General features: G+C 61.2%; 57 protein-coding genes and 2 tRNA genes (1 of these 59 cut by a window edge). 33 read left to right on the top strand and 26 right to left on the bottom strand.

From position 1 onward, the window contains the following. On the bottom strand, window positions 1-164 hold the 5' portion of the coding sequence (locus tag ACP7AL_RS21490; RefSeq protein ID WP_425994123.1) for a hypothetical protein. 25 nt of this gene lie to the left of the window's left edge; only the first 164 of its 189 coding nucleotides appear in the window; its start codon is at window positions 162-164; its stop codon lies off the left edge, out of view. A gap of 42 nt (window positions 165-206) precedes the next feature. Beyond that, window positions 207-2,258 (bottom strand): DNA topoisomerase IV subunit B, encoded by a 2,052-nt coding sequence (parE, locus tag ACP7AL_RS21485; protein WP_425994121.1) that lies wholly within the window; start codon window positions 2,256-2,258, stop codon window positions 207-209. A 170-nt stretch (window positions 2,259-2,428) separates the two neighbouring features. Between parE and ACP7AL_RS21480 the strand changes: the two genes are divergently transcribed. The 4 genes from ACP7AL_RS21480 to argC all read left to right on the top strand — a co-directional run bounded on the left by ACP7AL_RS21480 (window position 2,429) and on the right by argC (window position 6,075). After that, window positions 2,429-2,947 (top strand): DedA family protein, encoded by a 519-nt coding sequence (locus ACP7AL_RS21480; RefSeq protein ID WP_425994119.1) that lies wholly within the window; start codon window positions 2,429-2,431, stop codon window positions 2,945-2,947. Window positions 2,948-3,117: 170 nt separating this feature from the next. After that, on the top strand, window positions 3,118-4,107 hold the full coding sequence (locus tag ACP7AL_RS21475; protein ID WP_425994116.1) for an MBL fold metallo-hydrolase: 990 nt from the start codon (window positions 3,118-3,120) through the stop codon (window positions 4,105-4,107). A gap of 226 nt (window positions 4,108-4,333) precedes the next feature. Beyond that, window positions 4,334-5,020, top strand: coding sequence for an FMN-binding negative transcriptional regulator (locus tag ACP7AL_RS21470; protein ID WP_425994114.1), 687 nt, complete (start codon window positions 4,334-4,336; stop codon window positions 5,018-5,020). Beyond that, on the top strand, window positions 5,017-6,075 hold the full coding sequence (argC, locus tag ACP7AL_RS21465; RefSeq protein ID WP_425994112.1) for an N-acetyl-gamma-glutamyl-phosphate reductase: 1,059 nt from the start codon (window positions 5,017-5,019) through the stop codon (window positions 6,073-6,075). The genes ACP7AL_RS21470 and argC overlap by 4 nt, the downstream gene beginning before the upstream one ends. A gap of 72 nt (window positions 6,076-6,147) precedes the next feature. On the opposite strand, the gene ACP7AL_RS21460 is transcribed toward argC, so the two are convergent. Next, the gene (locus ACP7AL_RS21460) at window positions 6,148-6,546 is read right to left on the bottom strand and encodes an MAPEG family protein (RefSeq protein ID WP_425994110.1); all 399 of its coding nucleotides are present in this window, start codon (window positions 6,544-6,546) and stop codon (window positions 6,148-6,150) included. A 156-nt stretch (window positions 6,547-6,702) separates the two neighbouring features. Beyond that, entirely contained in the window at window positions 6,703-8,520 is a 1,818-nt protein-coding gene (locus tag ACP7AL_RS21455; RefSeq protein ID WP_006020425.1) for a PHA/PHB synthase family protein, read from the bottom strand. 309 nt (window positions 8,521-8,829) lie between these two features. On the opposite strand from ACP7AL_RS21455, the gene ACP7AL_RS21450 reads away from it, so the two are divergent. The 7 genes from ACP7AL_RS21450 (at window position 8,830) to recJ (ending at window position 16,237) form a co-directional block, all read left to right on the top strand. Beyond that, window positions 8,830-9,090, top strand: a complete 261-nt coding sequence (locus tag ACP7AL_RS21450; RefSeq protein ID WP_425994107.1) for a hypothetical protein — start codon at window positions 8,830-8,832, stop codon at window positions 9,088-9,090. A gap of 248 nt (window positions 9,091-9,338) precedes the next feature. Continuing rightward, window positions 9,339-10,556 carry an LL-diaminopimelate aminotransferase gene (locus ACP7AL_RS21445; protein ID WP_425994105.1) on the top strand — a complete coding sequence of 406 codons (1,218 nt, stop codon included), beginning with the start codon at window positions 9,339-9,341 and terminating at the stop codon, window positions 10,554-10,556. A gap of 83 nt (window positions 10,557-10,639) precedes the next feature. Further along, window positions 10,640-11,962 (top strand): homoserine dehydrogenase, encoded by a 1,323-nt coding sequence (locus tag ACP7AL_RS21440; protein ID WP_006020428.1) that lies wholly within the window; start codon window positions 10,640-10,642, stop codon window positions 11,960-11,962. Window positions 11,963-12,016: 54 nt separating this feature from the next. Next, window positions 12,017-13,015, top strand: coding sequence for a class II fructose-bisphosphatase (gene glpX / locus ACP7AL_RS21435; protein ID WP_425994102.1), 999 nt, complete (start codon window positions 12,017-12,019; stop codon window positions 13,013-13,015). 13 nt (window positions 13,016-13,028) lie between these two features. After that, on the top strand, window positions 13,029-13,478 hold the full coding sequence (locus ACP7AL_RS21430) for a GNAT family N-acetyltransferase (RefSeq protein WP_425994100.1): 450 nt from the start codon (window positions 13,029-13,031) through the stop codon (window positions 13,476-13,478). Between the two features lie 8 nt (window positions 13,479-13,486). Beyond that, on the top strand, window positions 13,487-14,197 hold the full coding sequence (locus ACP7AL_RS21425) for a haloacid dehalogenase type II (RefSeq protein WP_425994098.1): 711 nt from the start codon (window positions 13,487-13,489) through the stop codon (window positions 14,195-14,197). 198 nt (window positions 14,198-14,395) lie between these two features. Further along, entirely contained in the window at window positions 14,396-16,237 is a 1,842-nt protein-coding gene (gene recJ / locus ACP7AL_RS21420) for a single-stranded-DNA-specific exonuclease RecJ (protein WP_425994096.1), read from the top strand. Window positions 16,238-16,240: 3 nt separating this feature from the next. Here recJ and ACP7AL_RS21415 read toward each other — a convergent pair whose 3' ends face one another. From ACP7AL_RS21415 to efp, 3 genes are all read right to left on the bottom strand, one after another. Further along, window positions 16,241-17,479, bottom strand: coding sequence for a lytic murein transglycosylase (locus ACP7AL_RS21415; protein ID WP_425994094.1), 1,239 nt, complete (start codon window positions 17,477-17,479; stop codon window positions 16,241-16,243). A 117-nt stretch (window positions 17,480-17,596) separates the two neighbouring features. After that, window positions 17,597-19,309, bottom strand: a complete 1,713-nt coding sequence (locus tag ACP7AL_RS21410; protein ID WP_425994092.1) for a M23 family peptidase — start codon at window positions 19,307-19,309, stop codon at window positions 17,597-17,599. A gap of 22 nt (window positions 19,310-19,331) precedes the next feature. Further along, window positions 19,332-19,898: an elongation factor P gene (gene efp, locus ACP7AL_RS21405; protein WP_006020435.1), complete on the bottom strand. Its 567-nt coding sequence runs from the start codon at window positions 19,896-19,898 to the stop codon at window positions 19,332-19,334. A 138-nt stretch (window positions 19,899-20,036) separates the two neighbouring features. Between efp and epmA the strand changes: the two genes are divergently transcribed. Genes epmA through ACP7AL_RS21385 form a run of 4 tightly spaced genes read left to right on the top strand, consistent with a single transcriptional unit; the run spans window position 20,037 to window position 22,645 of the window. Then, the gene (gene epmA / locus ACP7AL_RS21400; RefSeq protein WP_425994089.1) at window positions 20,037-21,089 is read left to right on the top strand and encodes an EF-P lysine aminoacylase EpmA; all 1,053 of its coding nucleotides are present in this window, start codon (window positions 20,037-20,039) and stop codon (window positions 21,087-21,089) included. Then, complete coding sequence (locus ACP7AL_RS21395) at window positions 21,086-22,153, top strand: lysine-2,3-aminomutase-like protein (protein WP_425994087.1); 1,068 nt, start codon at window positions 21,086-21,088, stop codon at window positions 22,151-22,153. The genes epmA and ACP7AL_RS21395 overlap by 4 nt, the downstream gene beginning before the upstream one ends. After that, window positions 22,154-22,351 (top strand): hypothetical protein, encoded by a 198-nt coding sequence (locus tag ACP7AL_RS21390; protein ID WP_006020438.1) that lies wholly within the window; start codon window positions 22,154-22,156, stop codon window positions 22,349-22,351. Window positions 22,352-22,393: 42 nt separating this feature from the next. Then, window positions 22,394-22,645 (top strand): hypothetical protein, encoded by a 252-nt coding sequence (locus tag ACP7AL_RS21385; protein WP_425994084.1) that lies wholly within the window; start codon window positions 22,394-22,396, stop codon window positions 22,643-22,645. A 17-nt stretch (window positions 22,646-22,662) separates the two neighbouring features. Here ACP7AL_RS21385 and ACP7AL_RS21380 read toward each other — a convergent pair whose 3' ends face one another. Further along, complete coding sequence (locus tag ACP7AL_RS21380; protein WP_425994081.1) at window positions 22,663-23,235, bottom strand: HdeD family acid-resistance protein; 573 nt, start codon at window positions 23,233-23,235, stop codon at window positions 22,663-22,665. Between the two features lie 88 nt (window positions 23,236-23,323). Continuing rightward, window positions 23,324-24,097, bottom strand: coding sequence for a cyclase family protein (locus tag ACP7AL_RS21375; protein WP_024577836.1), 774 nt, complete (start codon window positions 24,095-24,097; stop codon window positions 23,324-23,326). A gap of 211 nt (window positions 24,098-24,308) precedes the next feature. Here ACP7AL_RS21375 and ACP7AL_RS21370 point away from each other — a divergent pair. The 7 genes from ACP7AL_RS21370 to paaE all read left to right on the top strand — a co-directional run bounded on the left by ACP7AL_RS21370 (window position 24,309) and on the right by paaE (window position 29,609). Then, window positions 24,309-24,383: transfer RNA gene (locus ACP7AL_RS21370), tRNA-Glu, on the top strand. Between the two features lie 486 nt (window positions 24,384-24,869). Beyond that, the gene (paaX, locus tag ACP7AL_RS21365) at window positions 24,870-25,763 is read left to right on the top strand and encodes a phenylacetic acid degradation operon negative regulatory protein PaaX (RefSeq protein ID WP_425994079.1); all 894 of its coding nucleotides are present in this window, start codon (window positions 24,870-24,872) and stop codon (window positions 25,761-25,763) included. A gap of 56 nt (window positions 25,764-25,819) precedes the next feature. Next, complete coding sequence (paaA, locus tag ACP7AL_RS21360) at window positions 25,820-26,812, top strand: 1,2-phenylacetyl-CoA epoxidase subunit PaaA (protein WP_425994077.1); 993 nt, start codon at window positions 25,820-25,822, stop codon at window positions 26,810-26,812. A gap of 16 nt (window positions 26,813-26,828) precedes the next feature. Next, the gene (gene paaB / locus ACP7AL_RS21355; RefSeq protein WP_006020444.1) at window positions 26,829-27,116 is read left to right on the top strand and encodes a 1,2-phenylacetyl-CoA epoxidase subunit PaaB; all 288 of its coding nucleotides are present in this window, start codon (window positions 26,829-26,831) and stop codon (window positions 27,114-27,116) included. Between the two features lie 128 nt (window positions 27,117-27,244). Next, window positions 27,245-28,021, top strand: coding sequence for a 1,2-phenylacetyl-CoA epoxidase subunit PaaC (gene paaC, locus ACP7AL_RS21350; protein WP_425994074.1), 777 nt, complete (start codon window positions 27,245-27,247; stop codon window positions 28,019-28,021). Further along, window positions 28,015-28,518, top strand: coding sequence for a 1,2-phenylacetyl-CoA epoxidase subunit PaaD (paaD, locus tag ACP7AL_RS21345; RefSeq protein WP_425994072.1), 504 nt, complete (start codon window positions 28,015-28,017; stop codon window positions 28,516-28,518). Before paaC ends, paaD begins: the two co-directional genes overlap by 7 nt. 11 nt (window positions 28,519-28,529) lie before the next feature. Next, window positions 28,530-29,609, top strand: coding sequence for a 1,2-phenylacetyl-CoA epoxidase subunit PaaE (gene paaE / locus ACP7AL_RS21340; protein ID WP_425994070.1), 1,080 nt, complete (start codon window positions 28,530-28,532; stop codon window positions 29,607-29,609). Between the two features lie 13 nt (window positions 29,610-29,622). On the opposite strand, the gene ACP7AL_RS21335 is transcribed toward paaE, so the two are convergent. From ACP7AL_RS21335 to paaG, 8 genes are read right to left on the bottom strand one after another with little or no spacing between them, the layout of a single operon-like run. Beyond that, entirely contained in the window at window positions 29,623-30,048 is a 426-nt protein-coding gene (locus ACP7AL_RS21335) for a PaaI family thioesterase (protein WP_425994068.1), read from the bottom strand. A 21-nt stretch (window positions 30,049-30,069) separates the two neighbouring features. Continuing rightward, entirely contained in the window at window positions 30,070-31,344 is a 1,275-nt protein-coding gene (locus ACP7AL_RS21330; protein WP_425994066.1) for a cytochrome P450, read from the bottom strand. Window positions 31,345-31,360: 16 nt separating this feature from the next. Beyond that, window positions 31,361-31,666 carry an EthD family reductase gene (locus ACP7AL_RS21325; protein ID WP_425994064.1) on the bottom strand — a complete coding sequence of 102 codons (306 nt, stop codon included), beginning with the start codon at window positions 31,664-31,666 and terminating at the stop codon, window positions 31,361-31,363. A 25-nt stretch (window positions 31,667-31,691) separates the two neighbouring features. Continuing rightward, window positions 31,692-33,725 carry a phenylacetic acid degradation bifunctional protein PaaZ gene (gene paaZ, locus ACP7AL_RS21320; RefSeq protein WP_425994062.1) on the bottom strand — a complete coding sequence of 678 codons (2,034 nt, stop codon included), beginning with the start codon at window positions 33,723-33,725 and terminating at the stop codon, window positions 31,692-31,694. Window positions 33,726-33,768: 43 nt separating this feature from the next. Further along, a complete protein-coding gene (locus tag ACP7AL_RS21315; protein WP_425994060.1) occupies window positions 33,769-34,404 on the bottom strand; it encodes a TetR/AcrR family transcriptional regulator in 636 nt (211 codons plus the stop codon). Window positions 34,405-34,412: 8 nt separating this feature from the next. After that, on the bottom strand, window positions 34,413-35,744 hold the full coding sequence (paaK, locus tag ACP7AL_RS21310; RefSeq protein ID WP_425994465.1) for a phenylacetate--CoA ligase PaaK: 1,332 nt from the start codon (window positions 35,742-35,744) through the stop codon (window positions 34,413-34,415). Between the two features lie 14 nt (window positions 35,745-35,758). Beyond that, window positions 35,759-36,232: a hydroxyphenylacetyl-CoA thioesterase PaaI gene (gene paaI / locus ACP7AL_RS21305; protein WP_006020454.1), complete on the bottom strand. Its 474-nt coding sequence runs from the start codon at window positions 36,230-36,232 to the stop codon at window positions 35,759-35,761. Next, window positions 36,232-37,023 (bottom strand): 2-(1,2-epoxy-1,2-dihydrophenyl)acetyl-CoA isomerase PaaG, encoded by a 792-nt coding sequence (paaG, locus tag ACP7AL_RS21300; RefSeq protein WP_425994058.1) that lies wholly within the window; start codon window positions 37,021-37,023, stop codon window positions 36,232-36,234. Before paaG ends, paaI begins: the two co-directional genes overlap by 1 nt. A 186-nt stretch (window positions 37,024-37,209) precedes the next feature. On the opposite strand from paaG, the gene ACP7AL_RS21295 reads away from it, so the two are divergent. From ACP7AL_RS21295 to ACP7AL_RS21275, 5 genes are all read left to right on the top strand, one after another. Next, on the top strand, window positions 37,210-38,376 hold the full coding sequence (locus tag ACP7AL_RS21295) for an ABC transporter substrate-binding protein (protein WP_425994056.1): 1,167 nt from the start codon (window positions 37,210-37,212) through the stop codon (window positions 38,374-38,376). Window positions 38,377-38,503: 127 nt separating this feature from the next. Then, complete coding sequence (locus tag ACP7AL_RS21290; protein ID WP_006020457.1) at window positions 38,504-39,376, top strand: branched-chain amino acid ABC transporter permease; 873 nt, start codon at window positions 38,504-38,506, stop codon at window positions 39,374-39,376. Between the two features lie 3 nt (window positions 39,377-39,379). Beyond that, the gene (locus tag ACP7AL_RS21285; RefSeq protein WP_425994053.1) at window positions 39,380-40,327 is read left to right on the top strand and encodes a branched-chain amino acid ABC transporter permease; all 948 of its coding nucleotides are present in this window, start codon (window positions 39,380-39,382) and stop codon (window positions 40,325-40,327) included. Then, window positions 40,324-41,106 carry an ABC transporter ATP-binding protein gene (locus ACP7AL_RS21280; RefSeq protein WP_006020459.1) on the top strand — a complete coding sequence of 261 codons (783 nt, stop codon included), beginning with the start codon at window positions 40,324-40,326 and terminating at the stop codon, window positions 41,104-41,106. The genes ACP7AL_RS21285 and ACP7AL_RS21280 overlap by 4 nt, the downstream gene beginning before the upstream one ends. Beyond that, complete coding sequence (locus tag ACP7AL_RS21275; RefSeq protein WP_024919194.1) at window positions 41,099-41,803, top strand: ABC transporter ATP-binding protein; 705 nt, start codon at window positions 41,099-41,101, stop codon at window positions 41,801-41,803. Before ACP7AL_RS21280 ends, ACP7AL_RS21275 begins: the two co-directional genes overlap by 8 nt. Window positions 41,804-41,808: 5 nt before the next feature. Here ACP7AL_RS21275 and ACP7AL_RS21270 read toward each other — a convergent pair whose 3' ends face one another. The 6 genes from ACP7AL_RS21270 to ACP7AL_RS21245 form a co-directional block, all read right to left on the bottom strand. Then, window positions 41,809-45,045 carry an efflux RND transporter permease subunit gene (locus ACP7AL_RS21270; protein ID WP_425994050.1) on the bottom strand — a complete coding sequence of 1,079 codons (3,237 nt, stop codon included), beginning with the start codon at window positions 45,043-45,045 and terminating at the stop codon, window positions 41,809-41,811. 10 nt (window positions 45,046-45,055) lie between these two features. Then, window positions 45,056-46,240: an efflux RND transporter periplasmic adaptor subunit gene (locus ACP7AL_RS21265; RefSeq protein WP_425994048.1), complete on the bottom strand. Its 1,185-nt coding sequence runs from the start codon at window positions 46,238-46,240 to the stop codon at window positions 45,056-45,058. 124 nt (window positions 46,241-46,364) lie between these two features. After that, a complete protein-coding gene (locus ACP7AL_RS21260) occupies window positions 46,365-46,736 on the bottom strand; it encodes a ferrichrome ABC transporter substrate-binding protein (RefSeq protein ID WP_425994046.1) in 372 nt (123 codons plus the stop codon). Between the two features lie 41 nt (window positions 46,737-46,777). Next, window positions 46,778-47,749, bottom strand: a complete 972-nt coding sequence (locus ACP7AL_RS21255; RefSeq protein WP_425994044.1) for a cation diffusion facilitator family transporter — start codon at window positions 47,747-47,749, stop codon at window positions 46,778-46,780. 109 nt (window positions 47,750-47,858) lie between these two features. Continuing rightward, window positions 47,859-48,728, bottom strand: coding sequence for an SGNH/GDSL hydrolase family protein (locus ACP7AL_RS21250; protein ID WP_425994042.1), 870 nt, complete (start codon window positions 48,726-48,728; stop codon window positions 47,859-47,861). 212 nt (window positions 48,729-48,940) lie between these two features. Then, the gene (locus ACP7AL_RS21245) at window positions 48,941-49,582 is read right to left on the bottom strand and encodes a MarC family protein (protein WP_425994463.1); all 642 of its coding nucleotides are present in this window, start codon (window positions 49,580-49,582) and stop codon (window positions 48,941-48,943) included. Between the two features lie 119 nt (window positions 49,583-49,701). On the opposite strand from ACP7AL_RS21245, the gene ACP7AL_RS21240 reads away from it, so the two are divergent. After that, a complete protein-coding gene (locus ACP7AL_RS21240; protein ID WP_425994040.1) occupies window positions 49,702-50,085 on the top strand; it encodes a hypothetical protein in 384 nt (127 codons plus the stop codon). A 219-nt stretch (window positions 50,086-50,304) separates the two neighbouring features. On the opposite strand, the gene ACP7AL_RS21235 is transcribed toward ACP7AL_RS21240, so the two are convergent. Then, the gene (locus ACP7AL_RS21235; protein WP_006020468.1) at window positions 50,305-50,754 is read right to left on the bottom strand and encodes a VOC family protein; all 450 of its coding nucleotides are present in this window, start codon (window positions 50,752-50,754) and stop codon (window positions 50,305-50,307) included. Between the two features lie 153 nt (window positions 50,755-50,907). Here ACP7AL_RS21235 and ACP7AL_RS21230 point away from each other — a divergent pair, with 153 nt between their 5' ends. The 5 genes from ACP7AL_RS21230 (at window position 50,908) to ACP7AL_RS21210 (ending at window position 53,827) form a co-directional block, all read left to right on the top strand. Continuing rightward, window positions 50,908-51,120 carry a hypothetical protein gene (locus ACP7AL_RS21230; RefSeq protein WP_006020469.1) on the top strand — a complete coding sequence of 71 codons (213 nt, stop codon included), beginning with the start codon at window positions 50,908-50,910 and terminating at the stop codon, window positions 51,118-51,120. 114 nt (window positions 51,121-51,234) lie between these two features. Then, a complete protein-coding gene (locus ACP7AL_RS21225; RefSeq protein ID WP_024919203.1) occupies window positions 51,235-51,504 on the top strand; it encodes a hypothetical protein in 270 nt (89 codons plus the stop codon). Between the two features lie 67 nt (window positions 51,505-51,571). Beyond that, window positions 51,572-52,333, top strand: coding sequence for an SIR2 family NAD-dependent protein deacylase (locus ACP7AL_RS21220; protein WP_425994037.1), 762 nt, complete (start codon window positions 51,572-51,574; stop codon window positions 52,331-52,333). Window positions 52,334-52,544: 211 nt separating this feature from the next. Continuing rightward, window positions 52,545-53,204, top strand: coding sequence for a cold-shock protein (locus tag ACP7AL_RS21215; RefSeq protein ID WP_425994035.1), 660 nt, complete (start codon window positions 52,545-52,547; stop codon window positions 53,202-53,204). Window positions 53,205-53,413: 209 nt separating this feature from the next. Continuing rightward, on the top strand, window positions 53,414-53,827 hold the full coding sequence (locus ACP7AL_RS21210; protein ID WP_425994461.1) for a DUF192 domain-containing protein: 414 nt from the start codon (window positions 53,414-53,416) through the stop codon (window positions 53,825-53,827). 72 nt (window positions 53,828-53,899) lie between these two features. Here ACP7AL_RS21210 and ACP7AL_RS21205 read toward each other — a convergent pair. Beyond that, window positions 53,900-53,976, bottom strand: a tRNA-Pro gene (locus ACP7AL_RS21205). Between the two features lie 102 nt (window positions 53,977-54,078). After that, window positions 54,079-55,257 (bottom strand): OpgC domain-containing protein, encoded by a 1,179-nt coding sequence (locus ACP7AL_RS21200; RefSeq protein ID WP_425994033.1) that lies wholly within the window; start codon window positions 55,255-55,257, stop codon window positions 54,079-54,081. Window positions 55,258-55,392: the final 135 nt, after the last annotated feature.

The raw sequence follows: 55,392 nt of genomic DNA, 5'->3' as shown, positions 1-55,392 counted from the left end.
ATCAGCAATCCAGCGATGCCCAGTGCGGCGCCGTAGTAGGCCCATTGCATCTGGCTGATCATGAAGCTGGACTGCGGCCAGTTCACATAACCGGTGCCCTGACCGATCCAGAGCAGTCCGACCAAAAGCGCGAGTGTGCCAACAGTGAGGAGAAGTGTTTTCATATAGACACTACGCCTCCTGCCGGGATTGGTTTCACGAGCGGGCTATACGTCCAGCATGTCCTCGCTAGCGAACTCGGCCTTGTCGGAAATGAAGGCGAAGCGGGCTTCGGCCTTGGTGCCCATCAGGCGTTCGACGGAATCGGCTGTGCCTTCGCGATCGTCCGGCAGCAGCACGACACGCAACATGGTACGCTTGGTTGGGTCCATCGTGGTTTCCTTCAACTGCGCCGGCATCATTTCGCCGAGGCCTTTGAAGCGTCCGATGTCGACCTTGGCGTTGGCGTGGAATTCCTTCTTCAGGAGTTCATCGCGATGCGCTTCGTCGCGTGCGTACACCGTCTTGGATCCGTGGGTGAGGCGATAGAGCGGCGGCACGGCGAGATAGAGATGACCTTCGTCGATCAGGCGCGGCATCTGCCGGTAGAAGAAAGTGATGAGCAGCGAGGCGATGTGCGCGCCGTCCACGTCCGCGTCGGTCATGATGATGATGCGTGAGTAACGCAAATCCTCCTCGCGATACTGCGCGCCGATCCCGGCTCCGATCGCCTGGATGAGGTCCGCAAGCTGCGCGTTCGAGGTCAGCTTGTCCTTGGTCGCGGATGCGACGTTGAGGATCTTGCCGCGGAGCGGCAGGATCGCCTGTGTTTTGCGATCGCGCGCCTGCTTGGCGCTGCCGCCTGCGGAGTCGCCTTCCACGATGAAGAGTTCGGAGCCCTCAGTGGCGCTGTTGGTGCAATCCGCCAGCTTGCCGGGCAGCCGCAGCTTCTTCACCGCGGTCTTGCGCGAGGTTTCCTTCTCGGCGCGTCGGCGCAGCCGCTCGTCGGCACGCTCCACCACAAATTCCAGCAGCTTGTTGGCCTGCAACGGATTGCCCGTCAGCCAGTGATCGAACGGGTCCTTGATGGCCTGTTCGACGATCTTCTGGGCCTCGGCGGTCGCCAGCCGGTCCTTGGTCTGGCCCTGAAATTCGGGCTCGCGGACAAACACCGACAGCATCGCGGCGGCACCGACCATCACGTCTTCGGATGTGATGGATGAGGACTTCTTCCCCTGACCGATACGTTCGCCATAGTCCTTGAGGCCGCGCAGCAGCGCGCTGCGAAAACCCGCTTCATGCGTGCCGCCGTCGGGCGTCGGAACCGTGTTGGTGTAGGACGACAGAAATCCGTCAGCATCGGCAGTCCAGGCGACGGCCCATTCGCAGGCGCCATGAGCGCCGTTGCGGCCGGACTTGCCGGAGAAAATATCAGGGTGCACCAGCGTGTCCGCGTGGATCGCTGCCGCGAGATAGTCCTTCAGGCCGCCAGGGAAATGGAAGGTGTCTTCCTCAGGAACATCATCGACGCCCTTGAGCAATTCCTTGTCACAGCGCCAGCGAATTTCGACGCCGCCGAACAGATACGCCTTCGAGCGCGCCATCTTGAACAGGCGCTGAGGCTTGAAGACTGCCTTGGTGCCAAAGATATCGGTATCTGGCTTGAAGCGGATGGTCGTGCCGCGACGGTTGTTGATCTTGCCCAGTTCTTCGAGCTTGCCCTTCGGCTTTCCGCGCTCGAACGTCATCCTGTAGAGCTTCTGGTTGCGCGCGACCTCGACCACGAGTTGCGAGGAGAGGGCGTTCACCACCGACACGCCGACGCCGTGCAGGCCGCCAGACGTCTCATAGACCTTGGAGTCGAACTTGCCGCCGGCGTGCAGCGTGCACATGATGATTTCGAGAGCGGACTTCTTCGGAAATTTCGGGTGCGGATCAACCGGAATGCCGCGTCCGTTATCGACGACCGTGAGATAGCCGTCGGCGCCGAGATGTACCTCGATGAAAGTTGCGTGACCGGCGAGTGCTTCGTCCATCGAGTTGTCGATGACTTCCGCGAACAGGTGATGCAGCGCCTTCTCGTCGGTACCGCCGATGTACATGCCGGGACGGCGGCGAACAGGCTCCAGGCCTTCCAGCACCTCAATGTCGCGCGCGGTATATCCGGCCTCTGCACCTGACGGCTTGGCCGCAGCCTTCGCAGGTGCGCCCGGCTTCCTGCCTGAAGCCGCAAACAGGTCAGAGTCAGTTTTTTCTTTTTTATTCAGTGATTTAGCCATGCTTCTTAAATCTTGATATATCGTGATCGGGGGGCGAATCGCTGGCTGTTACTATGCCATGGTTACGGCGGCAAATGTGACGCAGGCGGTTCCCAAACATGGCGGCTGCTGGCCGTGGTATTCCGGATCAGGGGAACCGGCAGATTCGATAAGCCGGATTGGGACATTGCATGACGTTTGAGGAAATGACCCGCGGACTCGCGGAATTTGTCCGCGATCATCAGATGTGGGCGATGCCCGTTGTTTTCGGGCTCGCCTTTGCGGAGTCGCTGGCCTTTCTCTCGCTCATCATTCCGGCGTGGGGCGCACTGGTTTCCATCGGTGCGCTGATCGGTGTCAGCGGAATCAATTTCTGGCCGATCTGGATAGCAGGCGGACTGGGCGCAGCATGCGGCGACTGGTTATCCTACTGGATCGGAGTCAGATTCCACGATCGCATCGCCCACATGTGGCCAATGTCCAGCTTCCCCGACATGTTGCCGCGCGCCGAACGCTTCATGAAGAAGTGGGGGGTGCTCGGTATTTTCATCGGCCGCTTTTCGGGACCGTTGCGCGCAACCGTTCCACTGGTCGCAGGCGTCGTCGAAATGGAATACTGGCATTTCCAGTTCGCGAATTTTACCTCGGCGTTCGTGTGGTCCGGCCTTCTGATGGCGCCCGGCATCATGGGCGTCAAAATGCTCATGTGACGGCGCGCGCTCAAACTATTTTGTGATCGGGAATAGCTGTCGCGAAGTGGTGTTAAATTGACACGCCGGTTGTCGTGCGTGGACAAGCTGCGAATGAGTTGCAACAGGGCAGCATGCGAACGACCGCGAAGAACCGCGGCATTGAATTTCACAAACCGGGAGAAAACACGATGGATTTGACACGACGTCATGCACTGGCTGGCGCTGCCGCTCTCACCGCTGCTCCGCTGTTGCCGGTTCTTCCCGCGAAAGCCGCGGCACCCGCTGCGGGCAAGCAAAACGCCGGCTTCTATCGCTACAAGGTTGGCGACGCGGAAGTGACCGTCGTCTCCGACGGGTCCACCACATTTCCGCTTGCTGACAATTTTGTGACGAATGCGAAGAAAGAGGAAGTGAATGCCTCGCTCGAAAAAGCATTTCGGCCGCGCGACTCAGTCACGATCTATTTCGGGCCGCTCGTGATCAACACCGGCGGCAAACTGATCGTCATCGATACAGGCAACGGCCCCGGCGCATTCGCAAGCAGCAAGGGCACCATGGGACAGTTCGCCAGCAATCTTGCCGCCGCGGGGATCGATTCCAAGGCAGTCGATATGGTGGTAATTTCGCATTTCCATGGCGACCACGTGAACGGATTGCTCACCGCCGACGGTCAGCCGGCGTTTGCGAATGCCGAGGTGCTCGTGCCATCCGTCGAATGGAAATACTGGATGGACGATGGGGAGATGAGCCGCGCGCCGGCAGGCCGCATGGAAGGTCTGTTCAAGAACAACCGCCGCGTTTTCGAGGCTGGTTTGAAGAAGAAGGTCACGCCCTACGAGTGGGGCAAGGATGTCGCGCCCGGCCTGCTCGCAGTCGAGACCATCGGCCACACGCCCGGTCACACGTCGTACGTACTGTCTTCCGGCGCGGACAAGGTGTTCATCCAGTCGGACGTCACCAACAATCCGGACCTGTTCGCTCGCAATCCCGGCTGGCAGGCGTTCTTCGATCAGGATGGTCCGCAGGCCGAAGTCACCCGGCGCAAGGTCTATGACATGCTCGCGGCGGACAGGATGCGCGTACAGGGCTTCCATTACCCATTCCCGGGTCTTGCCAACATCGAGAAGGACGGCACCGGCTATCGCTGGGTGCCAGCTCCCTGGAATCCGACTATCTGATCCGCGGATGATCGCTTGACGGAAAATGGGCGCGGACTTATATCCGCGCCCATGATTTTGAACGCTACCATGATCGCTGCCCGCCGCCGCCGCATTCTCGCGGTATGGGCGGTTGATTGCGTTTAAGATCACCCCTCGTGCCGCCGGAGATGACCCGCGGCACACCTTGCTTCTCAAAACACGCGGTTTGATCTCAAGCGGCTCCTCGCAGAAGCAGGAGTTTGCAATGTACGTTCCGCCCGCCTTCCGAGTTGACCGCGCCACTTGCCTCGCGTTCGCTGCCGCGCGCGGATTCGGGCTGGCCTGCGCCCATGACGGGGAAAAACCCATCGCGTCGCCGGTGCCGTTCCACATTGAGTATGGAAGCGACGGCACGCCGCAGCTTTGTTTTCATCTTGCGCGCCATAATCCGCTGATCGGCCGCGCCGATGGCGTAACCCCATGGCTGTTCGCCGTAAGCGATGCGGATACCTATGTATCGCCCGATTGGTACGTCTCCCCCGACCAGGTGCCGACGTGGCTCTATCGGTCGGTTCACATGACAGGCGCGGTCCGGATCATGACAGGGCAACAACTGCCGGATCACCTGAATCAGGCCAGCGCCCGGTTCGAAAGCGATCTTGCGCCGAAAAAGCCCTGGACGGTGGACAAGATGTCGTCCGGCCGGCTTGAAGCGATGATGAAGGCCATCGTGGGGCTGGTCATGACCGTTGAGGGTGTCGAGGGCAGCTTCAAGCTGAACCAGCATAAATCGGATGCGGACCATGTTGCGGTCACCCGCGCTTTGGCCTTACAGACATCCGCGGGCGCGGGCATCCTGTCGGCTGCGATGCACGCCATGCGCCCGCAGGCCTTTGCCGCCGTTGAAGACAATGAAATGTTGAGCACTGCGCACGAAGGGATCGCGCCATGAGCACGAAGAAGAAAATCGGCATCCTTGGCGCCTCCGGCTACACCGGGGCCGAACTTGTCCGGCTGCTGCTGCGCCATCCCCGCGTGGAGATTGCCGTGCTGACGGCTGACCGGCGCGCCGGGCAGATGATGGGCGACGTGTTCCCGCAGTTCGCGCCATATGATCTGCCGCGGCTGGTGACAATCGATGAGGTCGATTGGGCCAACGCCGGGCTCGATCTGGTGTTCTGCGCGTTGCCGCACGCCACCACGCAGAAGGTACTGAAGGACGTCTTCGCAAAGGCGCCGGACATCAAGATCGTCGATCTGTCGGCGGACTTTCGGCTGGAAGATCCGGCGGCCTATGCCAAGTGGTATGGGCACGACCATCATGCGCTCGAACTTCAAAAAGAAGCCGTCTACGGACTGGTGGAAATCTATCGGCGGGACATCAAGAAGGCGCGGCTGGTCGCCAATCCCGGTTGTTACACGACCTGCGCGCAGTTGCCGCTGATCCCGCTGCTGAAAGCCAAGGCGATCGAACCGGACGAAATCGTCATCGATGCGAAATCCGGAATGACCGGTGCGGGGCGTTCGGCGAAGGAAGAGATGCTGTTCTCGGAGGTCTCCGAAGGCTTCAACGCCTACGGCGTCGGCCAGCATCGGCACATGGCTGAACTCGACCAGGAGTTTTCAAAGGCCGCCGGCAAGGAGGTCGTCGTATCGTTCACGCCGCATCTCCTTCCGATGAACCGGGGAATCTTCTCGACCATCTACGTGCGGGGCCGGCGGGGCAAGATCGCGCAGGATCTTCACGAGATTCTGGTGAGCCAGTTCGAGAAGGAGCCGTTCGTTCACGTCCTGCCGTTCGGCAAGACCCCGCATTCGCGACATGTGCGCGGCTCGAACATGACGTTCATTGGCGTGGCCGCGGATCGCATCGCGGGACGGGCGATCATTGTCTCGACCCTCGACAATCTCACCAAGGGTGCGTCGGGGCAGGCCGTGCAGAACATGAATCTGGTGCTCGGCCTTCCTGAGACGATGGGTATCGATCAGCCACCGATGTTCCCGTAACCGCGGCGCAGCAGGTAATAAAAAAGGGACGGCGATGAGCCGTCCCTTTTGTTTGTCTCGTCGGATTTCCGATCAGAGGATCTTGAAGATTGCAAGCGCCAGCATGGCCTGGGCTGCAAAGCCGATCAGGAATGTCAGCGTGCGCAGAACAGGCACGCCGAGCGTATAAACGATGAGATGGGCGACGCGCGACCAGAAGTAGACGGCGCACGCAAGCACGGTCCATTTGCTCGAATAATCGATGGCATTGAGGATCAGGACCAGCGGAGCGAACACCACGAGGTTCTCGACGGCATTGTCGTGTGCAAAGAGCAGACGGTTCGCCCATTCGGCGAGCGGCTTGTCGTTGCGCGACGGATTGGCCATTGCGCCGCCAAGGCCGCGCACCTGGCAGCGGTTGAGAACGTAGGGCACCCAGAGCAGGCCGGTGAAAATAACGGTCAGCGTCAGCCAGAACAGTTCACGTGTCATCGACGTTTGTCCTTCCAATCTTGCAAGGCCTGCCCGGAGGCGGGTGGAAATGCCTTCGCCGTCCCGCCATGGTGCGGGGCGAGTCGACGAAGCAAATAACGTGTGAAGTCATAGACGATTGGCGATGCAAGGCCAACGTCGCGGCAGGCGTTATGCTCAGGCGCGGACCCGGACATAGCTTCCCGGAGCGTCTTCAATGGCTTCCAGAGGTCCGCTGCCGGGAATGCGGGCGGGCACCTGCTCGGCATCGATCGTTTCGAGCCACGAGCGCCAGTCCGGCCACCACGATCCCTTGTGCTCCTGTGCATCCTTGAGCCAGTCGGCGAGGGTGATATCGCCAATGCGGTCATTGGTCCAGTACTGGTACTTGCCCAGTTCCGGCGGGTTGACCACGCCCGCGATATGACCGGAGCCGGCCAGCACGTATTTGACCGGGCCGCCGAAGAACTGTGAACCGTAGAGCACGGATTCGGCCGGTGCGATGTGATCCTCTTTGGTGGCGAGATTGTAGACCGGCACCTTCACCTTGGAGAGATCGAGCTGCGTATTGTCGATGGTCATGGAGCCGGTGGACAGGCGGTTCTCCAGATAGCAGTTGCGAAGATAGAAGGAGTGGTTCGCCGCCGGCATGCGGGTGGCATCCGAATTCCAGTGCAGCAGGTCGAACGCCGCAGGCTCCTTGCCCTTAAGATAATTGCTGACCACGTACGACCAGATCAAATCGTTCGAACGAAGCATGTTGAAGGCCATCGCCATTTTGCTGCCTTCGAGTACCCCAGCCCTGTTCATGTCGCGTTCGAGACTTGAAATCTGGCTCTCGTCGACGAACACCAGCAGATCGCCAGCATGGGTGAAATCGACCTGCGCGGCGAGGAAGGTCGCCGAGGTGACGCGCACCTGACGCTTTTCCGCAAGCCACGCCAGTGTCGTCGCGAGCAGCGTGCCGCCGACGCAATAGCCCATGGTGTGGACACGCATTTCGCCGGTGGCCTTCTCGATGACGTCCATCGCCGTCAGCGGGCCTTCGCGCATGTAGTCCTCGAAGGTCTTGCCGCCAAGCTTCTTGTCGGGGTTGACCCATGAGATCAGGAATACGGTGACGCCCTGATTGACGCACCACTGGACGAACGACTTCTGCGGGTTGAGATCGAGAATATAAAACTTGTTGATCCACGGCGGCACGATGAGCAGTGGCGTGCGGAGAACGGTTTCGGTCGTCGGCGTGTACTGAATGAGCTGCATCACCTCATTCTGATAGATCACCTTGCCGGGCGTTAGCGCGAGGTCCTTGCCGATCTCCAGATTGGCCGCCGACTGGCGGATTTTGAGCGTTCCGTTTCCGGCTTCGATATCCTCCGCAAGCATCGTCATGCCGCGAACGAGATTGTCCGCGTTGCTCGCAAGTGTCTGGCGCAATACTTCCGGATTGGTCAGCACGAAGTTCGATGGTGAAATTGCGTTCGTGACCTGCTGGACGTAGAACTCGGCTTTCTTGCGGGTATGCGGATCCAGACCATCGGCGTTCTTGACCAGATCGTTGGCGCACTGCGTGGTCAGCAAATAGGCCTGCATCACGAAATCGAAAAACTGGTTCGATTTCCACTCGGGGTCCTGGAAGCGCTTGTCACGCGGCGAGGGATCGGCAGCGCGTGTCGTCGTCTCGCCTGAGAGGCGGCGTGCGGCGCTGGTCAACAGATCCAGGTAAGCCTTGCCCAGCTTCGCCTGAACGCTGGCAGCGCGGTCCTTGTCGGAGAGCCAGTACTCCGCCACGGACGTGAACGTCTTCACCAGCTCATTCAGCTCGCCGGGCGGACGATCCTTGGCTTCCCCGTTTTCGCGAGGCTTCAGATAAGCGGAGAGGGCGCGGCCGCTTGATTCAAGAGCACGCGCAAGATTTGCGGAGAAGGCTTCCGGATCGAAGCTTTTCGCGGCGCCGGAGTCTCCAGACTTGGTGCTTAGCAGAGTGTCACTCATCGCTTGCTTCTAAACTCTTGTTTCAAACCGCGAACGCTGTGAGTTCGCACCATCATCATGGCATAGTTCGGATGCGCCCGCTGATTTGCATGTGCTGCGCTGCGACATGATTAATACTTCGGTCATATTAGGGCCTCATGAACGCGATCTGCTTCGCTGCGGCTGTTGGTCGGGAGTTAACGCTTTCCGCCGATGTTGAGTTCAGATCGCCTGCGCATTTTGCAGAGCAGGAATCGTGCCGCTTTAAATCAAGGGGACGTGACAATTTCTGTGGGACGCCACACGCATCCGGTTCGGCGGTGGCCGGCTTTGCCCGGTCTGCTGTTGCTCGGCATTGTGCTGGGCGGTTGTGCGTCCACGATCGCCGACGCGCCTCTGGTGGGATTACCGGCCAACACACCGGCACGGCCTGCGACCCCGGCTGAGTACCTGCCCGTGCATGATGTTCCAGCGCCCCGGCAAGAGACGGTGCTGGATCAGGCCCAGCAGGACAAACTGGAGAAGGATTTGCTCGCGGCCCGCGACAGGCAGGCGGCCGGCGCCAAGGCTGCTCAGCGCCGCAGCAACTAGGGTCCTAAATCCGAGGTTAGCGTCTAGGAATTGCGCCTCGCCGCAACTGCCGGTTGGTGCTAAAAAGACCACGATTCAATCGCAAAAATGCAAATTCTGGTGCGGGTCACCCCGCATTGCGTTCGAATCCGCGTAATATGCTGAAATTCCGTGTCTTCTAACCGCCGTGCCGAATTCCACTTCGGTACAAAACACGTTACTAATCTCGTCGTTATTCGCCGGTGTTACCGGCTCCCGGAGCCCGACCCATGGAAGAGTTTTACCGTATCCGCCGTCTGCCGCCTTACGTATTCGAGCAAGTCAACCGGGCCAAGGCGGCCGCGCGGAACGCCGGGGCCGATATCATCGACCTTGGCATGGGAAATCCGGACCTCCCGACCCCTCCGCATGTGATCGAAAAGCTCAAGGAAACCCTTGGCAAGCCGCGGACCGACCGCTATTCGGCGTCGAAGGGCATCACGGGCCTGCGCCGCGCGCAGGCTGCCTATTACGAGCGCCGTTTCGGCGTGAAACTTAATCCGGAAACCCAGGTCGTTGCGACGCTCGGTTCCAAGGAAGGCTTCGCCAACGTCGCGCAGGCGATCACGTCACCCGGTGACGTGGTGCTGGTGCCGAACCCGAGTTATCCGATCCATGCTTTCGGCTTCCTGATGGCGGGCGGTGTGGTTCGCTCCGTTCCCGCCGAACCGACCCCGGAACTGTTCAGCGCACTCGAGAAGGCGATCGTTCACTCGATCCCCAAGCCGATCGCGATGATCGCGTGTTATCCGTCGAACCCGACGGCGTACGTCGCATCGCTTGATTTCTACAAGGACCTCGTCGCGTTCGCGAAGAAGCACGAGATCTTCATTCTGTCCGATCTGGCCTATGCGGAACTGTATTTCGAAGGCGTGCCGCCGCCATCCGTTTTGCAGGTGCCGGGCGCGATCGATGTCACCGTCGAATTCACCTCGATGTCGAAGACGTTCTCGATGGCCGGCTGGCGTATGGGTTTTGCCGTCGGCAATGAGCGGATCATCGCAGCGTTGACGCGCGTGAAATCGTATCTCGACTACGGTGCGTTCACACCGGTCCAGGTCGCTGCAACCGCAGCGCTGAACGGTCCGCAGGATTGCATCAAGGAAATGCGCGACACCTACCGCAAGCGCCGCGACGTGCTGGTGGAAACCTTCGGCCGTGCGGGCTGGGATATTCCGCCGCCGGCGGCGTCGATGTTCGCCTGGGCGCCGTTACCGGAGAAATTCCGGGAGGTCGGCAGCATGCAGTTCGCTACGCTGATGGTGGAAAAATCCGGCGTCGTCGTATCGCCGGGCGTTGCCTTCGGCGAGCACGGCGAGGGCTATGTCCGCATCGCGATGGTGGAAAACGAGCAGCGTATTCGCCAGGCAGCCCGCAATATCCGGCGCTTCCTTGAAACTGGCGTTGAATCGTTGCACAACGTGGTTCCGCTCGCCAATCGGCGGTAGGCACGATCCCGAAAAGTGGCCCCCGGTTTTCGGACCAGATCATGCCTAGTTAACTCAAGTTTTTCCGGCAGGTTTTCAGCAAGATGGTCGCACCCCTCAAGGTGGGTATTGCGGGCCTCGGCACCGTGGGTGCCGAGGTAGTCCGCCTGATCGAAAGTCAGGGCAGGGCCTTGTCGGCGCGGTGTGGCCGTGGCGTCCGGGTTGTCGCGGTATCCGCTCGTTCTAAGGCCAAGAAGCGCGGTGTCGATCTGCGCGGGATCGAGTGGGCCAAGAACCCGCTGGCGCTGGCCAATGATCCGAAGATCGACTGCTTCGTCGAACTGATGGGGGGCTCCGGCGAGCCGGCTCTCTCCGCGATCGAAGCCGCACTGCGGAACGGAAAATCCGTCGTCACGGCGAACAAGGCGCTAATCGCCAGGCATGGCTCGCGCCTGGCTGCGCTGGCCGAAAAACACGGCGGCGCGTTGAACTATGAAGCCGCAGTCGGGGCGGCAATCCCCGTCATCAAGACGCTGCGCGAAGGCCTTGCCGGGACTGGCATCAATCGCGTCTATGGCATTCTCAACGGCACCTGCAATTACATCCTGACGCGGATGGAACGCGAGGGACTGTCGTTCGCGGAGTGCCTCAAGGATGCGCAGCGGCTCGGATATGCCGAAGCCAATCCGTCGTTCGACGTCGATGGACATGATACCGCACAGAAGCTTGCCATTCTCGCCAGCCTCGCATTCGGCACCAAGGTCAATCAGAGCGCGGTTTACGTTGAAGGCATTTCATCCATTGCGCCGGAAGATCTGCGCGCGGCTGAAGAACTCGGATACCGGGTAAAATTGCTCGGAGTTGCGGTGCGCACCGAATCCGGCATTGAGCAGCGCGTGCATCCCACGATGGTGCCGAAGTCGTCGTCGATTGCGCAGGTCATGGACGTCACGAATGCTGTGACCATCGACGGCGAGGGCATTCCGCCGATCACGCTGGTGGGGCCGGGCGCCGGTGGCGCTGCGACTGCATCTGCCGTGCTGGCCGATATTGCGGACGTAGCGCGCGGCATTCGCGCGGCACCTTTCGGACGGCCCATCGAAAAGCTGAAAACGACGACCAAGGCGCCGATGAAGCGTCACGAGGGCGGCTATTACATTCGCCTGATGGCGCGCGATCTCGCCGGAACCGCCGCGACCATCGCGACACGCCTTGCCGAGCAGAAAATTTCCATTGAATCGATCGTGCAGCGTCATCCAGACGGCGCAGTCGAGCCGGTAAATACGCGCGGCAAACCATCGCCGGTGCCGGTCATTCTCATCACTTACGCAACCACCGAGGATGCAGTGCGCCAGGCGTTGCATGCCGTCCAGCAAGATCGGGTGATAACCGGCCGTCCGCAGGTCATCCGCATCGAAAAGAACTGATAGGGTCCGGTCCGCCGGGTCCATCGCCACGTCTGTTGTCTTGGGAGTTAGCCTATGTCCGTTACGATTTCCGTTCCGCCGCAGCTTCTGCTGGAACGCATTCTCACACTCGAAATCGTGCGCGTGACTGAGCGTGCCGCGGTGTCTGCTGCTCGTCTCCGGGGCCACGGCAACGAAAAGGCCGCCGACCAGGCTGCGGTGGACGCGATGCGCCGCGAGCTCAACAAGATTCCAATCCAGGGTACTGTCGTTATCGGCGAAGGCGAGCGTGACGAAGCCCCGATGCTGTTCATCGGCGAGAAGGTCGGCTCCGATGCAGGTCCCGAAGTCGATATCGCGGTCGATCCGCTCGAAGGCACCACGCTGTGTGCCAAGAACATGCCGGGCTCCATTGCGACCATGGCGATGGCAGAAGGCGGCACGCTGCTGAACGCACCGGACGTCTACATGCAGAAAATCGCGGTTGGTCCGGGCTATCCGAAACATGTCGTCGATCTCGACGCGCCGCCGGCCGAAAACATCCGCCGTCTTGCCCGCGCCAAGGATGTGCATCCATCGGCGATCACCGCGCTGGTGCTGGATCGTCCGCGTCACGCCGACATCATCAATGCGATCCGCTCGACCGGCGCTGCGGTCCGCCTGATCACCGACGGGGACGTCGCCGGCGTGATCCACACCGCCGATCCGGAGAACACCGGCGTCGATATCTACATGGGCACCGGTGGCGCGCCGGAAGGCGTGCTGGCTGCTGCGGCGCTCCGCTGCATCGGCGGCCAGATGCAGTGCCGTCTCATTCTCGACACCGACGAGAAACGCGAACGCGCGATGAAGATGGGCATCAAGGACCTCAACATGGTCTATGGCATCGAAGACATGGCGCGCGGCGACTGCCTGTTCGCGGCAACCGGCGTCACAGATGGTTCGCTGCTCTCAGGCGTCAAGTTCCGCAAGAACGTGATCGAGACCGAAACCGTCGTGATGCGCTCGGTGACCGGCACGGTTCGCATCATCAAGGGCGAGCATCGCCAGTTCGAGAAATTCCACCTCGACTAAGCAGGGAAATCCCATGACCGAGCGCGTTGTCATCCGGCCGCTTCGCGTGGATGAGCGCGAGGCGTGGGAGCCGTTGTGGGACGGCTATCTCAAGTTCTACAAGGCCTCTGTTCCGGCCGAGACAACGGCTGTGACATGGCAGAGGTTTCACGATGACGCAGAGCCGATGTATGTGCTCGGCGCGTTTGTCGATGGCAAGCTGACCGGCATTGTCCATTTCCTTTACCATCGCTCATGCTGGACGGTCGGCAACTACTGCTATCTCCAGGACCTGTTCGTGAACGAGGGCGCGCGTGGCCACGGCGTGGGCCGCAAGCTGATTGAGGCCGTCTACGAGAAGGCCAAAGCCGCAGGCGCGAGCAGGGTGCACTGGCTGACCCAGTTCGAGAATGCGCGCGCACAAATCCTCTACGATGAAGTCGCCGACCGGTCGGGCTTCATGCAATACCGCAGGATTTTCTGAGAGGTCCGATGTCCGAGATCAAGGCGCTGCTGTTCGATGTCTTTGGCACCGTGGTCGACTGGCGGACCAGTCTGATCGATAATTTCACCGCATGGGGCCAAGCGAAGGGTCTCAAGGGCGACTGGACTGCGCTGGTCGACGGCTGGCGCGCCGCGTACATGCCGTCGATGGACGAGGTCCGCAAGCATCCCGAGCGCGGCTTCGTGATCCTCGATGACCTGCAGCGGCAGTCGATCGAGCCGCTGGCGGCGAAGCTCGGCATCACAGGACTGACGTCAGCCGACTTCGACTACCTCACACGCGGCTGGCACAGCCTCAATCCATGGCCGGACAGCGTCGGCGGCCTGACGCGGCTGAAGAGGAAATTCATCATAAGTCCGTTGTCCAACGGCAATGTCGCGCTGCTGACCAACATGGCGAAGCACGCAGGCCTGCCGTGGGATCTGGTGCTGAGCGCCGAGGTGTTCGGCCACTACAAGCCCGACCGCGAAGCCTATCTGGGCGCGGCGAAGATTCTTGGCCTGACGCCAGGTGAGGTGATGCTCGTGGCCGCGCATAATAACGATCTCGAGGCAGCGCAGTCATTCGGCCTGAAGACCGCATTCGTTCCGCGCGTGACGGAGTACGGTCCGCACCAGAACCGCGATTTCAAGGCCGAGGGCAACTGGGATTACGTGGTCAAGGACTTCAACGATCTGGCGGACAAGCTCGGCTGCTAGAAAATGCGTCGCCCTTCGAGGCCCATAGCTGTTCGAAGAACGGCGTTCTTTCGAACGCCTATTGCTTTGCTACGGCTCCTCAGGGTGATGGAAACAACATGAGACGTTATCTTGAGGGGCGAGCACTTGCGAGCCTCGAAGGATGACAGCGACGAATCATTGAACGCTGACGCTTCGTGCTTACCTGCGGAAAGCATCATGACGCTCCCTGCATCCGCATTGCCAGTTGAGACGATCCCCGCCTTCCTCGGCGTGAACCAGTCTGCGACCGGCCGCGTGTGGCGCGACCGGCTCGATCCGCGCGGGGCGGCAAGGGCGCTCGCCATTGCGCAGCGCTATCAGGTGCCTGAAATGCTGGCGCGGATCATCGCGGGCCGCGGCATCGACATCGACGCCGTCGAGGACTTTCTCGATCCGACCATCCGCAAGCTGCTGCCCGATCCCTTGACTGTGACGGAGATGGAAGCTGCGGCCAAGCGCATTGCCGACGCTGCGGCGCGCGGCGAGAAGGTCGCGATCTTCGGCGACTACGACGTGGACGGCGCGACCTCCGCTGCGCTGCTGACCTGGCATCTGCGCCATTGCGGGCTCGATCCGCTGATCCACATTCCCGATCGCATCTTCGAGGGCTATGGCCCCAATGTCGAAGCCGTGCGCGGCCTCGCCAACAGGGGCGCGACACTGCTGGTTACGGTCGATTGCGGCACCACCAGCATCGAACCGCTGGCGGAAGCCAAGCGGCTCGGCATGGATGTGGTGGTGATCGACCATCACCAGTGCGGTGACGAGCTTCCCGTCGTCGATGCATTGGTCAATCCGAACCGCCCGGACGACCTGTCAGGCCTCGGACATCTCGCCGCCGTCGGTCTCGTGTTCGTCACACTGGTTGCGGTGAACCGTGAATTGCGCGCCCGCAATTTCTGGAGCGACGTTCGGCCCGAACCAAATCTGCTTGACGCGCTTCATCATGTGGCGCTCGGAACCGTTGCCGATGTGGCAGCACTAACCGGCCTCAACCGCGCCTTCGTAGCCAAGGGGCTGATCGCCCTGCGCCGCCGGGATCATGTCGGGCACACCGCGCTGATGGATGTGGCGCGGCTGAGCGGCCCACCGGAGGCGTGGCACCTCGGTTTCATGCTCGGACCGCGCATCAATGCTGGCGGCCGCATCGGGCAGGCGGACCTCGGCGTGAGGCTGCTTCTGGAAGGCGATATCTCGGAAGCCGCGCGGATTGCCGCCGAACTGGATCGCCTCAACACCGAACGCCGTGTCATCGAGCAGATGGCCGAGGCGCAGGCCGAAGCCGAGGCGCTTGCGTCGCTTGGTCGGGACGACAAAGGTTCGGTGATCGTAACTGCGTCCGAGGGCTGGCATCCGGGCGTTGTCGGTCTTGTGGCGTCGCGACTGAAAGAGAAGTTTTCACGTCCCGCATTCGCCATCGCGCTGGAGCCGGGCGGGATCGGCACCGGATCGGGCCGCTCGATTCCGGGCGTCGATCTCGGCAAGGTGGTGCGCGAAGCGGTGCACGAGGGAATTCTTCTGAAAGGCGGCGGTCACGCCATGGCGGCGGGCGTGACGCTGAAGAAAGAGCGGCTTGCGGAATTCCGCGCCTTCGTGGAATCCAAGCTTGCGGCGACGGTCGCAGACGCACGGCATGCCAACGAGTTGTTCATCGATGGTGCGGTCAGTGCGCGGGCTGTGACAACGGACTTTGTTGCGACCATGAATCGTGCCGGTCCTTTCGGCGCAGGCAATCCGGAGCCGCTGATCGCATTGCCGTCACATCAACTGGTTTTCGCAGATGAGGTGGGGCAGTCGCATCTGCGCCTGCGTTTCAAGTCGGGCGATGGTGCGTTCGTCAACGGGATTGCGTTTCGCTCCATCGGCCAGAAGCTCGGCAATGCGCTGATCGAAAATCGCGGTCAGATGCTGCATGTGGCGGGATCGCTCACCGTCGACCGCTGGCAGGGCTCCGAGCGCGTGCAGATGCGTGTGACGGATGTGGCCGTGCCTGATCCGGGGCCTGCGGTGATCCGGTAGGACTCACGATCCCTGCCGCAGCCGTGCCAACACCTTCAATCCGGCATAGCCGTCCGCAGGCAGCAGTCCCACCTTGGTCTGGAAATCCTTCACCGCCTTCATGGTGTCGTTGCCGACGCGGCCATCGGTGCCGCCGGTATCGAAGCCTGCGTTGGTGAGACGTGTCTGCACTTCCTGCACCTCGGCGAGTGTCAGCGCGCGCTCCGATCCGGGGAAGGGCTGGATGAACGGTCCCGCCCCGAGAATGCGGTCGCCGAGATGCACGATGGCGAGCGCGTAGTTCATCGACGGATTGTAGCTCTTCACCGCATAGAAGTTCGGGCCCAGCAGGAAAGCCGGACCGCCTTGCACCGGCATCCACAATTGCGCGGAATCATTGGGACGCGGGAACGGCTGGCCGTCGGCGCGGGTCACGCCAGCCGCCGCCCATTGCGCGTAACTCTTGTTGCCGCTGCCGCCGGTCCCGCCTTTGACCTCATAGCCCCAGTGCTCACCGCGACGATACTTGCCGCGGTTGACGAGATAGCGCGCACTGGAGCCGAGCGCATCGTCCGGCTTGCCGAACGGTGAAACGCGGCCGTCGCCGTCATAGTCGAAGCCGACATTGAGCCAGACTTCCGGCATCCACTGGGTATGACCCATTGCGCCGGCCCATGAGCCGCGCATTTCCTCCGGCGTACTCCAGTGCTTGTCGACGATACGCAGCGCGTTGATGAGCTCGGTTTCCCAATAGGCCTTGCGACGAGGCTCGTTCCACGCCAACGCGGCGAGCGAAGGAAACACCGGCCGCATATGGTTCTGCTGCACCAGCGGATCGCCGTACGCCGTCTCGACGCCCCACAGCGCCAGCAGCGTGCCACGTTCGACGCCAAAGTCCTTTTCGATCCGGGCAAACAGCGCGCTGTTTTTCTGAAGCGCGACCTTTCCCGCCCACAGACGCCAGTCCGAAACACGGCGGTTGATGTATTGCCAGAGCTGTTCGTTGAACTCCGGCTGCTTGCGCATCTTTTCGAACACGCTCATGTCCGGCTCGATCCGGGCGAGACAGCGGATATACGTGCCCTCGGAAATGCCGCGTGCCAGCGCGCGGGCGCGGAATCCTTCGCGCCATTGATCGAACCCGGGGGGCGTAGCGGCCAGTGCGCGAAGCGGACTGGCCATTAGTGCGCCGACGCCCAGCGCGGAGCCGATCAGGGTTCGTCGTGTGAGGACGGGCGTGTTCCGAGAATCTTTTTGCGTCATGCAGCCAGTCTAGCGCGGCTTTGGTAGCTGGGCCAAAGGCCATTGTGCCGCGGATTCTGTCTGGGCATGATCTTGTCCGAAAACCGGTTCCCACTTTTCGGGACCATGCCTTCGTACCTAACGGCTTTCGCCTTCCTTGATGACGTGTGCGGGGAGATCCGCAGGCGGCAGGGCGTGTGCCATCGCAGGCGCTTCTGGTGGCGGCTGGATGTATTCGCGGCCACGGCCGCCGATCAGGCGCTCATAGGAGGAAATCAGCGTGACGTAGGGATTGACCCAAAGCCAGCCATCGCGCGTGAACACCTGGATGTCGAAATGCAGATGGTTTGTCGTTCCGCCGGGGCGATCCTGGTAGTTCGAGACCACGCCGATCTTTTCGCCTTCGGTGACGCGCCGTCCGTGAAGGACGCCATCGGCATCGAGGCGGGCCGGGTTCATGTGCATGTAACGAAAACGGATATGTTCATTGCGCGAGTTCACCAGCAGGAACGCAGCCTGCTGCCTGGGCGACCTCATCAACACACCGTCGCGAACTGCGACTGTCGCGAACAGGTCGGGGATGCAGCGATCTGCGCCATCGTTGCGCAGGTGGCAGGACGACGGGCGGATGTCCTGTCCCTGGTGACCCATTCCGTTGGCGCACTGTCCCACTTCGAAATCGCGCGTCTCGCAAAAGTTGTCCTGCCAGGGATAGCTGTAATTTTCCTTGGCGGATTCATCGAACACCAGCGGCTTGTCATTGCGCTTGCAGCGGTACTGGTCGCCCTTGGTCGGCGCGAATGAGACCCGCCCTGTGAGGTTGCAGTCTCCCCAGTTCATGAACGACTGGGAGTTGGCGAATGCCGGGGCCTTCTCGATTGGAAAGCGGATCTGAGAATAAACAGTAAGGTCCTCGTGCCCGCCTTGCCCGCGATAGCCGCTGTTGGCGATGATCTCGCCCGGCGGCCGATATGTGAAATCCGCCGAGTATTCGATTGGACGCTCCGACGCATATGAGGCGATATTCGAGCGCGGATCGCGAGGCGTCCCGCCCGCCACCCGCAAGGCCTTCAGGAATCGTTCGGCGACCGGCGAGGCTTCGCGGCAGGAGAGGCGTCTGCCGCGTGCAACGCCGTCGTGACACTGGATCGAAACCACATAGGGGACGCCGAAGCGCGTGAACGCATACCGCACATAGCCTTCGCGGATCATGCGGCGGAGGTTCGGATATTGCGTGGCCAGCGCCTTGACCGGCTCGCCCTTCCCAGCGAGCGGATCCTTGATGTCGTAGATCAGCAGCGATCCCGTGATCTGAACCTCGACGGGCTCCAGATACGTCCGTGACGGCATATTGTCGCCCGCGCCGCGGTCCAGCAAAAAGACAGCGTCGTAGCCGGCCGATCCGGCCTCGAACATGCTCGCCGCTCTGAACCCGGCTTGATACCGCGGGATAAGGAGGTTGATGGCGCCGCTCTGGCGATCAGCAAGATAAAGCGCGCTATCGAACGGCAACAGCACCGGGACGGGGCTGAGTTCAATCCCGGAGAAAATCGGCGACGTCACCGCATTGATCTGCGAGATCGCCGTGATGCGCTGCGCGTTGAATTGGGATGGCTGATTTCGGGACGGGAAGTTGAAATTGTCGATAGCCAAAGGCTGTGAATCGATCTCGGCCCTGAGCTGACTGACGGTCGCGGGCCAGTCCGGGGTGACGACCGAAATCGCCGGTGTTTTGAATTCGGCCGCGTGCGCAGGCTGAACGAGGAGGAGCAGCGAGGCAACGAACAGAGAAAAGCACCAGAGCTTCGCCGATGCGTTTCGTCTGCCTGTTACTGCCTCCGCTCCCCTCAATACATCCTCGCGAGATCTGCCTTTAGTCCTTGGCGCGCTCGACGTAAGAACCGTCTTCCGTCAGGACGACGATGCGCGTTCCCGTGCCGATGTGCGGAGGAACGCCCGTGCGGACGCCATTGGAAAGGATCGCGGGTTTGTAAGACGAGGAGGCGGTCTGCCCCTTGGTCACCGGCTCGGTCTCGACGACCTCAAGGGTGACGCGCTGCGGCAGCACGATCGCGACAGCGTTGCCCTCGAATATCGAAAGCTTCACAGTCATGTTTTCCTGCAGATACGGCGCCTGCGTGCCAACGACGTCCTTCGAAACCAGGAGCTGATCGTAGTTTTCGTTGTTCATGAAATGGAAGCCGTCGCCGTCCTCGTAGAGATAATTGAAGTCGCGGTCTTCGACGAACGCGCGCTCGACCTGATCGGTGGTCTTGTAGCGCTCGGAGACCTTGGTGCCGTCGCTGATTCGGCGCATTTCGATCTGGCTGACCGGGGTTCCCTTGCCGGGATGGATGTTCTCCGCGCTCAGAACGACATATAGCTTGCCGTCCTGCTCAATGATGTTGCCCTTGCGGATCGAACTGGCGATGACTTTCACAGATAGGTTTCCTAATGTTCAGGGCCGGTGGCGGCGCCGATACGGCGCTTCGGGGTCCGGCAAGGCAGTTTCGGGCTGCAACATACTCATCTGGACCGGTAAAGCCAGCATTTTGCTGCTGAATCGGGCTTTTCGCCCATGAGTATAGACCAGGAAACCTCGCCCTGGTGGACACCTAGCCGCCATATCGACCGTAAGCCGTTTTTGCAGGCGCGGACCGCGATTTCCCGTGCCTTGCGGGACTGGTTCGAGGACGAGGGATTCGTCGAGGTCGAAACCGGAATCCTCCAGAAATCGCCCGGGAACGAGACCCATCTCCATGCCCCGGCAGCCGATCTGACCTCGGCATCCGGCGAGAAGTCGACGTACTTCCTGAGGACATCACCTGAATTCGCCTGCAAGAAACTGCTGGCGGCGGGCGAGAAACAGATCGTGGAATTCGCCCGGGTGTTCCGGGATCGCGAGCGCGGGCCGCTGCATCTGACGGAATTCACGATGCTGGAATGGTACCGCGCCAATGAAGGCTATGAAGCGGTGATGGCCGATACGGTGGTCGCCATAGCGCATGCCGCTCAGACAACCGGGATCGGGACGTTCTCCTTCAGGGGAAAGGTCGCCGATCCGTTTGCCGAACCTGATCTGCTCACCGTCGCCGATGCGTTTACCCGTTTTGCGTCGATCGATCTGCTTGCAACGATTCCGGATGGACGAGCCGATCGTGAGGCGCTGGCGGCAGCGGCCGCGAGCCGTGTCCGCGTTACCGATGACGACACCTGGTCGGACATCTTCAGCAAGATCCTGGTCGAGCATGTCGAACCACATCTGGGGCAGGGCCGTTTGACAATTCTCTACGAGTATCCTGCACCGGAGTCCGCGCTGGCGCGCGCCAAGCCGTCCGATCCGCGCGTTGCCGAACGTTTCGAAGTTTATGCCTGCGGTGTTGAGCTTGCGAACGGCTTCGGCGAACTGATCGATGCGCAGGAGCAGCGCGAGCGCTTCATCGCGTCGATGGACGAGAAGGAGCGCCGCTACGGCGAACGCTATCCGCTCGACGAGGAGTTTCTCGCCGCGATGGCGCAGATGCCGGAGGCCTGCGGCGTGGCGCTGGGCTTCGATCGCCTGGTGATGTTGGCGAGCGGGGCGACCCGGATCGATCAGGTGGTGTGGACGCCGATGGGAGGCGAGGCATGACCGGTCGTGCCGCAACACTTCGGACGCCGGCTGAGCTGATCGCGCGGGGGCTTGCTTCGCAAGATAGTCTGCCTGACCTTGAACAAGTCGCCGCGCGTTACGCCGTGGCGGTCACGCCGGATGTCGCGGCGCTGATTGATGCGTCGGACCCGAACGATCCTATCGCGCGCCAATACGTTCCATCCGCCGATGAACTGGTCACACATCCGATCGAGAACGCCGATCCGATTGGGGACCATGCGCATTCGCCGGTCAGCGGCATCGTGCATCGCTATCCCGATCGCGTGCTGTTCAAGCTGGTGCATGTCTGCGCGGTGTACTGCCGGTTCTGCTTCCGCCGCGAAATGGTGGGACCGGGGAAGGAGACTGTTCTTTCCGACGATGTTTATTCGAACGCGCTGGATTATATCCGCACCCATCCCGAAATATGGGAAGTGATACTGACCGGCGGCGACCCGCTGATGCTGTCGGCGCGGCGGCTCAAGGAAATCATGACCGATCTCGCCGCGATCGATCACGTCAGGATCATCCGCATTCATACCCGTGTGCCGGTCGCCGATCCGGCAAGGGTGACCGATGAGACGGTTGCTGCGCTGAAAGTGAGGGGCGCGACGACATGGGTGGCGCTCCATGTCAATCATCCGCGTGAACTGACGGCAGACGCGCGCATTGCCTGTGCGCGAATGATCGACGCCGGCATCCCGATGGTTAGCCAGTCCGTGTTGCTGCGCGGTGTGAACGACAATGCAGCAACGCTGGAGGCGCTGATGCGCAGCTTCGTCGAATGCCGCATCAAACCGTATTACCTTCATCACGGCGATCTTGCGCCAGGTACGGCTCACCTTCGCACCACGCTTGAGGAAGGGCAAAAGCTGATGCTGTCGCTGCGGGGGCGTGTATCAGGCCTGTGCCAGCCCGATTATGTGCTCGATATTCCCGGCGGTCATGGCAAGGCGCCGATAGGACCACAATATCTGTCACAGACGGGTGAAGACGGACACGACCGGCGGTATCGCGTCGTGGATTACTGCGGCGACGTGCACCTTTATCCGCCAGCGGAATAGATGACTGAGCCCGAACCTCCTGAAAATGATGGCCATCGCGGCGTTGAAAACGCTGTGATGCTCGGCTTTTTCGTCGTGCTGGTCACCGCAGGTATCTGGCTGCTCGGATCGATGGCGGATATCCGCAAGACACAGGATTGTGCGGCGCAGGGCAGACGTAACTGCGCAACGATAGAAAATCCCTCTCATTCCCGGTAGACTACACCCATCCTGAGGAATCGTTACTGGTGGAGGTGTGATATGAGGAAATCCATCCCGATCGCCGTGATGGCGTTGCTGTTGACGGCGTCAGGCGCAATGGCTCAGAGCAAAAGCGGGACGACGACTGGTCCCTCCGCGACAACGAGCTCGGGCAGCATTCCCCCGGCACCCGTCGGACATCGTCAGCCACGGGCGGGCGATGTGCCGTCCAATCAGGAAAAGAACTACACCGAGTCCGCTGAGGACAAGGCGCTCGATCGGAAGATCAAGAGCATTTGCCGCGGCTGCTAATCGGCAGCCTCTGGGCATCACGTATTTTTCGCCGCGAGCGCCATCCCGATCAGGGATGTGCCGCCGAAGACGAGATTGATGCCGACCAGCAATCCGATCGCCCATGCGGCTGAACCGGGAAGCCCGGCAATGATGAGCGCGGCGACCACCAGATCGACGATACCCGACATCAGCAGCCATCCCCAGCGCCCGGACAATTCCTTCCGGTGGGCGAGGGCGTACATGATGGTGGTGATGCCTTCGGCAATGAAGTAGGCGCTGACCACGAGCGTCAGCGTCAACGTCCCGGCGACGGGCTGAACGATCAGGATAATGCCCGCGGCAAGTGCGAGGATCGCCGAGAGCAGTGACCACCAGAAGCCGGGCATCTCGCGCGTGGTGAACGTCAGGTAGAGGCCTACTGCGCCGCTGATCAGGAACAGCCAGCCAAGGAAGATCGTAACCGCGATGCTGGCAAGAAGCGGGATCGCAATCGCAGCCATTCCCAAAATCACCAGCACGATGCCTTCGATCAGGAAGGCTTTCCAGTTTGCCTTGACTGCTTCTTGCATCTGCGTTTGGAGCCGGGCGACATCCTGAGGCATCGTCATCGATGATCTCCATTTCCTGATCCGGCACAGCCGGCTCGCCTAAGACTAGTCCTGCGGCGGGCTGGTTGTTAAGAGCTTTTCGTTCCAATCAATCCAGGATGGCGACAGCACGGGTCCATCCGGCGGACGCGCGCTCGATCTTCACCGGGAAGCAAGACACAGTGAATCCCGTTGAGGGCAATTGTTCTAAATTGTGAAGTTTCTCGATGTGGCAATAGCCGATGTGACGGCCAGCCTTGTGGCCTTCCCAGATCAGGCTCGCATCCTTCGTCTCGGCGTATTTCTTCGCGGTGTAGACGAACGGGGCGTCCCAGCTCCAACCGTCGATGCCCGTGAGCCGCACGCCGCGCTCCAGGAGATACATCGTCGCCTCGTAACCCATTCCGCAACCTGACGTGACGTAGTCCTGCTGACCGTATTTCACCCCGGCGCTGGTGTTGACCACGACGATCTCGAGCGGCTTCAGGGTATGTCCGATGCGCTTCAGCTCATTTTCGACATCGGCTGCGGTCGCGACATAGCCGTCGGGCAGGTGCCGGAAGTCGAGTTTGACGCCTGGCTGGAAACACCACTCCAGCGGCACCTCGTCGATGGTCCATGAGCGCTCGCCGCGGTTCATCGTCGGATGGAAGTGATAGGGCGCGTCGAGATGGGTGCCGTTGTGCGTCGAGAGGTTGACCTGTTCGACCGCCCAGCCCTGACCGTCGGGGAGGTCTTCCTTCTTGAGGCCGTCGAAGAAGGACAGCATGCGCGGCAACCCCTGCTGGTGGTCGATGTACTGGATGGTCGGGTGGCCGCCTGGAGGGTCCGCCGGCACGTCGTTCTGGAGGGGGACGGAGATATCGATCAGCTTGCGGGTCATGTGTCTGGCTCCGGCGGCCTTGCCGGACGTCCCGGCAGGCTTTTGGCCGAGTGTGCATGAATTTGCGCACACCGCTCAAGCGGGGTATCTCGCGGCTTGCCGCAGCCGCGAAACGCCATTATACGTTCCCCCGCGTCGGCCAGCTTGCCTTGAGGTTTGCGGCCCGGCGCTCGCCCCAGCACTTCTAACCTGTTGGTTTTGCGCGACTAATGCTCCCTTCGTCTATCGGTTAGGACGCCACCCTTTCACGGTGGAGAGAGCGGTTCGATTCCGCTAGGGAGCGCCATCTTCCCAGCCATCAATTGCCATATGAATTCTGCGATTGCGCGGAACCCTTTTGCGATGCTCGCCATTGTCCCTTGCAGGGAGGCTTCATTGGAGGCTGCGATGGCTGACCATTGGCAACAAATCCATACAAGTCCGGCAGACCACATCGGCAGCCCGGGTCTTGAGGACGCTGCCTATGTTGCTAGCTGGGCGCTGAGTTGCGCTGCGTTTTTAGGCGTCGTTCTGCTGGTTTGGCATTTCCACGTCTGAGCGTCCCGGAGCGCCACACCAGGGTGCGCAGCACCGCTGCCTGCGGTGAAGCGTGCCCGGGTTTCTCCGCGTTCCTGTCTGTTTGATCCTAAGATTCCGGATGAGGTGCCTCATCCATTTTATCGATGATGAACTGCAAGCCTCTCCTCGTGCGATGTGGCGGGCGCGGCATGTCATTCATGGTCTTCGGATCGGGGGCTCGCCCGCTGGACGGAATGCACTATGCTGCGCCTCCATGAGTCACCCTTCGCTTTCCCGTATTGTCAGCCGGTTCAAGCGCGAGCCTTCGCGCACCGGCTCGCTTATCATCACGTTCTATGGCGACGCCATCCTGCCCCGGGGCGGATCGGTGTGGCTTGGAACGCTACTTCAATTTCTGGACATGCTGGGGACCGACGGCGGCGTGGTCCGCACCGCGGTGTCCCGGCTTGCTGCTGACGGCTGGCTGGATCGGGACAAGGCGGGCCGCAAGAGTTTCTACAAACTCGCAAAGAGTGGCCGCGAGCGTTTCGAAGCGGCTGTCGAGCACGTCTACAATCCGCATCCGTCGAATTGGGCAGGGCGCTTCGAGCTTCTGCTGATTGGCAACGGTGCCGACCGCGAGGCGTCGCGGGCGGCATTGACCGAGGCCGGTTTTGGAAGCCCGATGCCGGGCGTGTGGGTCGCGCCTTCGGATGTGCCGGTGCCGTCGATTGCCGCAGGTGCGATCCGGCTGGAGGTATCGGCTGACGACGCGATGGGGCGGCAACTCGCGGCCGCGAGCTGGTCGCTGGAACGGACCGCGGAATCGTATCGCGAGTTCGTGAAGACCTTCGCACCGCTCGAAGGCTGGATCGGCGGTGCTGACAAGGTCTCTCCCGCGGACGCCATCCTCGCGCGGATCCTGCTGATCCATCACTACCGGCGGGTGATCCTGCGCGATCCGTTGCTTCCGGCAGGCCTGTTGCCGCCGGCATGGCCGGCCCTTGAGGCGCGCGAGCTTTGTGCGCGGCTTTATCAAGCCCTTTTGCCGCCATCTGAATCCTGGCTGGACGAGCATGGCGAGAGCGTGACGGGTTCCTTGCGTTCGCCGGGGCCGGAACTTGGCCGCCGGTTCTCGGATGTGCAGGGCAATATGTTACAGAAATAGCTTGCGTCTTATGTTTTCTGTTATATGTTTGACCTGTCTCCCGGGAGGAAACGGCGATGTACACGCAAGCGCTCAACGCATCGGAAGCCGAAGTCGTTCACGTCGAGGACGCTGAACGCGCCGCGCATTTCCAGGCCCGCATCGATGCCGATGATCGCATCGAGGCCAACGACTGGATGCCTGCCGCGTATCGCAAGACGCTGACGCGCCAGATTTCCCAGCACGCCCATTCGGAAATTGTTGGCATGCTGCCGGAAGGCAACTGGATCACCCGCGCGCCGACCCTGCGCCGCAAGGCTGCGCTCCTCGCCAAGGTGCAGGACGAATGCGGTCACGGGCTCTATCTCTATGCAGCCGCTGAAACGCTTGGCTCCTCGCGCGAAGAGCTTGTCGATGCGATGCTGAGCGGCAAGGCGAAGTACTCATCAATTTTCAATTATCCGACGCCGACCTGGGCCGACATTGGCGCGATCGGCTGGCTGGTTGATGGCGCAGCCATCATGAACCAGATTCCGTTGTGCCGCTGTTCATACGGTCCCTATGCGCGCGCGATGATCCGCGTCTGCAAGGAGGAGTCGTTCCATCAGCGCCAGGGCTACGAAATCATGCTCACGCTGTCGCGCGGCACCGAAGAGCAGAAGGCCATGGCGCAGGACGCGCTGAATCGCTGGTGGTGGCCGTGCCTGATGATGTTCGGTCCGCCGGATCAACTTAGCCAGCACAGCGACCAGTCGACGGCCTGGAAGATCAAGCGGTTCTCGAACGACGATCTGCGCCAGAAGTTCGTCGATGCGACCGTGCCGCAGGCCCATTATCTCGGCCTCACGATTCCCGATGCGGACCTCAAGTGGAACGAGGAGACGAAGCACTGGGAATACGGCGCAATCGACTGGGACGAATTCAGGCAGGTGCTTTCAGGCAACGGCCCGTGCAACCGCGATCGCATGGCCGCGCGCCGCAAGGCGCACGAGGAGGGCGCGTGGGTGCGTGAGGCTGCGGCCGCCTATGCGGAAAAACAACAGGCGCGCCGCACTGCGGTTGCGGCGTAATCGGCTGGAGGCTGTCATGACCACTCAGAACACGCAGCTTTGGGAAGTTTTCATCCGCAGCCGTAACGGCCTCGCGCACAAGCACGTCGGCTCTCTGCATGCAGCGGATGCGACGCTGGCGCTTCAGGCCGCGCGCGACATCTACACACGCCGCGGCGAGGGGCTGTCGATCTGGATCGTGCCGTCGAATGCGATCATCGCGTCCGACCCGTCCGAGAAGGGCATGATGTTCGAGCCGGCGATGTCGAAGATTTATCGCCATCCGACGTTTTACGATGTGCCGGACGAAGTCGGGCATATGTGATTTGCGCTCACTCGTCATTCCGGGGCGCGAGTGAAACGAGCGAACCCGGAATCCATAACCACGCTGGCATATGGATTCCGGGCCTGCGCCAAGAGGCGCATCCCGGAATGACATCGCGAGTATTCAAAATGGCAATGCTTTCCATCAAAGTCGCCGAAAGTCCGCTGGTGCTCTACGCGCTGCGCCGGGCCGACGACGCGCTGATCCTCGGCCATCGTGTGTCGGAATGGTGCGGTCACGCCCCGATGATGGAAGAGGACATGGCGCTGGCCAATATGGGTCTCGACCTGATCGGTCAGGCGCGCGAACTCTACACCTACGCCGCAAAAGTCGAAGACGCAGGTAACGATGAGGACAAGCTCGCCTATCTGCGCGATGTGCGCCAGTACCGCAATCTGCTGCTCGTGGAGCAACCGAATGGTGATTTCGCGCGCACCATCACGCGGCAATTCTTCTATTCGTCTTTTGCCGATCCGTATTGGCGCGCGATGATGAACTCGAAAGATGCGACGCTGGCCGCGATTGCCGCGAAGTCCGAGAAGGAAAGCGCCTATCACTTGCGTCACACTTCGGAATGGATGATCCGCCTCGGCGACGGCACCGACGAGAGCCATCGTCGCGCACAGACCGCCATTGACGATCTCTGGGCCTTCACTGGCGAACTGTTTCATGCCGACCAGAGCGACGCGGAGCTGATTTCCTCCGGCATTGCGATCGATCCCGAAACCCTGCGAGGTATCTGGGCGGACACCGTTTCCAATGTTCTCGGCGTTGCGACACTCAGGCGTCCCTCAAGCGACTGGATGCAGAAGGGCGGCCGCACCGGCAATCACACCGAGCATCTCGGGCATCTGCTCAGCGAACTGCAATCAATGCAGCGAACTTTCCCGAACGCGACATGGTAACCGCCGGCACCAGCACACAGGCCCTCCGCCAGACCGCATGGAACGCGGCGGCGCAGGTGGTCGACCCGGAAATCCCGGTACTGACCATCGCCGATCTCGGCGTGCTGCGCGACGTCACCGTGATTGACGGCACGGTTGAAGTTGCGATCACGCCGACCTATTCCGGCTGCCCGGCGATGAACATGATCGCGCTGGAAATCGAACTGGCGCTGGAACGGGAAGGCATCCGCAATCCCAAGGTGCGCACAGTGTTGTCGCCGGCCTGGACCACGGACTGGATGAGCGAGCAGGGCCGCCAGAAGCTGAAAGAGTATGGCATTGCGCCGCCGCAAGCCGGTGGTGGCCGCCGCGCGCTGTTCGGCGAGCAGCAGGTCGCCTGCCCGCAATGCGGATCGGTGGACACGGAAGTTCTGTCCGAATTCGGCTCGACGTCCTGCAAGGCGCTTTGGCGCTGTAAGGCGTGCCGCGAGCCGTTTGACTATTTCAAGTGCCACTAGGCGAGGCTGCGATGTCGCACGTTCCGAAATTTCATCGTCTGGCCGTCGCGGACCTGAAGCGCGAAACCGCGGATGCGGTCTCCATGACCTTTGCCATTCCGGGCGAACTGGCTGGCGACTATGCCTTCGCGCCCGGTCAGTATCTCACACTTCGCACCATGATGGATGGCGAGGAGGTGCGGCGCTCGTATTCGATCTGCTCAAGCCCCGACGATCACGAACTGCGCATCGCGGTCAAGAAGGTCGACGGCGGTGCGTTTTCAAGCTGGGCGCTGGAAGAACTGAAGTCCGGTGACGAACTCGATGTGATGACGCCCACGGGCCGTTTCGGCGTGGCCCATGCGCCCGATCAGGCGCGCATTCATGTCGGCTTTGCGGCCGGCTCGGGCATCACGCCGATCATGTCCATCGTGCGCGGCATTCTCGCGCGAGAACCCAATAGCCGCTTTTTCCTGTTCTACGGTAATCGCACCACCAACGGCATTCTGTTCCGCGAGGCGCTGGAAGAGCTGAAGGACCGCTTCATGGGCCGGCTGTCGGTGTTCCACGTGCTGTCCCAGGAAGAGCAGGACCTGCCCATTCTGTACGGTCGTCTCGACCGTGAGAAGGTCAGTGTGTTGTTGCGATCAATGGTGCCAGCGGCTGCGGTCGATCATGTGTTCGTCTGCGGGCCGCTCGCGATGAGTGAAGAGATTGAGGCGACCTGCATCGATCTCGGCATTCCCAAGGATCACGTCCATGTCGAGCGATTTGTTTCGGAATTTGGCGGCAAGCCACGTCCCAAGGTCCAGGTCTCCCCGGAAGCGCCGCCGAAAGCCGTCGCTTCGCTGATTGTGGACGGCAAGCGCAAGGATGTGCCGATTGCCGATGGTGAGGTCATCCTCGACGCCGCCTTGCGCGCCGGCATGGATCTGCCCTATGCCTGCAAGGGCGGCATGTGCTCGACATGCCGCGCGAAGATCGTCGAAGGCGAGACGAAGATGGACGTGAACTATTCGCTTGAACCGTGGGAGCTTGAAGCAGGGTTCGTATTGACCTGTCAGGCGCATCCGGTCTCGTCACGCGTCGTGGTTGATTACGACCAGATGTAACTACTTTTCATAGTTATTTGGCGTCGCGGAGCAGGGCGTAGGCGGTCTGCGCCATCGCCACCGGCCGTTCGTCGCCGTCCGTTCGCAGTGAGACGCTGCCATAGGCCATGGTCTTGCCGAGCCGCACGACGCGCGCTTCCGCCAGAACATCCGCGCGCATGGCGGGACGCATGAAGTGGATGGTCTGATCCACTGTCGTCATCGGAAAATACCCGCCGGCAGCCGACGCGACAGCGATGATCATTGCGGTATCCGCAAAACTCATCAGCGCTTGCCCGCAAACCACGCCGTTGTCGCGGCACAGCCTGTCCGAGAAACGCATTCTCAGAACAGCTCCGTCAGCGGTGAGGCTTTCGACAGACAGGTCGAGATCCTGCACCCATGGCGCTGGTGCGGATTTCAGCAGCGCGGAGGCGGCGGTCTTGTCGAACGTCGTCATGCAAGGTTCCTGCTTGAATGTTTATGCGAGTGTGACGGGAAGTGTCGTGAAGCCGCGAAAGCGCACGCGCCTGGCGCGATGAGCCGAGCCAGCGGCTGCGAAATTCGGGAAGCGGGCGAGGAAACGGCCAATCGCAATGCGGCCTTCGAGGCGGGCAAGGCTGAGCCCGACACAGGCATGTGCGCCCGAGGCAAAGGCCAGGTGACGGTTGGGCGCACGCCCGATATCGAGGCGTTCCGGCTCTGCGAACACGTCGGGGTCCCGGTTTGCGGCGCCGATGCAGAGTGTGATCAGCGCGCCTTCCGGGATTGCGACGCCATCGATCTCCGTGTTTTGAACGACGCGGCGGTTACCGAGCTGGTTTGAACTCTCAAAGCGCAGGAATTCCTCGACCGCCGGCTTGATCAGCGCGGGATGATCGATCAGCCGTTGCCGCTGATCCGGAAAACGCAGCAAAAGTTCGAGGCCGTTGCCGATCAGATTGGTGGTCGTCTCATGGCCCGCGTTCAGGATGAAAATGCAGTTCTGCAGCAGCTCGATCTCGCTGAGCTTCTCGCCGCTGGTCTCGCCCAGAATCAGGCGCGTCAGCACATCGTGCTCGGCGTTACCGGGGTGTGCGCGGCGGTCGGTCACGAGGTCGCGGAGATAGGCAAGAAATTCGCCAACGGCACGCTCGCCGCGTGCCTGCACGTCTTCGGTCAGGAACGGCTCCAGAGCGCCGAGGATCGCCAGCGACCAGCCGCGCAGCGGTGCGCGGTCTTCGTGAGGAATAGCCAGCAGGTTGCCGATCACCTCGACCGGGATGGCGGAGGCGAAGTCTTCAATGAGATCCGCCTTGCCTTGCGCCTGCATGGTGTCCAGCAGCCGGTCGACGAGGGAAATGAGCCCCGGCTCCATCTCCGCGATGGCGCGCGGATTGAGAGCACCGGCGATCAGGCGGCGAACGCGGGTATGCAGCGGCGGATCATTGAACACGAGGCTCGTGGTGTGATGCTGAAACAGCAGCGAACCGTCGCCGTACTTCGGCGCGAACTCCACCTTCTTGTCGGAGCTGAAGTGCCTCGTATCCTTGTAGATGGCTTCCAGATCGCGGTGCCGGGTCAGGAACAGCGAGCCGTCCGGCATCCGGTGGATCGGATTGGCGGATTGCAGCGCGCGATAGGTCGGGTAGGGGTCATCATAGAAAGACTCAGGAAGGTCTTTCAGTGAGAAGCCGCGCGCAATTGCGGCGTCCTCGCTCGAAACCGGGCGAGGTGCGCTTTGTGGACCGCTATACGTTTGACCCGTCGACGACAAGTGGCAAACCTGACGTCTAGAAAACGACGTCGTTGATCTGCACCACGGCCTGCGCCTTGGTGAAATTCGGAATGTCGGCGAAGATCTCCTTGCCGTGAGCTTTACCGGCGGCCTTGAAATCGTCCATCGATCCGAAGGTCAGCAGCGCGGTCATCTGGTAATCGGGCGCGCTGCCGTCGGGCTTCGCCACGCCCTTGATGGCCTGCGCGCTCTTGAGCCCCAGCGGCCCCCAGCGGTCTTTCACCAGCGGCATGTGCGTCTTCAGATAATAGTCCGTGTCGAATGCTTCGCCGGCCGGATACATCACTGTCACGAGGATCATCGTTTCTCCCTTTCGTTGTTCTTGTTCAAGCCTGAGGACGAACGGCGTTCATCGTCAGCAATTCGTAGGTTGCGGCCGACTCGTCTTTGTCGGTCAGAATTTCAACGTCCCAGCGCACTTCGCCATACTGCTTGTTGCGGGGCGATTTTTCCTTCGCGGTGAGTCGCACCTTGATCGTCTCACCCGGCTGGATCGGCTTGATGAAGCGCAGTGAATCGAGGCCGTAGTTGGCCAGCACCGGACCCGGATCCGGATCGACGAACAGACCCGCGGCGAACGACAGCAGCAGATAGCCATGCGCGACGCGGCCCGGGAAGAATGGGTGACCCTTGGTCGCTTCCTCGTCCATGTGCGCATAGAACGTGTCGCCGGTGAAATGCGCGAAGTGTTCGATATCCTCCAGCGTGATGGTGCGTTCCTTGGAGTAGAAGGTTTGTCCGACATCGAGGTCCTCGAAATGAAACCGGAATGGATGCCGGTCCTTTTCGATGACCGGTGCGTTCTTGGTCCAGCTACCGGTTACGCCGGTCAACATGCGAGGCGATCCCTGAACCGCTGTGCGCTGCATGTAATGGTGGACACTGCGCACGCCGCCCAGTTCCTCGCCGCCGCCGGCGCGGCCGGGACCGCCGTGCACCATCTGTGGCATCGGTGAGCCGTGACCGGTCTGCTCCTTGGCGCAGTCACGATCGATGATCACGAGCCGTCCGTGGAAGCTGCTGACGCCGAACACGAGATCGGACGCTACTTTCGGATCGTGTGTGTAAACCGAAGCAACCAGGCTTCCGCCGCCGCGATTGGTCAGTGCCACGGCTTCATCGAGATCGCTGTAGCCCATCACGGTGCTGACCGGGCCGAATGCCTCGATCGAATGAACTTTCGTTGCGCGGATAGGATCGGCACAATGCAGCAGCAGCGGGGGCAGGAATGCGCCGCGGGTGACATCGGCTCCCTGAACGTCGAAATTGTCGGGATCGCCGGCGACGAGTTCCGCTTCGGTGCGGAGGGCCTTCACGTTGGCGAGCACATCGCGGCGTTGATCGAGACCGACCACCGGTCCCATGCGCACCGTCTCGAGTTCCGGGTTGCCGATCACGACCTTGTCCAGCCGTTCGCGCAAGGCAGCGATCACAGGCTCGACATACGCCGATGGCGCGAGTACACGGCGGATCGCCGTGCATTTCTGCCCGGCCTTCACCGTCGTCTCTTTGGCCACTTCCTTGATGAACAGATCGAACTCCGGCGTTCCGGGGCCGGAATCCGATGCGAGGATCGCGGCGTTGAGCGAATCCCGTTCAGCGACAAAGCGCACGGCTTCCTTCGCGATGACCGGATGCCGTTGCAGCTTTTCCGACGTATCGGCGGAGCCGGTGAACGAAACCACATCTTGGCAGGTCAAGTGATCGAACAGGTCGCCGGTCGAGCCAACGATGAACTGAAACGCGCCTTCAGGCAGAATTCCGGATTCCACGATCATGCGCGCCAGTGCGTGCGCCACGTAGGACGTCACCGTCGCCGGTTTCGACACGACGGGGACGCCCGCAAGCAGCGCAGGCGCCAGCTTTTCGAGCATGCCCCAGCATGGGAAGTTGAACGCGTTGATATGAACCGCAACGCCGTGCAGCGACGTGATGATATGTTGCCCGGCGAACGTGCCGACCTTGCCCATCGGCTCCACCGAGCCGTCCAGCAGGAAGGTCGAGTTCGGAAGCTCACGGCGTCCTTTGCCGGCGTAGACGAACAGCGTTCCGATACCGCCGTCGACATCGATCAGATTATCCATGCGCGTCGCTCCGGTCTGGAATGACAGTTTGTAGAGCTGATCCTTGCGCTCGGTCAGATACTGCGCGAGTTTCTTCAGCATGTCGGCGCGCTGATGGAATGTCAGACGCCGGAGATTTTGGCCGCCGGTGTTGCGTGCATGGCCGAGAATGCCGCGTATATCCAGTCCGCCGCTGGTTGCCTCGGCGACGACATCGCCGCTCACGGCGCTGCGTACTTCGATGAAATCGCGGCCCGGTGCGGCCCACTGTCCGTTGATGTAGCTTTCGAGTTTCATGCGATCACTTCGAGGTTGGGTGCTATCGGGCACCGATGGACGTTTATTCCGCGGCAGCAGTGCGCTTCGATGTCTTGGGGGAGGGCTTGAGCAGGCTCCGCGCTCCGTCGGATATCAGGCGGGTGACGATCTCAGCATATTCGTCGCGGCTGACGGATCCGGTGCTTTTGAACCAGAGGTAATGCCAGTTCACCATGCCGAACAGCGACATCGTGACCGGCGTGAGCATCTTCGTGCCCTTGAGGTGAGGCGTGGCGCCGGCAACCGCCGCCGAAAAGATCCGGACCAGGTCGCGCTCCATGCCTTTCAGTTCGGCCTGACGCTCGGCCGGCAGAAACCGCATGCTGCTGATCTGGACGTTGTGCTGTGAATCGGCGTCCCGGTAAGCTTCGAGCAGCGCGGCAATCAGGCCGCGCAGCCTCGTTTCCGGCGCAGCCGCGGGATTATCTGCGGCCTCGACGACTTCCAGCAGTTCCTCGAGATGGAAGCGGATCACGTCGAACAGAAGGCCTTCTTTATCTTTGTAGTAGTGATAGAGGTTGGCCTTGGAGACGCCGCAGGCTTCCGCAATCTTGTTCATCGACGCGCGGTCGTAACCGTGCGCCGAGAAAAGCTCCGCGGAGCGATTGAGGATCGCCTGTCGTTTGTCGTCGTAGTCGTTGGCGCGGCTGCGTGCCATGAGACGTCTTATTCCTTTGGCCGTTTATCGATGACGCGTTTCGCTTTGCCGACCGAGCGCTCGATGCTTCCGGGATCGAGCACGGTGACAAGCGCGGTGATGCCGATGGTGTCCTTGACCGACAGCGCCAGTTGTTTCGTGGCTGCTTCGCGCGCGGGGAAACTTGCATCCGGCCGTGCCTCGACCTGGATTTCCATGTTGTCCATGCGGCCGTCACGGGTGAGGACAAGCTGGTAGTGCAGCGACAAATCGTGAATCGCGAGCAGCTTTTCCTCGATCTGGGTCGGGAATACGTTGACGCCGCGAACGATCATCATGTCGTCGGAGCGGCCGGTGACCTTCTCCATGCGCCGCAGTGAACGCGCCGTGCCCGGCAACAGCCGCGTCAGGTCGCGAGTCCGGTAGCGGATCACTGGCATGGCTTCCTTGGTCAGCGATGTGAAGACCAGTTCGCCTTTCTCGCCGTCCGGCAGCACTTCGCCGGTCGCGGGATTGATGACCTCGGGATAGAAGTGATCTTCCCAGATGTGCAGGCCGTCTTTCGTCTCGACGCATTCGCTGGCGACTCCGGGGCCCATCACCTCGGACAGGCCGTAAATGTCGACGGCGTGAAGATCGAACGCTTCCTCGATCTCTTCGCGCATCGCGTTGGTCCAGGGCTCGGCGCCGAAGATGCCGATGCGCAGCGACGATTTGCGCGGGTCGAGGCCCTGTTTCCTGAATTCATCGAGGATCGCCAGCATATAGGATGGCGTCACCATGATGACTTCGGGCTTGAAATCGGTGATGAGCTGAACCTGACGTTCGGTCATGCCGCCGGAAACCGGAATGACGGTGCAGCCGAGACGCTCTGCTCCGTAATGCGCGCCAAGACCACCAGTGAACAGGCCGTAGCCGTAGGCAATATGGACCTTCATCCCGGCGCAGCCGCCTGCGGCGCGGATCGAGCGGGCGACAACGTCGCTCCACGTCTCGATGTCGCGCTTGGTGTATCCGACGACTGTCGGCTTGCCGGTCGTGCCGGACGAGGCGTGGATGCGCGCGACCTGGGATTCAGGAACCGCGAACATGCCGAAGGGATAGTTGTCCCTCAGGTCTGTCTTGATCGTGAACGGGAATTTCGCGAGATCCTCAAGGTTCCTGAACGATTCCGGCCGCACGCCCGCGGCGTCGAACTTGGCGCGGTAATGCGGCACATTCTCGTAGGCGTGCCGCAGCGACCATGCGAGACGCTCGCGCTGAAGAGCGCGAATCTCGTCACGGGACGCGATCTCATGGGGATCGAGCGCGGTGGGTTCGGGTGTCAGCCGATCGAGCTTACGCAACGGAATCTGAATCAACATTCCCTCCCATTCTACTTGTTGTCTTGTTGATGGCTGTCGGCTTCAAGCAGGCGGCCCGAAATCGTTCGCGAATGTCCGCGAAACTCCGCGACGACCGTGTTGCTGCTGTCGCGGACCGTCACGTCATAGATGCCGCCACGTCCGGCGCGATTGCGTTCAACCGCGTGCGCCGTCAGTGTCTCACCCTCGCGCACCGGCTGAAGAAACGTCACCGCGCATTGCTGCGCGACGGTGCGCTGGTCGTAGGTGTTGCAGGCGAAAGCGAAGGTCGAATCCGCAAGCGTGAAAATGAAGCCGCCGTGGCAGATGCCGTGGCCGTTTGTCATGTCCTTGCGGACCGTCATGGTGAGAACGGCCTCGCCGGGAGCGACCCGCTGCAGGCTCATGCCAAGGCCCTTGCTCGCATGATCGTCGAGCCACATCGCCTTTGCGCAGGCTTCAGCCACCGCCTGGGCATTGTTGTCGCCGGGAACGCTTGCGTCCATTACAGGCTCCCCGTGAAGTTAGGCGCGCGCTTCTCCAGAAACGCGCTCACGCCCTCCGCGAAATCCGATCCGCCTCCGGCTTGCCCCTGAAGATCGCGCTCGAGATCGAGTTGCTGCGCGAGGGTGTTGGTTTCGGATGCATCGAGCGCCTGTTTGGTCAGGGCGAGGGCGCCCGTCGGTTGCTTGGCGAGATGGGCGGCGAGGCGGTGCGCCTCGGTCATCAGGTTGGCATCGTCGACGGCCTTCCAGATCATGCCCCAGGCTTCGGCCTGTTCGGCCGACACGGGTTCGGCCAGCATCGCCAGCGCCCGCGCGCGTGCATTGCCTGCAAGGCGCGGCAGGAACCATGTGCCGCCGCAATCCGGCACCAGCGCGATCTTCGAGAACGCCTGAATGAATTTCGCGGAACGCGCCGCCAGAACGATGTCGCAGGCGAAGGCGATGTTGGCTCCGCCGCCCGCGGCGACACCGTTGACCGCGCAGACGATCGGCAGCGGCAGCTTGCGCAACCTGCGGATGAGGGGATTGTAGTTCTTATCAAGCGTAACGGTGAGGTCCGGCTTTTGTCCCGGTATGAAATCAACCTCGGACAAATCCTGTCCCGCGCAAAATCCGCGTCCGGCACCGGTGAGGATCAACGCGCGACATTTCGTATCAGCCTCCGCATCATTCAACGCCGCGTTCAGCGCGGTGTGTACACTTTGATTGAACGAGTTGAGGCTGTCGGGCCTGTTAAGCGTGATGACGCGGTATCCGTCGCGGATCTCGGTCAAGACCAGATCTTTGTCCACACAGTCCTCCCATTGGCTTCTTGGTCAGCCATTGGAAGGCAGATTACTATTGACCAACCGTTCGGTCAATTATATTGATGGCTAGAAGTGACAATAGTTGCACTTGAAACTATTGGCGCTCTGTGGTTGGAAACATGCCGGGCAAGCTCTCAAAAAATCGAGCGCCCATCACCAGGGAGGGAAACTGTGAAACCAGCATCAGCATTGGGATTTCTGTTGGCGGCCGGCGTTGCCGGTCTGACGTTCGGGAGTGCCGCGCATGCGCAGCAGACCGTAAAGATCGGTTCCGTCCTCTCTGTGACAGGCCCGGCGTCGTTTCTCGGAGAACCCGAGGACAAGACGCTGCGGATGTATGTCGAGAAGATCAACGCGGCAGGCGGCATCAACGGCAAGAAGGTCGAGCTGATCATTTATGACGACGGCGGCGATGCCAACAAGGCGCGCACCTTTGCCACACGTCTGATCGAGGACGACAAGGTCGTCGCGATGGCGGGTGGTTCGACCACCGGCACGACCATGGCGATGATTCCGGTGTTCGAGGAAGCCCAGGTTCCGTTCATTTCCTTCGGCGGCGCGGTCGAAATCATCGAGCCTGTCCGCAAGTACGTCTTCAAGACGCCGCATACCGACAAAATGGCGTGCGAGAAGATTTTCGAGAACCTGAAGCAGCGCAAGCTCACCAACATCGCGATGATCTCGGGCACCGATGGTTTCGGCGCGTCGATGAAGGCGCAGTGCACCAAGGTGGCACCGAATTACGACATCAAGATCGTCACCGAGGAAAGCTACGGTCCACGTGACAGCGACATGACCGGCCAGCTCACCAAGATCAAGAACACTCCCGGCGTTCAGGCCGTCGTCAATCCCGGCTTCGGGCAAGGACCTGCGATCGTGACCCGCAACTACGCACAGCTCGGCATGACCGCGACGCCGCTCTATCAGAGCCATGGTGTGGCCTCGAAGAGCTTCATCGAACTCGCAGGCGCTTCGGCTGAAGGCATCCGCTTGCCGGCGGCGGCCTTGCTGGTCGGTGACAAGCTGCCTGACAGCGACCCGCAGAAGAAGGTCGTGGTCGATTACAAGAAAACCTATGAGGACACCGCGAAGAGCCCGGTCTCGACCTTTGGCGGCCATGCCTATGACGGCCTGATGATTCTGGTCGAAGCCATGAAGCGCGCCAACTCGACCGATCCGAAGAAGGTTCGGGACGAAATCGAAAAGACCAAGGGCTTCGTCGGCACCGGCGGCATCGTCAACATGACGCCGACGGATCATCTCGGCCTCGATCTCTCGGCGTTCCGTATGCTGGAAATCAAGGGCGGCGACTGGACCCTGATCAAGCCCGGCGCATAAGCAAGCCGATACAGACGCTCCCGGACGGTTCGGTCCGATCTATCCGGGAGCTTATTCTCTGTCTGAATTTGTTCGTTTTCGCCGGGAACGGCAGCCATCGGCTGCCATCATTGCTCGTGGAGCCGGTATGCCGGAGTTTGTCCAGTTTCTCATTTCCGGACTGACCGTGGGCGCGGTCTACGCTCTGGTCGCTCTCGGCTTCACGCTGGTCTACAACGCTTCCGACGTCGTCAATTTTGCCCAGGGCGAGTTCGTCATGCTGGGCGGGATGGTGACGGTGTTTGCTACTGCCGCCGGGGTTCCCCTTCCGCTTGCCGCGCTGCTTGCAGTGGTCGTTTCCATCGTCGTCGGCCTTCTGCTCTATTGGCTCGCTATCGAGCCGGCGCGCGATGCCTCGCCGGTTACGCTGATCATCATCACCATCGGCGCGTCGATCCTGCTGCGGGGCGCGGCGCAAATCCTGTTCGACAAACAGTTTCACAAGCTGCCCAGTATCTCCGGCGACACGCCGGTCAACGTGCTGGGCGCGACAGTTCAGCCACAGAGCTTCTGGGTGCTCGGCGGCACCGCCGTGATCGTGATCCTGCTTTACGTGTTTCTGGAACGGACGGTCCTCGGCAAGGCCGTGCTTGCGACTGCCGCGAACCGTCTGGCGGCGCGGCTTGTCGGCATCAACACCGCGACTGTGATGGCGCTGGCTTTCGGCGGATCGGCGGCCATCGGAGCGGTCGCCGGCATTCTCATCACGCCGATCACGCTCACAAGCTACGATGTCGGCACGATGCTCGCGCTCAAGGGATTTGCGGCGGCGATGCTAGGGGGCATGGGCAATCCGCTCGGCGCGGTCGCGGGCGGGCTGTTGCTCGGCCTGCTGGAAGCTTTCGGCGTCGGCTATATCAGCTCGACCTACAAGGACGCGTTCGCCTTCATCGTCATACTCCTCGTGCTGTTCGCCATGCCGCAAGGCCTGTTCGGCCGGCGGACCGTGGAAAGGGTCTGAGCGGTGCCGCAGAAGATCGGTTATCGCTATCTGATCCTGATCGCACTCGCGGTCGTCGTCGCGGTGCTGCCGCTGATTTTTCCGTCGAGCTACTATTTCCGTGTGGCGTCGCTGGTGTGGGTGTCGGCGCTTGCGGCCATCGGCCTGAACGTCCTGATGGGGTCGGCCGGGCAGGTCAGCCTCGGTCATGCGGGGTTCTTCGGAATTGGCGCCTATGCCGTCGCTATCGGTCCCGCGCATTTCGGAATCCCGCCATGGGCGGCGGTTCTGCTTGGCTGTGTTATTTCTTCGGTTCTGGCCTATCTCGTCGGCCGCCCGATCCTGAAACTGAAGGGGCATTACCTCGCCATTGCAACGCTTGGTCTCGGCGTGCTCGTGGCGCTCGTTATCACCACGGAAAGCCGCTGGACCGGCGGGCCTGACGGTATGCCGGTTGCCAAGCTGGTGCTGTTCGGCTGGCGCGTCAGCGGATCGGACACCTGGTATTGGGTCACGGGCGGGCTTCTGATTTTGGGAACGTGGATCGCTCTCAACCTTAACGATACGCCGACAGGGCGTGCTTTCCGCGCGCTGCATGACAGCGAGGTCGCGGCACGCGTGGCGGGTATCAACGTCGCCCGCTTCAAGTTGCAGGCGTTCGTGATCGCAGCCGCCTATGCGTCGATTGCGGGCTCCGCCCTTGCGCTCATGAATGGTTTCATCAATCCCGATCAGGCCGGATTTCTCCATTCTGTGGAGATGGTGACCATGGTGGTGCTTGGCGGGCTCGGCTCGGTCGTCGGCAGCATTGTCGGTGCGGCGGTCCTAATCACGCTGCCGCAGGTGCTCACCGTGTTTCAGGAATACGAACACCTGCTGCTCGGCTTCATCATCATTGTGTCGATGATCTTCATGCGCGACGGCATCGTTCCGACGCTGTCGCGTCTGCTGGCGAAGAGGACGAAGGCATGACGATCCTCGCAGCCAGGGATATCGGAATCTCGTTCGGCGGCGTCAAAGCCATCGACGGTGTCAGCTTCTCCGTCAGCCCCGGACAGATTCTTTCAATTATCGGGCCGAACGGCGCGGGCAAGACCACGCTGTTCAACATCGTCTCCGGGGTCTATGAGCGCGATCAGGGGCATGTCGAACTGTCGGGCGAGGATGTCACAGGACTGACGCCCGACAAGCTCGCCACGCGCGGCATGTCGCGGACCTTCCAGAACCTCCAGATATTCCAGCGCATGACGGCTGCGGAGAACGTCATGGTCGGCCGTCATCTCCGGGAGCGCTGCAATCTGCTTGCGGACCTGTTCCGCCTGCCATCGGTGACGCGGCAAAACGCCGAGACGCGCGATGCCGCGCTCGCCTTGCTCGACGAGGTTGGACTGCGCGCCAGCGCAGATGTTGCGGCGGGATCGTTGTCCTACGGCGCGTGCAAGCGCCTCGAAATCGCGCGCGCGCTGGCCTCCGAACCGCGCGTGTTGTTGCTCGATGAGCCTGCGGCCGGCTGCAATCCCGTCGAGACCGAGGAGATCGACGAACTGATCCGGCGGGTCGCCGCCAAGGGCATCGCGGTCGTTCTTGTCGAACACGACATGAAGCTGGTGATGAAGATTTCGAACCACATTCTTGTTTTGAATCGCGGCAAGCCAATCGCCGAAGGCAAGCCGCAGGAGGTGCGTGACAATCCGGCGGTCCTTGAAGCCTACCTCGGCAAACATGGAGCGAAGGAGGCGGCCCGTGCTTGAAGTTGCCAACCTCCGCAGCGCCTATGGCCGGATCGAGGTGCTGCACGGCGTCAACCTTGCCGTGCGGGCAGGCGAGGTGGTCGCCCTGATCGGCTCCAACGGCGCGGGAAAGACGACGCTGCTCAGGGCGCTATCGGGCGTTCAGCCGATTACGGCCGGCGAAATCCGCTTTCTGGGCGAGCGCATCGATCGCCTCAAGCCGCATCGGCGGGTTCAGCGGGGGATGACGCAGTCGCCCGAAGGCCGCCAGATTTTCGGACCGCTCAGCGTCGAGGACAATCTTCGCCTGGGTGCTTACATGCGCCGGGACAAGGATATCGAGAGCGACCGCGACCGTGTGTTCGGAATGTTTCCGATCCTTGCCGAGAAGCGCCGCCAGCTTGCCGGGGGATTGTCCGGGGGGCAGCAGCAGATGCTGGCGATTGGCCGTGCCTTGATGGGCAAGCCGAAGTTGCTGCTGCTGGACGAGCCTTCGCTCGGGCTATCGCCGACGCTTGTCGATCAGATCCTTGCGGCGATCGTGTCACTCCGAAAGGAAGGCGTGACCGTTCTGCTTGTCGAGCAGAATGCCAGCGCCGCGCTCGAGATCGCCGACCGTGGTTACGTGCTGGAGACCGGCAAGGTGGCACTGGAGGGCGACGGCGCGACGCTGCTCTCGGACCCGAAGGTGAAAGCCGCGTATCTCGGCGCCGCCTGATCCAGTTAACCGCGCAACGGTTCGACGGTTTGAGCTGGCATCGATGTTGTCTCTGATGCAACGCTCTCCGGCTTGCGTCCAAACAGCACATAAAGTGCCGGCAAAACGAACAGCGTCAGCAGCGTCGCGCTGATCACCCCACCGATCACGACCGTTGCAATCGGCCGTTGCACCTCGGCGCCGGTTCCGGTTGCCAGCGCCATCGGCACAAAGCCGAGCGACGCCACCAGCGCCGTCATGGCGACGGGCCGCAAGCGGGTGAGGGCGCCCTCGAAGATGGCTTCCGCCTTCTCCTGCCCCCTGGCCATCAGTTGCTTGATGTGACTAAGCATCACCAGCCCGTTGAGGACGGCAACGCCCGACAGGGCGATGAAACCGACCGCCGCAGAAACCGAGAACGGAATCCCCCGCAGCCACAGCGCGACAACACCGCCTGTCAGGGCAAGAGGGACGGCGCTGAAGACGATGAGGGCGTCCCGCGCGGTGCCGAGCGCACCCATCAGCAGCAGGAAGATCAGGACGAAGCATCCCGGCACGACGAACGAGAGCCGCTGGCGTGCGGCTGCAAGATTTTCGAACTGGCCGCCCCAGGACAACCAGTAGCCGGGCGGCAACGCCACCCGAGTCTCGATTTGTGCCCGGGCGTCGTTCACGACCGCGGCAATATCGCGGTCCCGCACATTGGCGGTGATGACGACACGCCGCTTGCCATTCTCGCGGCTGATCTGGTTCGGACCGTCGCTGATCTTGAACGTCGCCAGTTGGCCGAGTGGGACGGTCAACGGGGTCAGGCCGGCCGGCGGCAGCGACACCGGCAGGTTCTTCAGTGCATCGAGATCGCCGCGGATGTCTTCCGGAAGGCGGACCACGATGTCGAAGCTCCGGTCGCCTTCAAACACCGCTCCGGCGCTTCGTCCGCCGATGGCTGTGCCGATCACGTCCTGAACGGCGGTGAGGCTGAGGCCGCGCCGGGCGATCTCCGCCTTGTTCACGGTGATATCCAGCACGGACAGGCCGCTGGCCTGCTCGACCTTGATGTCCTTCGCCCCTTTGGTTTTCTGCAGGATACCTGCGATCTGGCCAGCGCTGCGCAGCAGCGGCTCGAACTCATCGCCAAACACCTTGATCGCCAGATCGCCGCGCACACCCGCCAGTAGCTCGTTGAACCGCATCTGGATCGGCTGGGTGAATTCGTAGTTATTGCCGGGCAGTTCGCGGACGGCTTTTTCGATCTGGTCCAGCAGTGTGGCCTTGCTCAATGCCGGATCGGGCCACTGGTCCTTCGGCTTGAAGATGATGAAAGTATCGGAGGCGTTGGGCGGCATCGGATCGGAGGCGATCTCGGCCGTTCCGGTTTTGGAGAAGACGTAGGCCACCTGCGGGAAGCCGCTGATGGCTTTTTCGACGTCGAACTGCATCGCCTGCGATTGCGTGAGGCTGGTGCTGGGAATACGCAGCGCATGCATCGCGAGATTCTTTTCATCCAGCGTCGGGATGAATTCCTGACCGAGACGGAAGAACAGCAACAGCGCGCCGAGAAACAGGACCACACCGGTCGCGATGGCGGCGAGGGGCCGGCTGATGGTGCGTTTCAGGAGCGGCGCGTAGCAGGACTTGAGACGGCGCACCGCGAGGTTGTCGGATTCCTTCACCCTGCCGGTGACTGCGATTGCGATCAGCGCCGGAACGAACGTGAGTGACAGCACGAAAGCCGAAACCAGCGCGAGGATGACCGTCAAAGCCATCGGCTCGAACATTTTGCCTTCAACGCCGCTGAAGGTGAGCAGCGGGACATAGACCAGGATGATGATCGCCTGGCCGTAGACGGTCGGCGCGATCATCTCTTCAGCGGCGGCTTTCACCGTCGCCAGGCGCTCGGACAGCGTCAGTGTCCGGCCGGTTTCGGTTTGCTTTTCCGCCAGATGCCGCAGCGCATTTTCGGTGATGATGACTGCGCCGTCGACGATCAGGCCGAAATCGAGGGCACCCAGGCTCATCAGGTTGGCGCTGATCCGGCCTTGCAGCATTCCCGTAGCCGTCATCAGCATGGCGAGCGGAATGACCAGCGCCGTGATCAGCGCTGCGCGAAAGTTGCCGAGCAGCAGAAACAGGACGGCGATCACAAGCAGGGCGCCTTCGCCGAGATTCTTGGCGACGGTGGTGACGGTCGCATCGACCAGTTGGGTGCGGTTGAGGACGGTTTCCACTGTGACCCCGGCCGGAAGACTGCGGCGGATGTCCTGCATTTTTGCGTCGACTGCGGCGGCGACGGTCCGGCTGTTGCTGCCCATCAGCATCAGCGCCGTTCCGATCACGGCTTCGCGTCCGTCGCGGCTGGCGCTGCCGGTCCGGATTTCCCCTCCGATTGCCACTTCAGCAACGTCGCGAATCCGCACCGGAACTCCGCCGCGTGTGATGATCGTCACATCTCCAATGTCGGTCAGGCTCTCCAGACGACCACCCGCGCGAACCGCGATTCCTTCGCCGTTACGATCGATGGTGCTGGCACCCCGGCTGATGTTGTTGGCCTCGATGGCGCGAACGACATCGCCGAACGACAGCCCGAGCGAGATCAGTTTCGCGGGATCGGGCTTCACCTGATACTGCTTGATGTATCCACCGATGGCATCGACACCGGCGACACCCGGGACACTCCTGACCTGCGGCCGGATGATCCAGTCCTGCACCGTGCGCAGATAGGCGCCGCGTTCGATATCGGTTTTGAGACGCTCGCCTTCCGCTGTCAGAAATGTGCCGTCGCTCTGCCAGCCCGGCTTGCCGCTGCTGCCGTTGGCTTTCGGCGCGAGAGAAACCGTCCACATGTAGATTTCGCCGAGGCCGGTCGAGATCGGGCCCATTTTCGGGTCGGCGCCGGGCGGCAGGCTGGCGCGGAGTTCGATCAGCCGCTCGTTGATCTGCTGCCGTGCGAAATAGATATCCGTCTTCTCGCGGAAGATGGCCGTCACCTGCGAGAAGCCGTTGCGCGACAATGAACGGGTGCTTTCCAGTCCCGCGATGCCCGCCAGCGCAGTCTCGATCCGGAATGTGACCTGCTTTTCGATTTCCACCGGGGACAGCGCCGGCGCGGTCGTGTTGATCTGCACCTGCTTGTTGGTGATGTCGGGCACGGCGTCGACCGGCAAATGCAGCAGCGACCAGGCACCCAACGCGACAAAGCCGATGCTGAACAGGACGACGATCCAGCGGTGCCGGATGGACAGGTCGAGAATGCGACTGATCATGTTCGGTGGCCTAATGCGCGTGAGATGCTTCGCCGCGGCCGAGATCGGCCTTCAGGACGAAGGTGTTGGCGGTTGCGATGGGATCGCCGGCGGAGAGGCCGGACGTCACTTCAATTGAGCGGCTGTCCTCGCGGCCTGTGACGATCTTGCGGGGCTCAAAACCGGTTGGCGTGCGGACAAACACGGCGCTCTGGCCCTCAATGCTCTGCACGGCGGTTTTCGGCACCACCACGTCAGCCTTCACCTGCTGGAACGGGATTTCGGCGGTCACAAACATGCCCGGCCGCAGGATGTGCGCGGGATTGTCGACCGATGCGACGACGCGCGCCAGACGTGTGTCCTTGTCCAGCAGAGGGCTCACGAACATGATGGTCGCGGGCAAGGGCTCGCCCTGCGAACCGGCGCTGATGGTGATTTTCTGGCCCTCGCTGACCACGGCAAGATCCGCGGCCGCGAGTGCGAGCTCGGCCCACACGACACTTGAATCCACAATCACGAACAGCTCGCTTTCCTGACCTTCGCGGCCGACCAGAGATCCGAGATCGACGCGGCGCTCAGCGATCCGGCCGTTCATCGGTGCGCGCAATTCCTGTAATCTGAGGCTCTCCACAGGCTGCTGGGGCAGCACCGCGATCTGGTCGCTGGTCAGACCCAGCGCGAACAGTTTCTGACGCGCAACGTCGAACTTGATCCGGATATCCTCGAATGCGGTTTTCGCGCGCAGGAAGTCGTTTTCGCTGCTGACCTTGGACTCGAACAGGCTTTTCGACCGCGTGAACAAGGTGTCCTGAAGGTCGAAGGCGACCCGCGCGGCGAGGTACTGGCTCTTGGCGTCGGCCACCTCCCGGCTTTCGATGATCGCGAGAACGTCACCCTCACGCACCGTGTCGCCGAGCCGCTTGCGCACCTCTGCGACGGTGCCAAGCAACCGGACGGAGACCTTGGCGATGCGGTCGGCGCTCGGCACGATTGCTCCCGGAACGACCATGCGTTTGCTCAGGAGTCCACCACGCGCTTCCTGGACCGCGAAGTTTCCGGCAGCGACCTGTTTCTCACTGAGCCTTATGCCGGGTTCATCATGTTGAGCAGGCTGTTCCTGAACAGGCGGCTTTTCGTGTGCATAGGCTGCGACGAAGCAAAGCGTCGCGATCGCGCATGTCGCGCTTGCCGCAACAAGCAATTTAAATCTGGTCATCGTTATGTTCCCGCGCGCGATCGGAGTCGTGCCATCGCCATGTCTGCGAAATGGTGTGAACAGGCGCTCCCGCAGCTATGAGGCTGCGGTCATGCCGAACGGGCCTCGGCGGCCGCGTTGATGCTCAGGCGCGGGGTGGTTTGAACAGGGGCAGGCCGGCCAGCGACGCCAGCGTTTGCTCGCGGCCGAGTGGCGGCACGTGATGGCTCACGTCGGCCGGAAGCTGCACGACAAATGTCGGTTGTCCGGTGACGTGGCTGAGACAATGCCCGCAATGAAAGGGCATCTTATGATCGGGCGTGTCAGGCGGGCTCGTCCCGTCGAAGTCAATTGCTAGGACCGTGGTGTTCGAGCCGGCAATGGCCGGGTCGCAGCTTCCGCAATGAATCAGCGATGCCAGCAGGCCAATCATGAGTGCGAGGACAAGCGACAGACGGCGTCGCTGTCCGCTGCGTCCAGCGCCGGGCCTTGCATTGATGTCGGCATCGCTTGTCATGTCGTATCAGTAGATTCTCTGTCGGGCCTTTTCAAGGCCGGTTAAATGGCGCCTTCCGGCGCGAGCGTGCAGGCCGTGACCGCGCTGGTCACAATCTGGATCGTGGTGTGCTGGATCCCGAAGGTCTCTTTCAGGTGAAGTGTGGCCTGAACCAGAAAGGCATCCCCCGGATGCCCCGAGGGCATCACCAGATGACAGGTCAGTGCGGATTCGGTGGTGCTCATCGGCCAGATGTGCAGGTCGCAGACCTCGGTCACGCCCGGACGCTGTTCGAGGTATTGACGAACCGCAACCGGATCGATGCCTGACGGGACAGCGCCGAGCGACATCGCCGTGCTGTCGCGCAGAAGTCCCCATGTGCCCCAGACGATGACCCCAACGATCAAAAGGCTCACGACCGCATCCAGCCACACCCAGCCCGTGAACATGATGATCAGCGCGGCGATGACGACGCCGGCTGATACCGCGGCGTCCGCGGCCATATGCAGATAGGCGCCCCGGATATTGAGGTCGCTCTTGCGTCCGGCTGCGAACAGCAGCGCGGTGAAACCGTTGATGGCGATGCCGATGGCCGCGACGATCATCACGGTCATCTCGGCCACGGGTTCCGGATTGAACAATCGCAGCACGGCCTGCCAGCCGATCGCGCCGACAGCAATCAGCAGGAAGACTGCGTTGAACAGTGCGGCCAGGATCGACGAGCCGCGCAGGCCGTAGGTGTAACGCACCGACGGCGGCCGCTTCGAAAGTATGACCGCGATCCACGCGACGATCAGCCCGAGCACATCGGACAGGTTATGCCCGGCGTCGGCGATCAGCGCGGTCGAATTGCTGGCGTAGCCGTAGACCGCTTCGACGACAATGAAGATGGTGTTGAGCGTAATTCCGATCGCAAAGGCCGGGCCGAAATTCGCAGGCGCATGAACGTGCCCGGCACCATGACCATGTTTATGGTCATGCCCCTCATGCCGATGATCAGCATGGTCGTGCGCGGTATCGTGCGAATGCGTCATGCGGTTCTCATACAGGCTGAACCCTGAAAAGTTCAGTTGCTGCATGCGATATGCGTCATCCGGAAACCGGATACTATCACATTCGAAAAATTATGAGCTGATGGAGCCGTTACAGAAACGGCCTGACGCCGGCGACGGAGCGTGATCGTACAACCGTGGCCGTGATGTTGTCGGCAAGCAGCCGGGCGAGGCAGGAATAGCCCCAGTCGTTCATGTGCAGGCCGTCTGCGGAAATGAACCGGTCGAATGCAATAGCCTGATCTTCATGCCAGTGGCGCATCGCCACGAAACGCCGGAACAATGGAACGTGCGCCTGCTTGGCAACATAAGCGATAAGTCCGACCATCTCACTCGCGCCGGGCTTGGCGTTGACGCGTGGTGCGAATTGCGGGTCGATCAGCAGCACATCCGCGCCGGTTTTTCTGATGCGCGAAATTCCGGCCTGCATCAGGTCCGCGGTTGCGGGAATGTTGCCGTCGCGAAGCACAGTGTTGGTGCCGAGTTGCCAGATCACCAGGTCCGGCTTGGGTGCGAGAACCGCATCCATCCGCTCCATCATCGAGGCGGCGTCCTCGCCGTTGACGCCCTGATTGATGACGGTGATCGGAGTCTCGGGGAACCTCTGGCGCAGTTCGCGCTCGAGGCGGCTGGGATAGGAATAGGCCGGAGAACTTGCACCCGCACCGCCGGTCGATGACGAGCCGACGGCGACAATGGTCACAGGCTCATGAGCATCCAGCTTCTTCGACAGACGAGCGATCGGTGCGTCGAGCTGGGCGAGCGATTTGGATTGCACGCAGGGTTGGGCCTTGAAGACGCTGTTCAAATCGTCGGAGACAACAGTGCTGGCGCCGGTTGTTGCCTGTTCAGCATGAGATGCGACGGGGGACAGCGCGAGAGCAGACAGGCCAAGCGCAAACGCACTGACCATCGCCGCGGTTGTCGAAGCGGTTTTACGACCGTGAATAAGGCGAGGCATCAATCACAGACCCTGGCGTAGCGGCCATCCGAGGGCCTGCATCGCTCAAGACCTAGCGAAAATTACCGTCATATTCAATGCGCCGTTTGGAGGGAGGGAACTCATGCTTAATTGAAAACTCTCGCAAAATCGGCGCTCGGAGCAGGAATTCCGATTTTGTTGCGATGCACAAGTGCGTGAAGAGTGTGCGGATGGTGATCTGAAATGCGGGCTCAAATCGACTTGCCGAGCAGCGCGCTACACCCATTCCAGATGATCTGAATGCCGATGCAGAGGAGAATGAATGCCGAAAGCCGCATGACGACATTCGTGCCCCGCGTACCCAGAAACAGGATGATGCGGTCGGCAAAGCGGTAGCAAACGAAGATGGTGAGGGCGATGGCGGCAAGCCCCGCCACCGCAGCGCCACCGAGGATCGCGAGCTGCGCGAAATCTGCGGTTGGTGTCGGTCGTTGGCTGCCTAACGTGACAGCAACTGAAATCGATCCGGGACCGACCGTGAGCGGCATGGTCAGCGGGTAGAACGCATCGATTGCGGGGCCGGTGTCGACCTTCGCACGATCCGGGCCGGGATCTTCCGGGGCGTGCAACATCTGCCATCCAAAGGCTGCCACCACCAGACCGCCGGCCACGCGGACCACGGGAAGGGTGATCCCGAAGAATTCGAGAACATGCGACCCGATAAACAATGATCCGAGCAGGAGAAAGAAGCTGTTGCGCGCCACGTTCAGCGCAAGGACGCTGCGTTCGGCTGTGGTGCGCCCGCGCGTCATGCGCAGGAACAGGGGCGCACTGCCAACCGGATTGACGATCGGAAACAGCGCGGCATAGACCAGCAGGAATGCGTTGACCACGTTTTGCAAGATGTCCGCCCTGACGGTACTCACCCGGTCAGCGATTTCGAACAGAGATCGCGGATTCTTGCAACTCAAGATGAGGCTGAATTTCCCCCGGATGAGGCCGTTGCCATGAAATGCTCGTCTCGGGCATCCGGTCTTGCTACCGTATTGCCGGAAGCAACCACGGTCGATTCATGCTGCGCAGACATATCCTGATTTTAGTTACAGCTCTGGCGGGCGGCCTGCCTTCGGCGCTGCATGCCGAGCCGGTGCCGATCGTCTGCACGATTCTGCCGGGCGAACAGGCGGCCAGCATCTCTCTGACAAATCCATTCAACTACACGGCGTCATGTCAGGCCAACTGCAAATTCTCGACGGCCGTTTACGACGACAACCCGCAGATCATCTGCGCCAAGCCGGTGCCTGCCGGTAAGCAGATCGAAATGTGCATTTTGAAGGCGGCTGGCAACAAGCTCGTCAAGCTCATCGAAGCGACGGCCGACTGCAGTAAACCCTGAACTGCATGCGCAGTCTTGACGAGAAAGCCCTGCGTTGCGCAGGGGCTTTCGAAGTCGAACGAGTTTTAGCGGCCGAAGAAAAGCCAGAGCAGAATGATCACTGGGATCGGCACGCCCAGCAGCCACAACAAGAGTCCGCGTCCCATTTTTTCCTCCATGCATAATCGATGTCATGGAGAACGTGATTGCGATGTTCTTGTTCCGAAAATAAACCGGTGCCTACCAATGCCCGGTATTCGGCATCGAACTCCACGGCTCCTTCGGCGCGAGGGCGTCGCCCTTCTGCAAAAGCTCGATGGAGTGAAGATCGGGTGAGCGGATGAAGGCCATCTGGCCATCGCGCGGCGGACGGTTGATGGTGATGCCGAGCTTCATCAGCCGGTCGCAGGTGGCATAAATATCGTCGACCTCGTAGGCGAGGTGGCCGAAGTAACGATCCTCGCCATAGGTCTCTTCATCCCAGTTGTAGGTGAGTTCGACCAGCGGCGCGCCGCGCCCCTTGACCTGTTTGAGCAGACTCTCGTCTTCGTCCGCGCAGAGAAACACCAGCGTAAATCGGCCTTTCTCGCTTTCCGTCCGGCGGACTTCCTTAAGCCCGAGCGCGTCGCTGTAGAACTTGAGAGCAATATCGAGGTTGCGGACGCGCAGCATGGTGTGCAGATAACGCATGTTTCTTATCCCTGTTCGAGCATCGCCGGAGTGCCGTTGAAAATTCCGACGATCAGATAGCAGCAAATCGGCCCCGAGGGCAGGTGTTGTTCAGGGAACCTTTTTGCTTCGTCGCCGTTATCTCACGGAATTGATGGGAATAAGGAGGCGTTCTTGGAAGAAGTGATCGATCGGATTATCCATACGTTCGGTATGATGCGTAACCTGGACGAGAACGAACTGAAGGAAGCCCGCGAAAGCGTCGATACCTATATCGAAACACTTTCTTCCGCCGGCGAAACCGACCCGCAACGTCTGACGGTGTGCGGTCTGACATTTCTCCGCAATCGCCTTGAAGAACCTTCCCCCAAATTTACCGGCTGTTGAGTGTTGACGCCTCGTCGCGATCCGCTACCGTATGACAGTGGATAAGAAACCGCGTCGTCTGGCGAGGCACAGGCCTTCTTGGTACCTCCTTGACCCAGTCAAACGGGGAAGACCATGCAAAAGGTAGATTTGGATTCGATGTCGATCGACGATCTGGCGAACCTGCGCGATCAGGCCAGCGAAAAGCTTGCCGACAAGATCGCCGCACGTCAGCGCGAACTCGCCGCGGAAATGGAAAAGCTCGCCGCCTTGGGGAAGACAGCCAAGGTCAGCGCTCCCAAGAAGGATATGAGGGAGATCAAGGAAGCCCTGAAGCCCCAGGAAGCGTCCAAGCCTCAGGAAGCGCCGAAACCACAGGCGCCCAAGGCGGACAAGGCAGCCTGATTTTAGCGGTAGCTCGGAAGAGAATGGGGGCTTCGCGCCCCCATTTTTGTTGGGTTATACTGACACGATGATTGCATCCGATCTTCGCAGTGGAATCGACATGCTTGGCGATATGATCGCCGAGGCACGCACGATTGTACCGTTCACCGGTGCAGGCATTTCCACCGAAAGCGGCATTCCCGATTTCCGTTCGCCCGGCGGCCTGTGGACTCGCAATCGTCCGATCCCGTTCGGCGAGTTCGTCGCCAGCCAGGAGGCGAGGGACGAGGCCTGGCGCCGCCGCTTCGCGATGGAGCCGAGCTTCGCTGCGGCCAAGCCCAGCCGCGGGCACCGGGCTCTGGCGTCGCTGTACAAGGCCGGAAAGGTTCCGGCGATCGTTACGCAGAACATCGACAACCTGCATCAGGTGTCGGGATTTTCCGCCGAGCATGTCGTCGAGCTGCATGGCAACACCACCTACGCGCGCTGCATCGGATGTGGACAGCGTTTCGAGATTCCCTGGGTCAAGGAACGTTTCGACGAAGAAGGCATTGCGCCCTCATGCACGACGTGCGGTGAGCCCGTGAAAACGGCGACGATTTCGTTCGGCCAGTCGATGCCGGAAGATGAAATGCGCCGCGCGGCGGAACTGGCGCAGCATTGCGACCTGTTCCTTGCAATCGGATCGTCGCTGGTGGTGTGGCCTGCCGCGGGTTTTCCGCTGATGGCCCGCAATTGCGGGGCCAAACTCGTGATCATCAACAACGAGCCGACGGATCAGGATGACGTTGCCGATCTGGTGATCCGTCACGATATCGGCGAGACCCTTGGGCCGTTCGTCGGCAATTGACCCCATCAATGATTCGCTGCCCTTCAAGGCTGTTCATAGGTCACCGCTGATTTGTTTTTTGTCTTTCAGCCCTGTTGCGGAGTGTTATCGTTAAATCAAGGATTCGCCTTGGTTCATTTTGATTCGTCACGATGAAATAGCGCGAGCTTCCTTGCATAACGTACTTGGTCATGTCGTTGACTGACTGAAGATTTGTTGGGGTCCGGGGGTCATGGGTTCGGACGGATTTGAGTCCAAGAAGGCAGGTGGTCAACCGGTTGGGGGATCCGACAGGTTTGCTCCGAGTGAGCTGGCTGCCACTGCCGAGCGGAATTTGGCCGCCGACTCCTTCGCGGCCGCAGACGGTGCGGCTGTCAACCTCGTCGAGATTTCCGGCATTATCAAATGGTTCGACGCCTCCAAGGGCTACGGCTTCATCGTCCCTGACAACGGCTGGCCGGACGTGTTGCTGCACGTCACGATCCTGCGGCGCGACGGCTACCAGACCGCCTATGAAGGTGCGCGTCTGGTCGTTGAATGCGTCCAGCGCCAGAAGGGCTATCAGGCCTTCCGCATCGTCTCGATGGACGAGTCGACGGCGATTCATCCGGCGCAGATGCTTCCGGCGCGGACTCACGTCAGCGTGACTCCGACCAGCGGGCTGGAGCGGGCGCAGGTCAAATGGTTCAACCGGCTTCGCGGGTTCGGCTTCCTGACCTGCGGCGAAGGCACGCCTGACATCTTCGTGCATATGGAAACCCTGCGCCGTTACGGCATGACCGAACTGCGTCCTGGCCAATATGTGCTGGTCCGCTTCGGGCCCGGCTCTAAGGGTATGATGGCGGCCGAGATTCAGCCTGAGACCGGTGCACCCGGACTGTCGTCGCACTGACCTGACGTCAACCACATCCACGTGATCATGGACGAAGGCCAGATCCTGCATCTGGCCTTTGCCATGATTGACGGGCTAGGGTGCCGCTGTCGAACGTCAGGGCCTTGCTTGAAATGAATTCGGGTTCTCTGTTGAAATCTTTTCCATCCATCATCCGGTCGCAAAACCTGAGAGGGTTTTTGCAAAGGGTTGCCGCTGCCTTCGTCGTGATGCTGACCGCGTCGCTCAGCGCCATCGCTGCCGAAGTGCAGCCGCTTGAGATCGTCACCAAGTCGGGTGTTCATGTGTTCTCGGTCGAGATGGCAAAGACCGAGCAGGAGCGCGCAACCGGCCTGATGTACCGCAAGGAACTGGCGGAGGGGCGGGGCATGTTGTTCGATTTCTCACCCGAACAGCAGGTTTCGATGTGGATGAAGAACACCTTCATTCCGCTCGACATGATCTTTATCCGCAGCGATGGCCGCATTCTGCGGATCGCGGAAAATACCGAACCTCACTCCGAGAAGATCATTTCGTCGGGCGGTCTGGCGAAGGGCGTGCTTGAGGTGATCGGCGGAACGGCCCGGAAATACGGAATCCAGGCTGGCGACCGCGTGGCTCATCCACTGTTCGGAACCCGCTGAGCCAATCTGGCGTCGGAGCGCGGACCGTCGGATGGCGTCCGGTTACTGTAAAACTTAAGGAAATCAGTGGATTGGTCGGGGCAGGAGGATTCGAACCTCCGACCTGCGGTACCCAAAACCGCCGCGCTACCAGGCTACGCTATACCCCGAGAGGGCAGTCGATACACGCTTCGCATGGCTCCAGCAAGGCAGAACGGCATATCGCGGGCGGTTAAACCGCCCGCGGCCAATTTGTCCGCCGTATGGTCAAATCAGGCCCCCGGAGCTGCCGAAGTCTGGGCCGCAGGCGCTTTCGCGGGTGCCGGCCGCGCCGATGGCTTGTCCTGCTTCTTCGACCAGCTTCCGTAGTAGGCGACGGCGGTCAGGATCGCGACCCCGATGACGCTGACGCCGAGTTGCGCCCAGACCGTGCCCCAGCTCAGCATCAGCACGAAGTGCCCAACGAAGGAGAGGAAGATGCCGACGCAGAACACCTGCAGCGATTGCTGGCCGCACTTGATCACCGGCTCGGCCCATTTCGACTCAAGCGGCCCCCAGTTTTTCGGAATAAAGCGCGTGATGAAGAACGCGATGACCACGAAATGGATGACGCGATACGGCGCCAGGAACGTCTTGTCGTTCGGATTGAAGGCGTCATAGAGCCACTTCGGAAACAGCGCGCCGAAGGATTCGAAGCGCCCGGCCATCGTCATGATCATCGCAAAGATCAGATAGAGTGTCCCGGCGATCAGCAGCCATTGCGACTTGATCACCGAGCGGGATTCGTTGGCCCCGCCCAGTGCGAACCAGGCGCCGAAGACGAACAGCAGCTGCCAAGTATACGGATTAAAGTACCAGGAGCCCACCGGATAGGCCGAGAAATTCCAGCCGAACTGGCGTGCCGCGAAATACAACACCAGCGAAGCGATCATCACCATGTCGGGCTTGCGCAGCATCAGCCACAGCACCGGCGGGAAGAAGCCCATCAGGATAATGTAAAGCGGCAACACGTCGAGATTGACCGGCTTGAAGCGCAGCAGAAGCCCTTGCGTCAGCGTCTGGATGGGATTTGCGATGAGGCCGGCGACGTTGAACTCGTTGAGGATGTCCGGATCGGCATAACGCAATGCGACCCAGCCGATCGCAGCGATATAGATCACGAACAGAATGACGTGCGCGACATAGAGTTGCCAGACGCGCTTCCACAGCCGGGTCGAGCCGACGATAAAGCCGCGATCGAGCATCATCTTCGCGTACACGAACGACGCCGTGTAGCCCGATATGAAGACGAACAGGTCGGCGGCGTCGCTGAACCCGTAATTGCGCGGGGTCGCCCAGTTGATGACGTTGTTCGGAATATGGTCGAGAAAGATCCACCAGTTGGCGATGCCGCGGAAGAAATCGAGCCGGAGGTCGCGGCCCTTCTCGGGGAGTGTTGCCTGAATTTCCATGAGTACCGTTTCGTGATGCGATCGAACCAAATAACGCCAGCGGAACGCCTACCCGGACCCAAGCGGTCCGACATTGTCACCGCGTTTCGGACCGACTATACCAGAACTCGCCGTAAAAAGTCTTGTTCTGGGCAG

Source organism: Afipia sp. DC4300-2b1, assembly GCF_049895725.1.
Lineage (GTDB): Bacteria > Pseudomonadota > Alphaproteobacteria > Rhizobiales > Xanthobacteraceae > Afipia > Afipia broomeae.
The sequence above is the reverse complement of the archived record's forward strand: the minus strand, read 5'-3'. Positions and strand labels throughout refer to the sequence as shown.

Excerpts from the sequence above, each read along its gene's own strand:
- ACP7AL_RS21250 (WP_425994042.1), bottom strand. The coding sequence starts at position 48,728 with ATGCCTCGCCTTATTCACGGTCGTAAAACCGCTTCGACAACCGCGGCG.
- ACP7AL_RS21255 (WP_425994044.1), bottom strand. The coding sequence starts at position 47,749 with ATGACGCATTCGCACGATACCGCGCACGACCATGCTGATCATCGGCAT.
- ACP7AL_RS21390 (WP_006020438.1), top strand. The coding sequence starts at position 22,154 with ATGACTGAGCCCGAACCTCCTGAAAATGATGGCCATCGCGGCGTTGAA.
- ACP7AL_RS21460 (WP_425994110.1), bottom strand. The coding sequence starts at position 6,546 with ATGACACGTGAACTGTTCTGGCTGACGCTGACCGTTATTTTCACCGGC.
- ACP7AL_RS21430 (WP_425994100.1), top strand. The coding sequence starts at position 13,029 with ATGACCGAGCGCGTTGTCATCCGGCCGCTTCGCGTGGATGAGCGCGAG.
- ACP7AL_RS21440 (WP_006020428.1), top strand. The coding sequence starts at position 10,640 with ATGGTCGCACCCCTCAAGGTGGGTATTGCGGGCCTCGGCACCGTGGGT.
- ACP7AL_RS21475 (WP_425994116.1), top strand. The coding sequence starts at position 3,118 with ATGGATTTGACACGACGTCATGCACTGGCTGGCGCTGCCGCTCTCACC.
- paaZ (WP_425994062.1), bottom strand. The coding sequence starts at position 33,725 with ATGAAACTCGAAAGCTACATCAACGGACAGTGGGCCGCACCGGGCCGC.
- ACP7AL_RS21240 (WP_425994040.1), top strand. The coding sequence starts at position 49,702 with ATGCTCGTCTCGGGCATCCGGTCTTGCTACCGTATTGCCGGAAGCAAC.
- ACP7AL_RS21335 (WP_425994068.1), bottom strand. The coding sequence starts at position 30,048 with ATGACGACGTTCGACAAGACCGCCGCCTCCGCGCTGCTGAAATCCGCA.
- ACP7AL_RS21425 (WP_425994098.1), top strand. The coding sequence starts at position 13,487 with ATGTCCGAGATCAAGGCGCTGCTGTTCGATGTCTTTGGCACCGTGGTC.
- paaX (WP_425994079.1), top strand. The coding sequence starts at position 24,870 with ATGAGTCACCCTTCGCTTTCCCGTATTGTCAGCCGGTTCAAGCGCGAG.
- ACP7AL_RS21265 (WP_425994048.1), bottom strand. The coding sequence starts at position 46,240 with ATGACCAGATTTAAATTGCTTGTTGCGGCAAGCGCGACATGCGCGATC.
- glpX (WP_425994102.1), top strand. The coding sequence starts at position 12,017 with ATGTCCGTTACGATTTCCGTTCCGCCGCAGCTTCTGCTGGAACGCATT.
- ACP7AL_RS21260 (WP_425994046.1), bottom strand. The coding sequence starts at position 46,736 with ATGACAAGCGATGCCGACATCAATGCAAGGCCCGGCGCTGGACGCAGC.
- ACP7AL_RS21415 (WP_425994094.1), bottom strand. The coding sequence starts at position 17,479 with ATGACGCAAAAAGATTCTCGGAACACGCCCGTCCTCACACGACGAACC.
- ACP7AL_RS21225 (WP_024919203.1), top strand. The coding sequence starts at position 51,235 with ATGCAAAAGGTAGATTTGGATTCGATGTCGATCGACGATCTGGCGAAC.
- argC (WP_425994112.1), top strand. The coding sequence starts at position 5,017 with ATGAGCACGAAGAAGAAAATCGGCATCCTTGGCGCCTCCGGCTACACC.
- paaD (WP_425994072.1), top strand. The coding sequence starts at position 28,015 with ATGGTAACCGCCGGCACCAGCACACAGGCCCTCCGCCAGACCGCATGG.
- ACP7AL_RS21325 (WP_425994064.1), bottom strand. The coding sequence starts at position 31,666 with ATGATCCTCGTGACAGTGATGTATCCGGCCGGCGAAGCATTCGACACG.
- ACP7AL_RS21315 (WP_425994060.1), bottom strand. The coding sequence starts at position 34,404 with ATGGCACGCAGCCGCGCCAACGACTACGACGACAAACGACAGGCGATC.
- paaE (WP_425994070.1), top strand. The coding sequence starts at position 28,530 with ATGTCGCACGTTCCGAAATTTCATCGTCTGGCCGTCGCGGACCTGAAG.
- ACP7AL_RS21235 (WP_006020468.1), bottom strand. The coding sequence starts at position 50,754 with ATGCGTTATCTGCACACCATGCTGCGCGTCCGCAACCTCGATATTGCT.
- ACP7AL_RS21210 (WP_425994461.1), top strand. The coding sequence starts at position 53,414 with ATGCTGACCGCGTCGCTCAGCGCCATCGCTGCCGAAGTGCAGCCGCTT.
- ACP7AL_RS21445 (WP_425994105.1), top strand. The coding sequence starts at position 9,339 with ATGGAAGAGTTTTACCGTATCCGCCGTCTGCCGCCTTACGTATTCGAG.
- ACP7AL_RS21290 (WP_006020457.1), top strand. The coding sequence starts at position 38,504 with ATGCCGGAGTTTGTCCAGTTTCTCATTTCCGGACTGACCGTGGGCGCG.
- paaI (WP_006020454.1), bottom strand. The coding sequence starts at position 36,232 with ATGGACGCAAGCGTTCCCGGCGACAACAATGCCCAGGCGGTGGCTGAA.
- ACP7AL_RS21375 (WP_024577836.1), bottom strand. The coding sequence starts at position 24,097 with ATGACCCGCAAGCTGATCGATATCTCCGTCCCCCTCCAGAACGACGTG.
- paaB (WP_006020444.1), top strand. The coding sequence starts at position 26,829 with ATGACCACTCAGAACACGCAGCTTTGGGAAGTTTTCATCCGCAGCCGT.
- ACP7AL_RS21270 (WP_425994050.1), bottom strand. The coding sequence starts at position 45,045 with ATGATCAGTCGCATTCTCGACCTGTCCATCCGGCACCGCTGGATCGTC.
- ACP7AL_RS21280 (WP_006020459.1), top strand. The coding sequence starts at position 40,324 with ATGACGATCCTCGCAGCCAGGGATATCGGAATCTCGTTCGGCGGCGTC.
- ACP7AL_RS21455 (WP_006020425.1), bottom strand. The coding sequence starts at position 8,520 with ATGAGTGACACTCTGCTAAGCACCAAGTCTGGAGACTCCGGCGCCGCG.
- ACP7AL_RS21220 (WP_425994037.1), top strand. The coding sequence starts at position 51,572 with ATGATTGCATCCGATCTTCGCAGTGGAATCGACATGCTTGGCGATATG.
- ACP7AL_RS21480 (WP_425994119.1), top strand. The coding sequence starts at position 2,429 with ATGACGTTTGAGGAAATGACCCGCGGACTCGCGGAATTTGTCCGCGAT.
- ACP7AL_RS21385 (WP_425994084.1), top strand. The coding sequence starts at position 22,394 with ATGAGGAAATCCATCCCGATCGCCGTGATGGCGTTGCTGTTGACGGCG.
- ACP7AL_RS21215 (WP_425994035.1), top strand. The coding sequence starts at position 52,545 with ATGGGTTCGGACGGATTTGAGTCCAAGAAGGCAGGTGGTCAACCGGTT.
- ACP7AL_RS21395 (WP_425994087.1), top strand. The coding sequence starts at position 21,086 with ATGACCGGTCGTGCCGCAACACTTCGGACGCCGGCTGAGCTGATCGCG.
- ACP7AL_RS21470 (WP_425994114.1), top strand. The coding sequence starts at position 4,334 with ATGTACGTTCCGCCCGCCTTCCGAGTTGACCGCGCCACTTGCCTCGCG.
- paaA (WP_425994077.1), top strand. The coding sequence starts at position 25,820 with ATGTACACGCAAGCGCTCAACGCATCGGAAGCCGAAGTCGTTCACGTC.
- ACP7AL_RS21380 (WP_425994081.1), bottom strand. The coding sequence starts at position 23,235 with ATGACGATGCCTCAGGATGTCGCCCGGCTCCAAACGCAGATGCAAGAA.
- ACP7AL_RS21200 (WP_425994033.1), bottom strand. The coding sequence starts at position 55,257 with ATGGAAATTCAGGCAACACTCCCCGAGAAGGGCCGCGACCTCCGGCTC.
- recJ (WP_425994096.1), top strand. The coding sequence starts at position 14,396 with ATGACGCTCCCTGCATCCGCATTGCCAGTTGAGACGATCCCCGCCTTC.
- parE (WP_425994121.1), bottom strand. The coding sequence starts at position 2,258 with ATGGCTAAATCACTGAATAAAAAAGAAAAAACTGACTCTGACCTGTTT.
- paaC (WP_425994074.1), top strand. The coding sequence starts at position 27,245 with ATGGCAATGCTTTCCATCAAAGTCGCCGAAAGTCCGCTGGTGCTCTAC.
- epmA (WP_425994089.1), top strand. The coding sequence starts at position 20,037 with ATGAGTATAGACCAGGAAACCTCGCCCTGGTGGACACCTAGCCGCCAT.